General features: G+C 65.7%; 51 protein-coding genes and 1 tRNA gene (2 of these 52 running past the window's edge). 34 read left to right on the top strand and 18 right to left on the bottom strand.

Annotated elements, in window-relative coordinates:
• The 7 genes from ACS5NL_RS13480 to ACS5NL_RS13450 all read right to left on the bottom strand — a co-directional run.
• Positions 1–427 carry the 5' portion of a tyrosine-type recombinase/integrase gene (locus tag ACS5NL_RS13480; RefSeq protein WP_439354377.1) on the bottom strand. It extends 1,007 nt beyond the left edge of the window, so 427 of the gene's 1,434 nt are visible here — the first part of the coding sequence; its start codon is at positions 425–427; the stop codon falls past the left edge of the window.
• A gap of 288 nt (positions 428–715) precedes the next feature.
• On the bottom strand, positions 716–1,270 hold the full coding sequence (locus ACS5NL_RS13475; protein ID WP_439354376.1) for an NUDIX hydrolase: 555 nt from the start codon (positions 1,268–1,270) through the stop codon (positions 716–718).
• Between the two features lie 69 nt (positions 1,271–1,339).
• Complete coding sequence (locus tag ACS5NL_RS13470; RefSeq protein ID WP_439354375.1) at positions 1,340–2,419, bottom strand: TRAP transporter substrate-binding protein; 1,080 nt, start codon at positions 2,417–2,419, stop codon at positions 1,340–1,342.
• A gap of 78 nt (positions 2,420–2,497) precedes the next feature.
• Positions 2,498–3,193 (bottom strand): fumarylacetoacetate hydrolase family protein, encoded by a 696-nt coding sequence (locus tag ACS5NL_RS13465; protein ID WP_439354374.1) that lies wholly within the window; start codon positions 3,191–3,193, stop codon positions 2,498–2,500.
• A gap of 36 nt (positions 3,194–3,229) precedes the next feature.
• A complete protein-coding gene (locus ACS5NL_RS13460; RefSeq protein ID WP_439354373.1) occupies positions 3,230–3,559 on the bottom strand; it encodes a 2Fe-2S iron-sulfur cluster-binding protein in 330 nt (109 codons plus the stop codon).
• Positions 3,560–3,570: 11 nt separating this feature from the next.
• Positions 3,571–5,049, bottom strand: coding sequence for a glutamine synthetase family protein (locus ACS5NL_RS13455; protein WP_439354372.1), 1,479 nt, complete (start codon positions 5,047–5,049; stop codon positions 3,571–3,573).
• Positions 5,046–6,431 (bottom strand): Rieske 2Fe-2S domain-containing protein, encoded by a 1,386-nt coding sequence (locus ACS5NL_RS13450; protein ID WP_439354371.1) that lies wholly within the window; start codon positions 6,429–6,431, stop codon positions 5,046–5,048. Before ACS5NL_RS13450 ends, ACS5NL_RS13455 begins: the two co-directional genes overlap by 4 nt.
• 81 nt (positions 6,432–6,512) lie before the next feature.
• Between ACS5NL_RS13450 and ACS5NL_RS13445 the strand changes: the two genes are divergently transcribed.
• Genes ACS5NL_RS13445 through pgeF form a run of 4 tightly spaced genes read left to right on the top strand, consistent with a single transcriptional unit; the run spans position 6,513 to position 10,461 of the window.
• Positions 6,513–8,084, top strand: coding sequence for a thymidine phosphorylase family protein (locus ACS5NL_RS13445; RefSeq protein WP_439354370.1), 1,572 nt, complete (start codon positions 6,513–6,515; stop codon positions 8,082–8,084).
• Entirely contained in the window at positions 8,084–8,980 is an 897-nt protein-coding gene (locus ACS5NL_RS13440; protein ID WP_439354369.1) for a ribose-phosphate diphosphokinase, read from the top strand. Before ACS5NL_RS13445 ends, ACS5NL_RS13440 begins: the two co-directional genes overlap by 1 nt.
• Positions 8,981–9,004: 24 nt before the next feature.
• Positions 9,005–9,646 (top strand): maleylacetoacetate isomerase, encoded by a 642-nt coding sequence (maiA, locus tag ACS5NL_RS13435; protein WP_439354368.1) that lies wholly within the window; start codon positions 9,005–9,007, stop codon positions 9,644–9,646.
• Complete coding sequence (gene pgeF, locus ACS5NL_RS13430; protein WP_439354367.1) at positions 9,646–10,461, top strand: peptidoglycan editing factor PgeF; 816 nt, start codon at positions 9,646–9,648, stop codon at positions 10,459–10,461. The genes maiA and pgeF overlap by 1 nt, the downstream gene beginning before the upstream one ends.
• Here the strand turns inward: pgeF and ACS5NL_RS13425 are convergent.
• Positions 10,381–10,692 carry a hypothetical protein gene (locus ACS5NL_RS13425; RefSeq protein WP_439354366.1) on the bottom strand — a complete coding sequence of 104 codons (312 nt, stop codon included), beginning with the start codon at positions 10,690–10,692 and terminating at the stop codon, positions 10,381–10,383. The two genes, pgeF and ACS5NL_RS13425, sit on opposite strands and share 81 nt — an antisense overlap.
• Before the next feature lie 127 nt (positions 10,693–10,819).
• Here ACS5NL_RS13425 and ACS5NL_RS13420 point away from each other — a divergent pair, with 127 nt between their 5' ends.
• The 6 genes from ACS5NL_RS13420 to ACS5NL_RS13395 all read left to right on the top strand — a co-directional run bounded on the left by ACS5NL_RS13420 (position 10,820) and on the right by ACS5NL_RS13395 (position 18,134).
• Positions 10,820–12,649: a PHA/PHB synthase family protein gene (locus tag ACS5NL_RS13420; RefSeq protein ID WP_439354365.1), complete on the top strand. Its 1,830-nt coding sequence runs from the start codon at positions 10,820–10,822 to the stop codon at positions 12,647–12,649.
• Between the two features lie 77 nt (positions 12,650–12,726).
• A complete protein-coding gene (locus ACS5NL_RS13415) occupies positions 12,727–13,908 on the top strand; it encodes an acetyl-CoA C-acetyltransferase (RefSeq protein WP_439354364.1) in 1,182 nt (393 codons plus the stop codon).
• Positions 13,909–13,959: 51 nt separating this feature from the next.
• A complete protein-coding gene (gene phbB / locus ACS5NL_RS13410; RefSeq protein WP_439354363.1) occupies positions 13,960–14,697 on the top strand; it encodes an acetoacetyl-CoA reductase in 738 nt (245 codons plus the stop codon).
• Between the two features lie 125 nt (positions 14,698–14,822).
• Positions 14,823–16,580 carry a DUF1566 domain-containing protein gene (locus ACS5NL_RS13405; protein WP_439354362.1) on the top strand — a complete coding sequence of 586 codons (1,758 nt, stop codon included), beginning with the start codon at positions 14,823–14,825 and terminating at the stop codon, positions 16,578–16,580.
• A gap of 86 nt (positions 16,581–16,666) precedes the next feature.
• Positions 16,667–17,674 (top strand): tRNA dihydrouridine(20/20a) synthase DusA, encoded by a 1,008-nt coding sequence (gene dusA, locus ACS5NL_RS13400; protein WP_439354361.1) that lies wholly within the window; start codon positions 16,667–16,669, stop codon positions 17,672–17,674.
• 10 nt (positions 17,675–17,684) lie between these two features.
• Positions 17,685–18,134 (top strand): FKBP-type peptidyl-prolyl cis-trans isomerase, encoded by a 450-nt coding sequence (locus ACS5NL_RS13395; protein ID WP_439354360.1) that lies wholly within the window; start codon positions 17,685–17,687, stop codon positions 18,132–18,134.
• A 15-nt stretch (positions 18,135–18,149) separates the two neighbouring features.
• Here the strand turns inward: ACS5NL_RS13395 and ACS5NL_RS13390 are convergent, their stop codons facing one another.
• The 3 genes from ACS5NL_RS13390 to ACS5NL_RS13380 form a co-directional block, all read right to left on the bottom strand.
• Positions 18,150–19,439, bottom strand: a complete 1,290-nt coding sequence (locus ACS5NL_RS13390) for an NAD(P)/FAD-dependent oxidoreductase (protein ID WP_439354359.1) — start codon at positions 19,437–19,439, stop codon at positions 18,150–18,152.
• Positions 19,440–19,554: 115 nt separating this feature from the next.
• Entirely contained in the window at positions 19,555–20,445 is an 891-nt protein-coding gene (locus tag ACS5NL_RS13385; protein WP_439354358.1) for a Dyp-type peroxidase, read from the bottom strand.
• Between the two features lie 69 nt (positions 20,446–20,514).
• The gene (locus tag ACS5NL_RS13380; protein WP_439354357.1) at positions 20,515–21,150 is read right to left on the bottom strand and encodes a GntR family transcriptional regulator; all 636 of its coding nucleotides are present in this window, start codon (positions 21,148–21,150) and stop codon (positions 20,515–20,517) included.
• 201 nt (positions 21,151–21,351) lie between these two features.
• On the opposite strand from ACS5NL_RS13380, the gene scpA reads away from it, so the two are divergent.
• From scpA to ACS5NL_RS13350, 6 genes are all read left to right on the top strand, one after another.
• Positions 21,352–23,508: a methylmalonyl-CoA mutase gene (scpA, locus tag ACS5NL_RS13375; protein ID WP_439354356.1), complete on the top strand. Its 2,157-nt coding sequence runs from the start codon at positions 21,352–21,354 to the stop codon at positions 23,506–23,508.
• The gene (gene meaB, locus ACS5NL_RS13370; RefSeq protein ID WP_439354355.1) at positions 23,505–24,509 is read left to right on the top strand and encodes a methylmalonyl Co-A mutase-associated GTPase MeaB; all 1,005 of its coding nucleotides are present in this window, start codon (positions 23,505–23,507) and stop codon (positions 24,507–24,509) included. The genes scpA and meaB overlap by 4 nt, the downstream gene beginning before the upstream one ends.
• Positions 24,510–24,541: 32 nt before the next feature.
• Positions 24,542–26,074 carry an acyl-CoA carboxylase subunit beta gene (locus ACS5NL_RS13365; RefSeq protein WP_439354354.1) on the top strand — a complete coding sequence of 511 codons (1,533 nt, stop codon included), beginning with the start codon at positions 24,542–24,544 and terminating at the stop codon, positions 26,072–26,074.
• 22 nt (positions 26,075–26,096) lie between these two features.
• Positions 26,097–26,873 carry a YdcF family protein gene (locus ACS5NL_RS13360; protein ID WP_439354353.1) on the top strand — a complete coding sequence of 259 codons (777 nt, stop codon included), beginning with the start codon at positions 26,097–26,099 and terminating at the stop codon, positions 26,871–26,873.
• A gap of 63 nt (positions 26,874–26,936) precedes the next feature.
• Positions 26,937–28,988: an acetyl-CoA carboxylase biotin carboxylase subunit gene (locus ACS5NL_RS13355; protein WP_439354352.1), complete on the top strand. Its 2,052-nt coding sequence runs from the start codon at positions 26,937–26,939 to the stop codon at positions 28,986–28,988.
• Positions 28,985–29,476, top strand: a complete 492-nt coding sequence (locus ACS5NL_RS13350) for a VOC family protein (protein ID WP_439354351.1) — start codon at positions 28,985–28,987, stop codon at positions 29,474–29,476. Before ACS5NL_RS13355 ends, ACS5NL_RS13350 begins: the two co-directional genes overlap by 4 nt.
• Positions 29,477–29,560: 84 nt before the next feature.
• Here ACS5NL_RS13350 and ACS5NL_RS13345 read toward each other — a convergent pair whose 3' ends face one another.
• Positions 29,561–29,932: a cupin domain-containing protein gene (locus ACS5NL_RS13345; RefSeq protein WP_439354350.1), complete on the bottom strand. Its 372-nt coding sequence runs from the start codon at positions 29,930–29,932 to the stop codon at positions 29,561–29,563.
• A gap of 129 nt (positions 29,933–30,061) precedes the next feature.
• Between ACS5NL_RS13345 and ACS5NL_RS13340 the strand changes: the two genes are divergently transcribed.
• Together ACS5NL_RS13340 and ACS5NL_RS13335 are read left to right on the top strand one after the other, a co-directional pair.
• Positions 30,062–30,400: a hypothetical protein gene (locus ACS5NL_RS13340; protein WP_439354349.1), complete on the top strand. Its 339-nt coding sequence runs from the start codon at positions 30,062–30,064 to the stop codon at positions 30,398–30,400.
• Between the two features lie 85 nt (positions 30,401–30,485).
• The gene (locus ACS5NL_RS13335) at positions 30,486–32,804 is read left to right on the top strand and encodes a methyl-accepting chemotaxis protein (protein ID WP_439354348.1); all 2,319 of its coding nucleotides are present in this window, start codon (positions 30,486–30,488) and stop codon (positions 32,802–32,804) included.
• A 15-nt stretch (positions 32,805–32,819) separates the two neighbouring features.
• Here ACS5NL_RS13335 and rsxB read toward each other — a convergent pair whose 3' ends face one another.
• The 3 genes from rsxB to ACS5NL_RS13320 form a co-directional block, all read right to left on the bottom strand.
• Positions 32,820–33,476, bottom strand: coding sequence for an electron transport complex subunit RsxB (gene rsxB, locus ACS5NL_RS13330; protein ID WP_439354347.1), 657 nt, complete (start codon positions 33,474–33,476; stop codon positions 32,820–32,822).
• Positions 33,477–33,517: 41 nt separating this feature from the next.
• The gene (locus ACS5NL_RS13325; protein ID WP_439354345.1) at positions 33,518–34,927 is read right to left on the bottom strand and encodes a polyhydroxyalkanoate depolymerase; all 1,410 of its coding nucleotides are present in this window, start codon (positions 34,925–34,927) and stop codon (positions 33,518–33,520) included.
• A gap of 217 nt (positions 34,928–35,144) precedes the next feature.
• Positions 35,145–36,353: an amino acid aminotransferase gene (locus tag ACS5NL_RS13320; RefSeq protein ID WP_439354343.1), complete on the bottom strand. Its 1,209-nt coding sequence runs from the start codon at positions 36,351–36,353 to the stop codon at positions 35,145–35,147.
• Between the two features lie 111 nt (positions 36,354–36,464).
• Between ACS5NL_RS13320 and uvrB the strand changes: the two genes are divergently transcribed.
• The 16 genes from uvrB (at position 36,465) to ACS5NL_RS13240 (ending at position 53,144) form a co-directional block, all read left to right on the top strand.
• Entirely contained in the window at positions 36,465–38,570 is a 2,106-nt protein-coding gene (uvrB, locus tag ACS5NL_RS13315; RefSeq protein WP_439354341.1) for an excinuclease ABC subunit UvrB, read from the top strand.
• Between the two features lie 98 nt (positions 38,571–38,668).
• A complete protein-coding gene (locus ACS5NL_RS13310) occupies positions 38,669–39,364 on the top strand; it encodes a LuxR C-terminal-related transcriptional regulator (RefSeq protein ID WP_439354339.1) in 696 nt (231 codons plus the stop codon).
• Positions 39,361–41,274 carry a sensor histidine kinase gene (locus tag ACS5NL_RS13305; protein ID WP_439354338.1) on the top strand — a complete coding sequence of 638 codons (1,914 nt, stop codon included), beginning with the start codon at positions 39,361–39,363 and terminating at the stop codon, positions 41,272–41,274. The genes ACS5NL_RS13310 and ACS5NL_RS13305 overlap by 4 nt, the downstream gene beginning before the upstream one ends.
• Before the next feature lie 214 nt (positions 41,275–41,488).
• Positions 41,489–42,025, top strand: a complete 537-nt coding sequence (iscR, locus tag ACS5NL_RS13300; RefSeq protein ID WP_411367917.1) for a Fe-S cluster assembly transcriptional regulator IscR — start codon at positions 41,489–41,491, stop codon at positions 42,023–42,025.
• Between the two features lie 107 nt (positions 42,026–42,132).
• The gene (locus tag ACS5NL_RS13295; protein ID WP_439354337.1) at positions 42,133–43,350 is read left to right on the top strand and encodes an IscS subfamily cysteine desulfurase; all 1,218 of its coding nucleotides are present in this window, start codon (positions 42,133–42,135) and stop codon (positions 43,348–43,350) included.
• A 12-nt stretch (positions 43,351–43,362) separates the two neighbouring features.
• Positions 43,363–43,749 (top strand): Fe-S cluster assembly scaffold IscU, encoded by a 387-nt coding sequence (gene iscU / locus ACS5NL_RS13290; protein WP_439354335.1) that lies wholly within the window; start codon positions 43,363–43,365, stop codon positions 43,747–43,749.
• Positions 43,750–43,758: 9 nt separating this feature from the next.
• Positions 43,759–44,082, top strand: a complete 324-nt coding sequence (gene iscA / locus ACS5NL_RS13285) for an iron-sulfur cluster assembly protein IscA (RefSeq protein ID WP_439354333.1) — start codon at positions 43,759–43,761, stop codon at positions 44,080–44,082.
• A 7-nt stretch (positions 44,083–44,089) separates the two neighbouring features.
• A complete protein-coding gene (gene hscB / locus ACS5NL_RS13280; RefSeq protein WP_439354331.1) occupies positions 44,090–44,608 on the top strand; it encodes a Fe-S protein assembly co-chaperone HscB in 519 nt (172 codons plus the stop codon).
• 41 nt (positions 44,609–44,649) lie between these two features.
• On the top strand, positions 44,650–46,521 hold the full coding sequence (hscA, locus tag ACS5NL_RS13275) for a Fe-S protein assembly chaperone HscA (protein WP_439354329.1): 1,872 nt from the start codon (positions 44,650–44,652) through the stop codon (positions 46,519–46,521).
• Positions 46,522–46,539: 18 nt separating this feature from the next.
• Positions 46,540–46,878: an ISC system 2Fe-2S type ferredoxin gene (gene fdx, locus ACS5NL_RS13270; RefSeq protein WP_439354327.1), complete on the top strand. Its 339-nt coding sequence runs from the start codon at positions 46,540–46,542 to the stop codon at positions 46,876–46,878.
• Positions 46,878–47,591, top strand: coding sequence for a DNA polymerase III subunit epsilon (gene dnaQ, locus ACS5NL_RS13265; protein ID WP_439354325.1), 714 nt, complete (start codon positions 46,878–46,880; stop codon positions 47,589–47,591). Before fdx ends, dnaQ begins: the two co-directional genes overlap by 1 nt.
• Before the next feature lie 82 nt (positions 47,592–47,673).
• Positions 47,674–47,748: transfer RNA gene (locus tag ACS5NL_RS13260), tRNA-Val, on the top strand.
• 218 nt (positions 47,749–47,966) lie between these two features.
• Positions 47,967–48,863 carry a glycosyltransferase family 2 protein gene (locus ACS5NL_RS13255; protein ID WP_439354324.1) on the top strand — a complete coding sequence of 299 codons (897 nt, stop codon included), beginning with the start codon at positions 47,967–47,969 and terminating at the stop codon, positions 48,861–48,863.
• Complete coding sequence (gene asnB, locus ACS5NL_RS13250) at positions 48,863–50,821, top strand: asparagine synthase (glutamine-hydrolyzing) (protein ID WP_439354323.1); 1,959 nt, start codon at positions 48,863–48,865, stop codon at positions 50,819–50,821. The genes ACS5NL_RS13255 and asnB overlap by 1 nt, the downstream gene beginning before the upstream one ends.
• Entirely contained in the window at positions 50,818–52,032 is a 1,215-nt protein-coding gene (locus ACS5NL_RS13245; protein ID WP_439354321.1) for a glycosyltransferase family 4 protein, read from the top strand. Before asnB ends, ACS5NL_RS13245 begins: the two co-directional genes overlap by 4 nt.
• Positions 52,029–53,144, top strand: coding sequence for a polysaccharide deacetylase family protein (locus ACS5NL_RS13240; RefSeq protein ID WP_439354320.1), 1,116 nt, complete (start codon positions 52,029–52,031; stop codon positions 53,142–53,144). The genes ACS5NL_RS13245 and ACS5NL_RS13240 overlap by 4 nt, the downstream gene beginning before the upstream one ends.
• A 27-nt stretch (positions 53,145–53,171) precedes the next feature.
• On the opposite strand, the gene ACS5NL_RS13235 is transcribed toward ACS5NL_RS13240, so the two are convergent.
• From ACS5NL_RS13235 to ACS5NL_RS13225, 3 genes are all read right to left on the bottom strand, one after another.
• A complete protein-coding gene (locus tag ACS5NL_RS13235) occupies positions 53,172–53,873 on the bottom strand; it encodes a hypothetical protein (protein ID WP_439354319.1) in 702 nt (233 codons plus the stop codon).
• Positions 53,874–54,042: 169 nt separating this feature from the next.
• Positions 54,043–55,497: an undecaprenyl-phosphate glucose phosphotransferase gene (locus ACS5NL_RS13230; protein ID WP_439354318.1), complete on the bottom strand. Its 1,455-nt coding sequence runs from the start codon at positions 55,495–55,497 to the stop codon at positions 54,043–54,045.
• Between the two features lie 85 nt (positions 55,498–55,582).
• Positions 55,583–56,375 carry the 3' portion of a hypothetical protein gene (locus ACS5NL_RS13225; protein WP_439354317.1) on the bottom strand. 152 nt of this gene lie beyond the right edge of the window, so the window shows 793 of its 945 coding nt (coding positions 153–945); the start codon falls outside the window, past its right edge; it ends in the stop codon at positions 55,583–55,585.

Genomic DNA, 56,375 nt, shown 5'->3' with positions numbered 1-56,375 from the left:
CCTTGCGAGCGACCCCATCGGCCAGCCAGGCGTCAAACATCTCCTTGAAGGGTTTGTTCTGGCTTTCTTCGGCAGCGGCCCGGGCAATCGTCGCCTCGACCGCTGCCTGGTTCTCGATGCGCTCGGCCTTTTTGTGGTCGTTGGGGTTGACGCCGGAGCGAGCCAGCTCGCGGGCCTCGTCGCGCAGACGGCGGATCTGCTCCATGGACACGTTGGGCCAGGTGCCGCACGGGTACCAGGCGATCTTGCCGTCCCACCGGAAGGCGAATTTGAGGCGGGCGGACACGCTCTGGTCGTTGGCGACCCGCACTTCGCCGATGAGTCCGTCGCCGTCACTGAGGGTGTCGCCGCGCCAATCCGGGGGCATGGCTTTGAGCTCCAGCGTCGTCCATTTTTTGCCCTTTCCCGCCTTCGGGTACCGTGTCATGAGGCCTCCATGGGGTAAACGGTGGGGTAAACAAAATAAACGCTGTCAGTGTATTTTGTGGGACGACTTGGGATCAAGTATCCTTTGTATCTATATGATTTAAAACATAAAACATCGTCCCAGGTTGTCCCAGGAAATCCCGCAAGATTTCGCGTTTTATCCTATGGGGTGCAAGGGGTAGCGAGTTCGAATCCCGCCACGCCGACCATTTATTGCAAAGCCCGTCATCTTTCGATGACGGGCTTTTTGCATTGTGCGGCTCCGTTGTTTCAGCGGAAAGCCGGAGCTTCAGGCAATGTCAATCGTGTGAAAGCCGAACGCGCCACGCCGCCGGTCGGCGAAATAGCACTCGAGCGTTTCCCTCACTGTCCGGAAGGCAATCTCGTCCCAGGGAATCTGGTCTTCGGTGAACAGGCGGGCTTCAATGGTCTCGAAGCCGGGGTTGAACTGGTCGCTCAGCAGGCGGGCCCGGTAGTACATGTGGACCTGGCCGACGCGCGACACATTCATCAGCGTGAACAGTGGCCCGAGTTCGATGCTGGCGCCGGCTTCTTCGATGGTTTCCCGGTGCGCACCTTCCGCCGTGGTCTCCCCCAGTTCCATGAACCCGGCGGGCAGGGTCCACTTGCCACGGCGCGGCTCGATGTTGCGCAGGCACAGCAGCACCTGGGCTCCGTCCTCGCCCCAGGCGGGCACCGTGCCCACCACGTTCAGCGGGTTCTCGTAGTGCACCGTGGCGCAGGCGGTACAAATGGCACGCGGCTTGGTGTCGCCGTCGTCGGGGATGCGGTAGACCACGGGAGCGCCACATTGGCGGCAGTGCTGGATCGGGCTGCGGTGCATGGCGTCAGTGTAGGGGCAAAAAAATGGGCTCCCGAAGGAGCCCATTGGGAGTCGGCGACAGCGAAAGGGTCAGGCTTTCTTGGCCGGCGCTTTGGCGGGAGCTGCCGCGGTCTTGCCGTGCTTCTCGATCAGCGCGCGGGCGGCGTCGAGCAGTTCCTTGCCGTTGAAGCCGCGCTTGTCCATGTCCTGCATCCACTCGACTTCCACCAGGCGGGCCTTGCGCTTGAATTCCTGCGCCTCGCTGGCGGGGATCGTGTAGATCGTGTTGCCCTGCTTGACGGCCGATTCGCGGCCAGGGATGTCGCCGGCCTGCTGCACCTTGCCCAGCCAGCCGGAGGTCTCGATGCCGGAATTCTTGTCGATGATGGCCTTGAGGTCCGGCGGCAGCGAGGCGTACTTGGCCTTGTTCATCGCCATGATGAAGGTGGTCGTGTACAGCGCGCCGCCGGCGGGATCGAACTCGCTGTGGAACTTGGTCAGTTCGTGCACCTTGACCGACGGCACCACTTCCCAGGGGATCACGCAGCCGTTGATCACGCCCTTGGACAGCGCGTCGGGAATCTGGGGCAGCGGCATGCCAACCGGCGTCGCGCCCAGGTAGCCCAGCATCTTGGTGATCTGGCGGGTCGGGCCGCGCACCTTGGCGCCTTGCAGGTCGGCGGCGGTCTTCACCAGTTTGTCGCGCATGTGGAACATGCCGGGGCCGTGCACCTGCAGGGCCAGCGGCTGCACATCCTTGAACTCGTCCTTGGCGACGGTCATGGTGTATTCCCAGAAGGCCTTGGAGGTGGCTTCGGCGTTGTTCATCATGAACGGCAGCTCGAACACCTCGATGCGCGGGAAGCGGCCGGCCGTGTTGCCGGGCAGGGTCCAGACGATGTCGACCACGCCGTCCTTGGCCTGGTCGTAGAGCTGCGCGGGCGAGCCGCCCAGCTGCATCGCGGGGAACCCTTCGAACTTGATGCGGCCGTCCGAGTCTTTGGTGACCTTGTCCATCCAGGCCTTGTGCATGTTCAGCCAGACGTTGGACTGGGGCGCCATGAAGGTGTGGAACTTGAGGGTCACGCTCTGCTGGGCAAAGCCGACGAGGGCCGGAGCGCCGAAGGCGACGGCGGCACCGGACTGGAGCAGGGTTCTGCGCTGGATCATGTTGTGGCTCCTGAAAAAAGGGCAGTTCAGAGACCGGTCATTCTAGGGATCGGCTGCAAGGGGTTAACCCTTGGTTGGTCACGCCACCTGCACGGTGATGCCGGTCAGGCCGTCCACACCACCGGTCATGGTGTCGCCCTTGACGACGGCCGCCACGCCCTCGGGGGTGCCGGTGTAGATCAGGTCGCCAGGCTGCAGTTCCCAGGCCGCGGACAGGTGCTCGATGGTCTCGGCGATGTTCCAGATCAGCTTGGCGACTGTGCTGCGCTGGCGGTCGGTGCCGTTGACCTGGACCCAGATCGCGGCGTTGCCGATGTCACCGGCTTCGCCGGCGGGCGTGATGGGACCGATGGGCGCCGAGTGGTCATAGCCCTTGCCGATGCACCAGGGGCGCCCCTGCTTCTTCATGTCGTTCTGCAGGTCGCGGCGCGTCATGTCCAGACCCACGGCGTATCCATAGATGTGTTGCGCGGCGTCGGCGGCCTTGATGCCGCGACCGCCGCGGCCGATGGCCACCACCAGTTCGATCTCGTGGTGCAGGTTGGCGGTCAGGCTGGGGTAGGGGATGGTCGCGGTCTGGCCTGCGTCGGCCACCACGATGGCGTCGGCCGGCTTGAGGAAGAAGAAGGGCGGTTCGCGGCCGGTGAAGCCCATTTCCTTGGCGTGTTCTTCGTAGTTGCGGCCGACGCAGTAGATGCGGTGCACGGGGAAGCGCTCGGCGCGGCCGACCACCGGCACGGACACGACGGGAGGCGGGGTGAAGACAAAGCTCATCGCGAACCTTTCAGGTCAGGGTGGGGTTGTGTGCGGTCAGAGTTGCGAGGCCGGCAGGCGCACCACCATGCCGTCCAGCTCGGGCGTGAGGCGCACCTGGCAGCTCAGGCGGCTGACGGGCTCGACCGGGCTGGCCGCGAAGTCGAGCATGTCGGTTTCGTCGGCGACCGGCTTGGACAGCTTCTCGGCCCAGGGGCTGTCGATCATCACGTGGCAAGTCGCGCAGGTCAGCACGCCGCCGCAATCGGCGTCGATGCCGCGCACGTTGGCGTCGACCGCGGCCTTCATCAGGCTCTGGCCGGTTTGGGTCTCAATGGTTTCTTCGGTCTTGTCGGTCCGGACGAACCGGATGCGGATGGTGCTCATGGGGTGTTCAATCAGTAGCGGCTGAAGTATTCGCGCCGTTCGAAATCGGTCTTGTCCTTGGCGTCCGTGTGGCGGTCGAGTTCGGACTGTTTGATGCGGCAGAAGTGCTGGACCACGGCCTCGCCCAATCCTGCCACAAGGCAGGCGTCGGCTTTCAGCGCGGCCAGCGCGTCGCCCAGGTTGTCGGGCAGTTGCGCATGGCCACTGGCGTAGGGCGACTCGGCCGCGGCCGGTGGTTCCAGGCCTTTCACCAGTCCGTCGAGTCCGGCGTGGATCTGCGAGGCCATGTACAGGTAGGGGTTGGCGGACGGTTCGCCGATGCGGTTTTCGATCCGGGTGGCGCCGTCGCCCGCAGCGCCGACCACCCGCAGCATGGCGCCGCGGTTGTCCTGGCCCCAGAGGATGTTCTGCGGCGCCAGCGCGTTCGGGCGGAAGCGGGCGAACCCGTTGACCGTGGGCGTGCACAGTGGCGCCATGCCCGCTGCGTGCGCCAGCAGCCCGGCCAGCCAGTGCGTGCCGGCATCGGACAGCGTGTGGCGGGCGCCGGACGGCGAGCTGCCCACGGCCGGCGCAGGGCGGGCGAAGGCGTTTCGGCCGGTGTCGCGCTCGACCAGCGACTGGTGCAGGTGCCAGCCGCTGGACATGATGTTCGGGAACGGTGGCCGGCACATGAAGGTGGCCAGGTAGCCCGCGCGGCGCAACGCCTGCCGCACGCCATTGCGGAACAGCACCATCTGGTCGGCGGCGGTGAGTGCGTCGGTGGCGTCGAACACGGCCTCCACCTGGCTCGGCCCCAGTTCGATTTCCAGCGACTGCAGCGGCAGGCCGAGCGCCTGCGCGGTGGCCATCACGATGCGCAGCGGTTCGTCGGCCATGTCGCTCATGGCCTCGGCCTGCAGGTTGTAGCCGGGATGGATCATCTGCACCGCGGGCGGCAGGCCGGGCCAGGCAGCCAGCTCCGGATCCAGCTGCGGCGATGCGTCGGTGATGCGGTAGATGTGGAACTCGACCTCCAGCCCGGTCTTCAACCCGAAGCCGGTCACCCCCAGGGTCGACAGAGCCTGCTGCAGCACGCGGCGGCTGTCGAGTTCGACCGGCCGGCCATCGGGGTACCAGGGCTGGCAGCGCAGCCAGCCCGTGCCCTCGGCCCAGGGGAGGACCACAAAGCTCGCCGGGTCGGGCAGCAGCATCAGGTTGGCCGCGCCCGAGAAGCCGGGCAGGCCATCGGTACCGCCGACCTCGAACACCTTCCAGGCCGTGCGGTCGGCGGTGTCCTTGAGCATCATGGTGCCGACCATGCCGACGCCGTCGCGCAGGGCGCGGATCGCCGCAGGCGCCATCAGGGTCTTGCCGCGCAGCTGCCCGTGCACATCGCACCAGCCCATGCGCACGCGCTGCACGCCACTGGCCTCGATCACGCGCGCCAGCTGCTGGCAGGCGGCTTCCCGGTCGGCGCCGTGCACGCCGCAGCGCTGGGCAAAGTACCTCATTTCGCTCCTGCCAGGGTGTCGGTCGTGGCGATGGCACCGTTCACCCAGGGCGCGCCGTCGCGCTTGGCGCGCACCTCGTCCTGCCACCAGCGCTGCCAGTCGCCGGCCGGCGCGATGCCGTCCACGGTGTCGGGGCCGCCGATGGCCGGTGCCAGCGCCGGATCGGCGACGCCCGGCGGCGTGCCGCCTTGTGCCACCGTGTCCATCGCCTGGTTCAGCTGTCGGCGGTTGGCCATGATCACCTTGTCGGTCGTGCCCAGGTGCTCGCGGGTGCGGTCCTGGATCGCGCCCATGCTTTCGCAGGCCCACTGGTCGTGCACGTTGATGTCTTCCTCGCCCATGCCCAGGTAGGTGCGGGTCTGCTGCTCGTCCGGGCTGAAGCCCCACTGGTTCCAGCGGCCCGCCTTGGGGATGTAGTCGGGCAGGGTCACGGCCTTGAGGCGTTGCTGGCGCATGGTGGCCTTGTCGACCGGGGCGTCGAAGCTGGTGAAGAAGGCGTACCAGTAGTTGCGGGTGTCGTCGACCGGCACGTGCATCTGCGTGATCGTCATGGTCTCCGACAGCGGGATCACGAAGGTCTGGGGGAACACCGCATTGGTCACGCGCACATGGGTCAGCGCATCGTTCAGCGGCCGCAGGGCGGTCAGCTGCAGTCCATACGGCTGCTGGGTGAACGAGATCTCCGGTCGCGCGAATTCGCGCATCACCCGGGTCATCGGCCAGCGCTCGCCACCGATGTCGCCCGCGCTGGCGCCGCGGAACTGCTTGCCGTAGCTGCCTTCCAGCGGCGCGTCTTCAAAGAACCGGTGCAGGTAGGACGCGTGCGCCGGGTCGATGCCCACTTCAAACGCCTGCAGCCAGTTGCAGTGCCACAGGCCCTTGAACACGAAGCTGTGGGAGGCGGGGGCCGTGAAGCAGTCCAGCGCAGGGAAGGGCGGTGGTGCCATGCCTTCCGGCCCCAGCCAGGCGAACAGCGCGCCGCCCTTTTCGAGCAGCGGGTAGCTGCGCTGGCGCACGCGGTTGCACAGCGTGCTGCCGACCGGCTCGGCCGGGGTCTCGGTGCACTGGCCGCTGACATCGAATTTCCAGCCGTGGAAGGGGCAGCGCAGGCCGTCGCCTTCGTTGCGGCCATACGCCAGGTCGGCGCCGCGGTGGGGGCAATCGCGGTCGAGCAGCCCGAAGCAGCCCTGTGCATCCTTGAACAGCACGAAGTCCTGGCCGAGCAGGCGCACCGCCTTCACGGGACGGGACGCCATCGGCGGATCGAGCGCCGGGTCGAACTCGTCGAGCATCGCCACCGGCTGCCAGTAGCGGCGCAGCAGCTCGCCGCCGGGCGTGCCCGGCCCGACCTGGGTGAGTCGCTGGTTCTGTTCGGCTTTCATGCGCGTCTCCTGCGTGTTTGCGCCGAACGTTAACCGATTTTGGTGTCCGCGTCGGCCCTTGCGGAGGTGTATCGTGGAGCCATGGAGACACCTGAAATCACGCCCTCGCCCAACGGCAACGGACTGACGCTGCGGCGGGTGGCGATCGACACCTGGCGCGAGAACGTGGCCTACCTGCACCGCGACTGCGAGGTGGTGCGGGCGGAGGGCTTCCAGGCGCTGGCCAAGGTGGAAATCCGGGCCAATGGCAAACGCATCCTCGCCACGCTCAACGTGGTCGACGACCCCTGCATCGTGGGTCAGCACGAGATCGGCGTGTCGGAAGACGCGTTCGTGCAGCTGGAGATCGCCGAAGGCCATCCCGCGAGCGTCACCCAGGCCGAGCCGCCGGCCTCGATCCCGGCGCTGTTCCGCAAGATCAATGGCGAGCGGCTGGGGCAGGCGGACTTTCGCGCCATCGTGGGCGACATCGCCCAGCGCCGCTATTCGAAGATCGAACTCACCGCCTTTGTGGTCGCCTGCAACCGCAGCGAGCTCGACCGCGAGGAGGTGTATTTCCTGACCGACGCCATGGTCGCGTCCGGGCGCCGTCTGGACTGGCACGAGCCGCTGGTGGTCGACAAACACTGCATCGGCGGCATTCCCGGCAACCGGACCTCGATGTTGGTCGTGCCCATCGTCGCGGCCTACGGGCTGGTGTTTCCCAAGACCTCGTCGCGCGCCATCACCTCGCCCGCCGGCACCGCGGACACCATGGAGGTGCTGGCCGATGTGGAGTTGCCTTTCGACCGGTTGACCGACATCGTGCGCGAGCACCGGGGCTGCCTGGCCTGGGGCGGCACCGCCGACCTGTCGCCGGCGGACGATGTGCTGATCTCGGTGGAGCGTCCGCTGGCGCTGGATTCGCCGGGTCAGATGGTCGCGTCCATCCTGTCCAAGAAGATCGCGGCCGGCGCCACGCATCTGGTGCTCGACATTCCGATCGGACCGACCGCCAAGGTGCGGTCGATGCCCGAGGCGCAGCGCCTGCGAAGGCTGTTTGAATATGTGGCGCAGCGCCTGCACCTGTCGCTGGACGTGGTGATCACCGACGGGCGCCAGCCGGTGGGCCGCGGCATCGGCCCGGCGCTGGAGGCGCGCGACGTGATGCGGGTGCTGGAAAACCACCCCGAGGCGCCCGACGACCTGCGGCAGAAATCGCTGCGGCTGGCGGGACGGCTGATCGAATGCAGCCCCGATGTGAGGGGCGGTCAGGGCTATGCGATCGCGCGCGACATCCTGGAATCCGGGCGGGCGCTGACCCGCATGCATTCCATCATCGCCGCGCAGGGCCCGCGTGATTTCGATCCGCACCATCCGCAGTTCGGCGCGCTGAGCTTCGAAGTGGCGGCGCCCGCGGACGGCATGGTGGTCGGCATCGACAACCTGCAGGTGGCGCAGATCGCGCGCCTGGCCGGAGCGCCCAAGGTCAAGCGGGCCGGCGTCGATCTGATGTGCCAGCTCGGCGACGTGGTGCGCCAGGGGCAGACGCTCTACCGCATCCACGCCGACTATCCCTCCGATCTGGCCTTCGCGCGCCATGCGGTCGAGCGTCAGTCGGGCATCGTCATCGGGGCGGCCGAGCAGCTGCCCCAGGTCTTTGTGGAGTTCTGATGTCGCCGCAGATTCTTTCGGGTGCCTTGCTGTGTTTCGACGACGAGCGCGTTGTGGCGCAGGCGACGGCCGATCTCACCGGCCTCACGCTGTCGGTGATCGAGCGCCACCGTTTCCCCGACGGGGAAGTGCGGGTGCGCCTGCCCGATCCGCTGCCGCCGCGGGTGGTGATCTGGCGTGGGCTGCACCAGCCCAACGAGAAGCTGGTCGAGCTGCTGCTGGTCGCCCGCACGGCGCGCACCCTCGGCGCGGATCACCTGAGCCTGGTGGTACCGTACCTGGCCTACATGCGCCAGGACATCGCGTTCAACCCCGGCGAAGCCGTGAGCCAGCGCATCATCGGGGCGCTGCTGGCCGATCTGTTCGACGCCGTGATCACGGTCGATCCGCACCTGCACCGGGTCGCGACCCTGCAGGAAGCCATTCCCGTCCAGGACGCGATCGTGCTCAACGGCGCTCCATTGCTGTCTGATCACATCGCAGTGCAGTGTGCGGCCGATGTGCTGCTGATCGGGCCGGACGAAGAGTCGCTGCAATGGGTGGCCCGCGCGGCGAACCGCCATGGCTGGGCCCACGGTGTGTGCCGCAAGACGCGCCACGGCGACCGGCAGGTCGACATCGAACTGCCCGCCTTGCCGGTGCAGGGCCGCGCCGTGGTGCTGATGGACGATGTGGCCAGCTCGGGCCACACGCTGGCGCGGGCGGCACAACTGCTGCATGCGGCGGGTGCGGTATCGATCGACGTGGCGGTGACCCATGCGCTGTTCGCCGATGGGGCGGTTGCACTGATCCGCGAGGCGGGTGTCGACCGCATCTGGAGCACCGACTGCATTCCCCACGAGAGCAACGCCGTCAGCATCGTGCCCGAAGTGGCCGCGCTGTTGCGTGGCCTTTGAACCCTTCACCGCTATTCTCCGACCATGAAGCTCTACAACTACTTCCGATCCTCCGCGTCCTTCCGCGTGCGCATTGCGCTGGCGCTCAAGGAGCTGCCTTATGAATATGTGCCGGTGCATCTCGCCAAGGGCGAGCACAAGAAGGCGGCCTACGCCGACATCGCAGCCGACGGCCTGGTGCCGCTGCTGGAGCTGGACGACGGCACGCGGCTGTCGCAGTCGATGGCGATCATCGAATACCTGGACGAGGTCCATCCCGAGCCTGTATTGGTGCCGCGCGATGCGGTCGGCCGTGCGCGGGTGAGGGCGCTGGCGCAGTCGATCGCCTGCGAGATCCATCCGATCAACAACCTGCGGGTTCTCAAGTACCTGTCGTCCACGCTCAAGGTCGACGAAGAAGCGAAGAACACCTGGTACCGCCACTGGGTGCGGACCGGGCTGGAGGCGTTCGAGCGCCAGCTGTCGCAGCTGCCGGCCTCGCGTTTCTGCTTCGGCGACACGCCGACCCTGGCCGACTGCTGCCTCGTGCCGCAGATCTTCAATGGCAAGCGCTTCAATACCCCGCTGGACGGGCTGCCGCGCACCATGGCGGCCTTCGACGCCTGCATGGCTTTGCCCGCCTTTCAGGCGGCGCAGCCCTCGGCCTGTCCGGACAACGAAGCCTGATGGCGTTCCCGTCCGACTGGCTGGTGCCCGACTGGCCGGTGCCGGCCAATGTCCGCGCGGTGTTCACGACCCGCGCTGGCGGCGTGTCTGTCGCGCCGTTCGACAGCTTCAACCTCGGCGACCACGTGCGCGACGATCCGGCGGCGGTGGTCGTCAACCGTCAGCGGCTGCGGGATGCCACCGGAGCACGCCCGGTGTTCCTGCGCCAGGTCCACGGCGTCGAGGTCGCGCGGCTGGATGCGGCGTCGGCCGACGACACCGTTGCCGATGCCTGCCTGAGCACCGGGCGCGGTGTGGCCTGCACGGTGATGGTGGCGGACTGCCTGCCGGTGCTGTGTTGCCATCCGGAGTCCGGTGTGGTGGCCGCTGCACACGCGGGCTGGCGCGGGCTGGCGGGCGAGGGCTGGCGAGGGGTTCTGGAGTCGACGCTGGATGCGCTGCTTGACGCCGCCGCCAGCGCTGGCGGAGGTGCAGGCGGAAATGCCGCAACGGGCGAGGTGCTTGTCTGGCTCGGCCCCTGCATTGGTCCGAAAGCCTTCGAGGTGGGTGCCGAGGTGCGCGATGCGTTTGTCTCGATCCAGCCGGCGGCCGCGGCCTGTTTCCAGGCCTTGCCGGAAGCGGGCAAATTCCTGGCCAACCTGCCTGCGCTGGCGCGGTTGCGTCTTCAGGCGATGGGCATCGCGCAGGTGTTCGGCAACGACGGCGGCGAAGCCTGGTGCACGGTCACGCAGACCTCACGGTTCTTTTCCCACCGGCGCGACGCCGCCCGGCTCGGCAGCACCGGGCGCATGGCCGCCTGCATCTGGACGGTCTGAACCCGCCCCGCGGGTTTCCTGCTGCCGCTGGGTTTCTTCGGCCGCTTCACGCTCTCGGATGGCGCGCCGCCGCCGCGGCCCGAGCATCAGGTAAACCACCAATGAGAGCGGCAATAAACCGTAGAGAAAAAAGGTCACAATGGCTCCCAGCAGTGAACCGTTGTCGGCGGTGGCTTCCGCCGCAGACATCATCACCGCCACGTAGAGCCAAGCGATCACAACCAGATACATAGCGACCTGCGCCCGGGAAGATGGATTGTCAGTTTGTTGGAAGTGAGCAGACTGACACTAGGGAAAACCCGGCAATTTTCCGAAGAGGAAAAGATAATAAGCCGCAGGACAAACATCGGAGACTTGCATGACATCTGGTAAGACACCGCAGCCCGACTGGCTGCAGGCGGCTGAGCAGTTCCAGAACCAGCTCATCCAGCAGTGGACCCAGGCCGCACAGGCCTTTCCCGGCGCGGCGCAAGCCTCAGCCCACACCCCCGACCCTTTCGCAGCGTTCAAGGCCTTCATGCCACAGAGCGGTGCGGCCAATCCGTTCGGCATGGCGATGCCGCAGATGGGCAAGCTGCCGGGCATGGGTGACCTGCTGCAGCAGGCGACGGGCCAGAAGGTCAGCTTCGATCCGGCCAAGTTGCTGGAGATCCAGAACCAGTACCTCAAGGACGTCGCCGGGCTCTGGAACCAGGGGCCAGCCGTCCAGCCCAAGGGCGACCGCCGCTTTGCCGACGAGTCCTGGAGCCACAACCCGGTGGCGGCGTATGCAGCGTCGGTGTATCTGCTCAATGCCCGCACCCTGATGTCCCTGGCCGATGCGGTCGAAGGCGACGCCAAGACCCGCACCCGCGTGCGCTTCGCGGTCCAGCAATGGATCGACGCCAGCGCACCGAGCAACTTCCTGGCCTTCAACGCCGAAGCGCAGAAGAAGGCGATCGAGACCCAGGGCGAGAGCATCGCCAAGGGCGTGGCCAACCTGTTGCACGACATGAAGCAGGGCCATGTCTCGATGACCGACGAGAGTGTGTTCGAGGTCGGCAAGAACGTGGCCACGACCGAAGGCGCGGTGGTGTTCGAGAACGAGCTGTTCCAGCTGATCGAATACAAGCCGCTGACGGCCAAGGTCTACGAGCGGCCGTTCCTGCTGGTGCCGCCCTGCATCAACAAGTTCTACATCCTCGACCTGCAGCCGACCAACTCGTTCATCCGCTACAGCGTCGAGCAGGGCAACCGCACGTTCGTGGTCAGCTGGCGCAACCCCGACGAGTCCATGTCCGGCAAGACCTGGGACGACTACATCGAGGACGCCGTCATCAAGGCGATTGGCGTCACGCAGGACATCACTGGCGCCAAGGACATCAACGCCCTGGGCTTCTGTGTCGGCGGCACGATGCTGAGCAACGCGCTGGCCGTGCTGGCCGCGCGCGGCGAGTCGCCCGTGAACAGCGCGACCTTCCTCACCACGCTGATCGACTTCACCGACACCGGCATCCTGGACGTCTTCATCGACGAGAACTTCGTCAAGATGCGCGAGATGCAGTTCTCCGAAGGCGGCCTGATGCCCGGTCGCGATCTGGCGACCACCTTCAGCTTCCTGCGGCCGAACGACCTGGTCTGGAACTACGTGGTGGGCAACTACCTCAAGGGCGAGTCGCCGCCGCCGTTCGACCTGCTCTACTGGAACTCCGACGCGACCAACCTGCCCGGACCGTACTACGCCTGGTACCTGCGCAACATGTACCTGGAGAACAACATCGTCAAACCCGGCAAGACCACGGTCTGCGGGCAGAAGGTGGACTTCCGCAAGGTCAAGCTGCCGGTCTACATCTACGGTTCGCGCGAAGACCACATCGTGCCCATCGGTGGCAGCTACGCGAGCACCCAGGTGTTCCCGGGCAGGAAGCGTTTCGTCATGGGCGCTTCCGGCCACATCGCCGGCGTGATCAACCCGCCAGCCGCCGGCAAGCGCAGCCACTGGATCAGCAACTCGGGCCAGTTCCCGGCCGACGTGAACGAGTGGATCGACAGCGCCACCGAACACAAGGGCAGCTGGTGGACCGACTGGGCTGCCTGGCTCAAGCCCCTGTCGGGCAAGCAGATCCCGGCACCCAAGACCTATGGCAAGGGCAAGGCCTACACGGCCATCGAGCCCGCACCGGGTCGCTATGTGAAGGCAAAGGCCTGACGCCTTGACCGCTGGCGTTCTTTGCAGAACGCCAGCCCCTCATTCTCAGCAGCATTCATTCCCTCTAGGAGACTTCCATGGAAGACATCGTCATCGTTTCCGCTGCCCGCACTGCCGTGGGCAAGTTCGGCGGCTCGCTCGCCAAGACCCCGGCCACCGAGCTGGGCAGCATCGTCATCAAGGAATTGCTGGCGCGCACCGGCCTGCCGGTGGATGCGATCGGTGAAGTGATCATGGGCCAGGTGCTGGCCGCTGGCGTGGGCCAGAACCCGGCCCGCCAGGCCATGATGAAGGCCGGTGTGGCCAAGGAAACCCCGGCGCTGACCATCAACGCCGTCTGCGGCTCGGGCCTGAAGGCCGTGATGCTGGCCGCGCAGGCCGTGGCCTGGGGTGACAGCGAGATCGTGATCGCCGGTGGCCAGGAGAACATGAGCGCCAGCCCGCACGTGCTCAATGGCAGCCGCGATGGCCAGCGCATGGGCGACTGGAAGATGACCGACACCATGATCGTGGACGGTCTGTGGGACGTCTACAACCAGTACCACATGGGCATCACCGCCGAAAACGTGGCCAAGGCCCACGGCATCACGCGCGAGATGCAGGACGCGCTGGCCGCCGGCAGCCAGCAGAAGGCCGCTGCCGCGCAGGCCGCCGGCAAGTTCAAGGACGAGATCGTCGGCGTGAGCATTCCGCAGCGCAAGGGCGATCCGGTGCTGTTCAACAGCGACGAATTCATCAACGCCAAGACCACGGCCGAGGTGCTGGCCGGTCTGCGCCCCGCCTTTGACAAGGCTGGCTCGGTGACCGCCGGCAATGCTTCGGGCATCAACGACGGCGCGGCCGCCGTGATGGTGATGTCTGCCAAGAAGGCCGCCGCCCTGGGCCTCACGCCGCTGGCGCGCATCGCCGCCTTCGGCACCAGTGGTCTGGACCCCGCCACCATGGGCATGGGCCCGGTGCCCGCGTCGCAGAAGGCACTGGCCCGCGCCGGCTGGAAAGCTGCCGACGTCGACCTGTTCGAACTCAACGAAGCCTTCGCCGCCCAGGCCTGCGCCGTCAACAAGGCGCTGGACATCGATCCGGCCAAGGTCAACGTCAACGGCGGCGCCATCGCCATCGGTCACCCCATCGGCGCGTCCGGCTGCCGCATCCTGGTCACGCTGCTGCACGAAATGCAGCGCAGCGGCGCGAAGAAGGGTCTGGCCGCACTGTGCATCGGCGGCGGCATGGGCGTCTCTCTGGCCGTCGAACGCGCCTGACATCTCTCCATTTTTACCGCCATCACGGCACCACCTAGAGGAGCACACAACATGAGTCAAAAAGTAGCGTACGTCACCGGCGGCATGGGCGGCATCGGTACCGCCATCTGCCAGCGCCTGCACAAGGAGGGCTTCAAGGTCATCGCCGGCTGCGGCCCGACGCGCGATTTCAACAAGTGGCTGGACGAGCAGAAGGCTCTGGGCTACACCTTCTACGCCTCGGTCGGCAACGTGGGCGACTGGGATTCCACTGTCGAGGCGTTCAGCAAGTCCAAGGCCGAGCACGGCACCATCGACGTGCTGGTCAACAACGCCGGCATCACCAAGGACCGCATGTTCCTGAAGATGTCGCGCGAAGACTGGGACGCGGTGATGAACACCAACCTGGACTCCATGTTCAACGTGACCAAGCAGGTCGTCGGCGACATGGTCGAAAAGGGCTGGGGCCGCATCATCAACATCTCGTCGGTCAACGGTGAGAAGGGCCAGGCCGGCCAGACCAACTACTCGGCCGCCAAGGCCGGCATGCACGGTTTCTCGATGGCGCTGGCACAGGAACTGGCCACCAAGGGCGTGACGGTCAACACCGTGAGCCCGGGCTACATCGGCACCGACATGGTCAACGCCATCCGCCCCGACGTGCTGGAAAAGATCGTCGCCACGGTGCCGGTCAAGCGCCTGGGCAAGCCCAGCGAAATTGCTTCCATCATCGCGTGGCTGGCCAGCGAAGAGGGCGGCTACGCCACCGGCGCGGACTTCTCCGTCAACGGTGGCCTGCACATGGGTTGAACCCCACGTCACTGCCTGTTCAAGCCCGCTTCGGCGGGCTTTTTCATTCGTGCAGAGATGGCAGGTGCATATGACACATTGTTTTACACTGTTTCTATCTGTTGATTCATTGCAGGGAGGAAATCATGGGGAACAGGTTCAAGGCAAACAATTGTTTTCGGGCCGGTGCCGTTGCGCTCGTCGTGGGGCTGGCGCTTTTGTTGAATGCATGCGGTGGAGCGACCTCGTCCTCCAGTGAGACCACTGCAACGACGCCGTTGGAGCGCGGAGCACAACTGAGTCGTGCCGAACTGCTGGCGGCGGAACAGCGGGCAGTTGCGGCAGATGCCAGCGCCGGAGCTGGTACGGCTGGTGCCGAGACCGTAGACGGTGGCGTTGTTCCCAAGAGTGCTTACATTGGCGGAACCGTTGCGCGCAAGGCTGCCGCATCGGCAGTGGCGGTTTTCCGGTTCTACAACACCGTGACGAGGGCACATTTCTACACGACCAACGAGGCTGAGAAAAACAATGTGCTGCTGACGGCACCGTACTTCAGCTACGACGGTGCAGCATTCTCGGCTTCGGGTGGACAGACTGCGGGCTTGAGTCCGGTGTACCGCTTCTTTAATCGGCAGACCGGTGTGCACTTCTACACGATTAGCGAGGCGGAGAAGAACAACATCCTGACGACGCTGCCGCAGTTCCAGCTGGATGGTCCTGCCTATTTCGCCAGCCAGGTCGCTGGGGCGGGGCTGATCCCAATGTACCGCTTCTACCTGCCCAGCAAGGGGTATCACTTCTACACGGCCAGCGAAGCAGAAAAGAACCAGGTCGTGGCCACACTGGGCCAGACCTACCAATACGAGGGAATCGGCTACTACGTGCTTGCAGATGCTCCGCACTCGGACAAGCTGCCACACACTGGCATCACGAACAGTCAGTGTTACCAGCCTGGCAGCAATGTGTTGGTGGATTGCTGGTCTGCCGGGCCAATGGCGCTCAGCCCAACACAAGATGGCCAGCGAAGCACGATCAACCCGATGAGCTACAGCCAGGTCGGAACCAATCCGATCGCCAGCTGTGTCAAGGACAATGTGACTGGTCTGACATGGGAGGGGAAGACCAACTCCGGTGAGCGTTCAGTTGCCAACATCTATTCCAACTATCGAGATGGCCGCGCAGGGGACGCGTCCGCCTACGTGATGCGCGTCAATCAACTCGCGTTGTGCGGATTCACTGATTGGCGATTGCCGACGGCGGGAGAGCTGCTTGGATTGATGGATTTTGGGCAGATGTCGATCAAAATCAATCCGGTCTGGTTCGGTGTCACGGCGAGCGACTATTGGAGTTCTTCTCCCACCGGGGACTCCTACTTCAAAGCGGTGAGCTTCCAGAGTGGCATCATCAACGGTAACTCAACCAATAGCCTCAAAAATGTGCGTCTGGTGCGTGGGGCACCGTTTGTGGGCACCCGGTTTGCGGTGGGGACAGCTCCCTATCCAGGCGATGCGGCTGGCAACGTGGTCAATGACTTGATGACCGGTTTGCAGTGGCGTCGATGTGAGGAGGGGCGTCTCTGGAACGGAAGAGGATGTCAGGGCCAGATTTACGTGTTCCTGCATCAAGATGCGTTGGCGTATGCCAACTGGATGACGGGCTGGCGTTTACCCAACATCAAGGAATTGCAGAGTCTCCTTTCGGAAAGTGGGACGGTTGCGTTGGACCCGCAAGCTTTTCCCGGAGCAGACCAGACGTATTACTGGTCATCCACTCCCAACACGCAGGACCCGAACTCGGCCTTCCATGCCCTTCTCGCATGGCCACAATATATCGATGTGACGATGTCAACGCGCGAGTATGTGTTTTTTGGAGGGGAAGTCCGACTGCTAAGGCATCTTCAGTGAGCTGATGCACGGGTTTTCATACAAATCGCGGGAATAATCTTGCGATGTTGACTCCGTCCGTTTCCTGTCCGCCTGATGCTTCCAGCATGTGGCGCCTGTCGGTCGCCCCCATGATGGGCTGGACCGACCGCCACTGCCGGTACTTCCACCGTCTGCTCACCCGCCACACCCTGCTGTACACCGAAATGGTGACGACGGGCGCGCTGATCCACGGCAACGCGGCCCAGCACCTGTTCTTCAACGAGGAAGAGCACCCGGTCGCGCTGCAACTCGGCGGCAGCGAGCCAGCGGATCTGGCGGTCTGCGCGAAGCTGGGCCAGGAGCGCGGCTACGACGAGATCAACCTCAACTGCGGCTGCCCGAGCGAACGGGTACTGCGCGGCGCGTTCGGCGCCTGCCTGATGGGCGAAGCCGAGCTGGTGCGTGACGGCGTGAAGGCGATGGTCGATGTGGTCGACATCCCGGTGACGGTCAAGCACCGCATCGGCATCGACAAGGTCGAGAGCTACGACTTCGTGCGCGACTTCGTCGGCACGGTGGCAGAGGGTGGCTGCAAGGTGTTCCTGGTCCATGCACGCAACGCCTGGCTCAAGGGCCTCTCGCCGAAAGAGAACCGCGAGATTCCGCCACTGCGCTACGAGCTGGCCTACCGGCTCAAGAACGACTTTCCCGATCTGACAATCTCGGTCAACGGCGGCATCACCACCGATGAGCAGATCGCCACCCACCTGGAGCACCTGGACGGCGCGATGATCGGCCGCGAGGCGTACCACAACCCCTGGCTCATGAGCGGCTGGGATGCGAAGTTCTATGGCGACCACGCCCGCCCGGTGATGAAGCGAGAGGCGGTCGAGCTGGCCATGATCGAGTACATGGAGCGCGCCCACGCCGAAGACGGCGTGAACTGGTACTCGATCGCCAGCCACATGCTGGGCCTGCGCCATGGCCTGCACGGCGCCCGCAAGTGGCGCCAGGTCTGGAGCGACCACCGGCTCAAGCCGCTGCCGCCGCGCGAGGTCTGGGCCATGGCCCAGGCCCATGTCGGTCATCGCGACGCAGAAGTCGCCACCGATGCCCCTGTTTCAACCCACTGAAAGAAGTTTGATGAACCGAATCGTTTCCCGCACGCTGGCCGTCGTTCTCGGCCTGAGCGCCGTCGCTGCCTCCGCCCAGAGCGTTGCGCCAAACCCTGTTCTGGATGCCGCCGCCAAGGAGCCGGGCGCCGTGGTCACCAAGACCGGTCTGGTGTTCCGTTCGCTCAAGGACGGCGCTGGTGCCAGCCCGACCGCGGCCGACACGGTCAAGGTGCATTACAAGGGCACCTTTCCCGATGGCAAGGAGTTCGACAGCTCCTACGCGCGCGGCACGCCGATCGAGTTTCCCCTGGGCCGCGTGATCCCTTGCTGGACCGAAGGCGTGCAGCGCATGAAGATCGGCGGCAAGGCCAAGCTGACCTGCCCGAGCCAGATCGCCTACGGCGAGCGCGGCGCGGGCGGCGTGATCCCGCCCAACGCCACGCTGCTGTTCGAGGTCGAACTGCTCGGCATCAAGTAAGACGGCGCGGGGGCATCACTTGCCGGTCAGCTTGGCCTTGAGCTTGGTGATGCCGATGAAGTCCATGATGATCTTTTCATAGATCGGCTCGGACGTGCCTTTCTCCATCTTGCGCATGAAGTACTTCTCGAAGGCCACCTTGGCCAGGTGAACCCACTTGCCTTCGCTGAACCAGCTCACGTTGCGCGGCGGGATCTGGGGCAGGGCCACGAAGGCAGCGCCGGTGTCGCCGAAATCGGCCAGGCAGACGGTGTTCCAGGTGGCCTTGTGCGTCGGCTCCTGACCATCGAGCAGTTCGCGGATGTTGTGTGCCGTGGCCGTGACCATGGACTCGATCATGTAGCCGGTCTTGGGTGTGCCGCAGGGGATGGGCGTCGCTTCCACCGGCGGGATCGCGACGCAGACGCCGACGCTGAAGATGTTCCTGTGCTTGGCATTGCGCTGGTGTGCGTCGATGGTGATGAAGCCGCGCGGGTTGGTCAGGCCCTCGATCCCGAAGACGGCGTCCACGCCCTTGAAGGCGGGCAGCATCATGCTGTGTTTGAACGGCAGCACGTGTTCCTTGATCGGCTGGCCCTGGTCGTTGTGCTCGGTCACGAACATCTGGCCGTTTTCCACCTTGGTGGTCTTGGCGTTGCAGATCCACTTGATGTGGCGCTGGCGCATGGCCGATTCGAGCATGCCCTTGGAGTCGCCGACGCCGCCCAGCCCGAGGTGGCCGATGTAGGGCTCTGGCGTCACGTAGGTCATCGGGACCTGGTCGCGGATCTTGCGGCGGCGCAGGTCGGTGTCCATGATCATCGCGAACTCGTAGGCCGGGCCGAAGCACGAGGCACCTTGCACCGCGCCGACCACGATCGGGCCGGGGTCCCGGACGAACGCATCCCACGCGGTCTTGCTGGCTTCGGCGTGGTTCACGTGGCAGATCGACTGGGTGTGTCCGCCGTGCGGGCCCAGACCTTCCACCTCATCAAAGGCCAGCTTGGGGCCGGTGGCGATCACCAGGTAGTCGTAGTCGACCCTGGTTCCGTCTTCCAGTTCGACCTGGTTGGCCTCAGGGTGGACGCGTTTGGCCCGCTGGATGATCGACTCGATGCCCTTGCGCGCCAGGGCGGGTGCGATGTCGACCTCGATGTCCTTGCGCTTGCGCCAGTCGACCGCCACCCAGGGGTTGGAGGGGACGAAGTGGAACCTGGGCGCTTCGCTGATGACGGTCACCGTGTCGCCCGGTCGGGCGAGGGCCTTCATTTCGTAGGCCATGGGCATGCCGCCGATGCCGGCGCCCAGAATGACGATGCGGGCCATGATGTCTCCTGACGTATTGGTGTGGAGACGCCATCATGTATGCCCCTGGGGGTATATGGCTTGAGAAATGTCAAGCCTGGGGCCGGGGTAAACCCGGCCGCGGCACGCCAGAGGATCAGAGACCGACCGCGCGCAGGTCGATCAGTCCGTCGGCCACCGGCGGGCACCAGAAATAGGCTCCGGTCTCGGGCTCGGTGAAGCCGTAGAGGGCATCGATCACGCCGTCTTCCGCGCCCGACATGCGCCGCAACTGCGCCTCGAAGGCGTCGAAGGAGCAGCCAAAAGCGGCAAACACGAGACCACCCTGGTTGCCTTCGGCCCAGGGCATGGAGCGGCGCAGCAGGAAAGCCTCGGGCTGGAAGCTCTCCTGCGCCGTGCGCTTGACGTGGGCCGATTCGGGCGCGTCGTCGAGTTCTTCGTTGGTGTCGCGTTCACGGCCGATGGTGTGGTCCTGCTGCTCTTTCGACATGGCCTCGAAGCGGCCCATGTGGTGGCGCCAGCGCTGCATCGCGACAAAGCTGCTGCCGGCCAGCTTCCCGGCCTTCTTCGGCAACAGCGCTGCGGTCAACGCTTTCTTGCCTTCGGGGTTTTCGGTGCCGTCCTCGTAGCCGGTCAGGTCGCGGCCGTGGTCGTGCATGAAGGCGTCGGTGATGTCGTGGATGTCGAACGCGGGTGCCAGCAGGTTTTCCAGATGGCGGCTGCGGATCAGCAGGGCGCCGCGGTCGTCGCCGCGCAGCCAGATCACCAGATCGGCCGGGGTGGCGGGCAGTTTGGTGCGGGCACCGGCGATGCCGCAGAAGCTGCGCAGTCCGGGGATCTCGGCACCCAGTTCGCGCACCAGCGATTCCCCGAGGCCTACCACGGCCGAGCGGCCGTCGGCCTGGGCGGCCAGCAGGCGCAGCACAGCGCGCGGGTCCAGCCCGACACGCAGCTGGCAGGTCAGGTAACGTGCCAGCGGCGGGATGGGCTCGAGGATGCCGGGTTGGGCGAGTTGGTCGATGCGCATGGAGACTCCGGGACGATGTCGCCCCAGGAATTTACCAGCCCCGGAGGGGCGCGTCTGCCAAGCCCCGACTCAGGCGGCGGCTTCGAGCCCGTTGGCGAAATGTTCCTGCATCCGCGTGCGGGTCAGCGACGGATCGCGGGTGAGCAGGGCGCCCATCACCGCCTGGTGTTCGGCCAGCGACTCGTGGATGCGGCCGGTCTTGAACAGCGAGTTGTGGCGGTTGAGCTTCATGACCTTGCGCAGGTCGGCCACCATCTGCATGCGCCAGCGGTTGTCCGCCATCTCCAGCACCCGCATGTGGAAGCGCTCGTTGACGGCAAAGAAGGCATCGCGGTCGCCGATCGAGGCCTCCAGCTCGGCGTGCAGTGCCTTCAGTTCCGCCAGTTCGGCATCGCTGCCGCGTTCGGCCACCACGCCGGCGGCGTCGGATTCGAGCAGCGACAGCAGGTGGTAGACGTCGGCCAGGTCCTTGTCGGACACTTCGGTCACGTAGGCGCCGCGGCGCACCTTCATGGTGACCAGGCCCTCGGCGGCGAGGACCTTCAGGGCTTCGCGCAGCGGCGTGCGGCTGATGCCATATTCCTCGGCGATCTTGAGTTCGTCGATCCAGCTGCCCGGCTCCAGCTCGCGCTTGAAGATGCGCTGACGCAGCAGTTCAGCGACTTCTTCATACAGGGCGCGAGGAGCGAGGGACAGGGCAGACATGCGGTCGGGAGATCGGGAGGGTGGCGAAACGGGCGCCAACGGGAGGGCCAACGAGGGCCAACGAGGGCCAACGAGGGCCAACGAGGGCCAACGAGGGCGCATTGTAAGTCCGCTGGAATATTTTGCATCAATAATTATGAATGATGTAAACTCGACAGTCTCTTCTGTTGCTTCCCCACACTGCACCGCAGCACCGACGCCATGAGCCAGAAACCGTCCGAATTCGCTCCCGCCAACCTCGAAGCCTGGGCCAAGGCCGCCCAGAAGTCCGCACCCGGTGGCGACGTGAACGCCCTGAACTGGCTCACGCCCGACGGCATCAGCGTCAAGCCGCTGTACACCGCCGAAGACACCAAAGACCTGCCTTACACCAACACGCTGCCGGGCTTCGAGCCCTACATCCGCGGCCCGCAGGCCACGATGTACGCAGTGCGCCCCTGGACCATCCGTCAGTACGCCGGCTTCTCCACCGCCGAAGAATCCAACGCCTTCTACCGCAAGGCCCTGGCCGCCGGCGGGCAGGGCGTGTCGGTCGCGTTCGACCTCGCCACCCACCGCGGCTACGACTCGGACCATCCGCGCGTGACGGGCGACGTCGGCAAGGCCGGCGTGGCGATCGACTCGGTCGAGGACATGAAGATCCTGTTCAATCAGATCCCGCTGGACAAGGTCAGTGTCTCCATGACCATGAACGGCGCCGTGCTGCCGGTGCTGGCCGGCTACGTGGTGGCGGCGGAAGAGCAGGGCGTGAGCCAGGACAAGCTGAGCGGAACCATCCAGAACGACATCCTCAAGGAGTTCATGGTCCGCAACACCTACATCTACCCGCCCGAGCCGTCGATGAAGATCATCGGCGACATCATCGAGTACACGGCCAAGAACATGCCGAAGTTCAACTCGATCTCGATCTCGGGCTATCACATGCAGGAAGCCGGCGCCAACCAGGCGCTGGAAATGGCCTTCACCCTGGCCGACGGCAAGGAGTATGTGAAGACCGCCATCGCCAAGGGCATGGACGTGGACGAGTTCGCCGGCCGCCTGAGCTTCTTCTGGGCGGTGGGCATGAACTTCTACCTGGAGATCGCCAAGATGCGCGCGGCCCGCCTGCTGTGGACCCGGATCATGAAGGGCTTCAACGCGAAGAACCCCAAGAGCCTGATGCTGCGCACGCACAGCCAGACCTCGGGCTGGTCGCTGACCGAGCAGGACCCGTACAACAACGTGGTGCGCACCACCATCGAAGCCATGGCGGCCGTGTTCGGCGGCACGCAGTCGCTGCACACCAACTCGCTGGACGAAGCCATCGCGCTGCCCACCGAGTTCAGCTCGCGCATCGCCCGCAACACGCAGCTGATCATCCAGGAAGAGACCCACATCACCAACGTGGTGGACCCCTGGGCTGGTTCCTACATGATGGAGTCGCTGACGCAGGAAATGGCCGACAAGGCCTGGGCCATCATCGAAGAGGTCGACGCCATGGGCGGCATGACCAAGGCGGTGGACAGCGGCTGGGCCAAGCTCAAGATCGAAGCCGCAGCGGCCGAGAAGCAGGCGCGCATCGACTCCGGCAAGGACGTGATCGTCGGCGTCAACAAATACAAGCTCGCCAAGGAAGACCCGATCGACATCCTGGACGTGGACAACGTCAAGGTGCGCGACGGCCAGATCGCCCGCCTGCAATCCATCAAGGCCAGCCGCGACAATGCCCAGGTGCAGGCCGCGCTGGAGGCGCTGACCGCCGCTGCCGACAGCGGCCAGGGCAACCTGCTGGACCTGGCGATCAAAGCCATCCGCCTGCGCGCCACCGTCGGCGAGGTGTCCGACGCGCTGGAGAAGATCTACGGGCGCCACCGCGCCGACACACAGAAGGTGACCGGGGTGTACGCCGCCGCATACGACAGCGCCGAGGGCTGGGAACAGCTCAAGAAGGAAATCGCCGACTTCGCCACCGAGCAGGGCCGCCGCCCGCGCGTGATGATCGCCAAGCTGGGGCAGGATGGCCACGACCGCGGTGCCAAGGTGGTGGCCACGGCCTTCGCCGACCTCGGCTTCGACGTGGACATGGGCCCGCTGTTCCAGACGCCGGAAGAGTGCGCCCGCCAGGCGATCGAGAACGACGTGCACGCCGTGGGCGTCTCGACGCTGGCCGCCGGCCACAAGACCCTGGTCCCGGCCATCATTGCCGAGTTGAAGAAGCAGGGCGCCGACGACATCGTGGTGTTCGTGGGCGGCGTGATCCCGCGCCAGGACTACGACATGCTCTACGAAGCCGGCGTTAAGGGCGTGTACGGCCCCGGCACGCCGATCCCGGCGAGCGCCAAGGACGTGCTGGAACAGATCAAGAAGGCTGTTGCTTGACCCCTGAGCAGATCCAGGCCGGCATCGTTTCGGGCGGTGCTGCCGTCCAGCGCCGCGCGATGGCCAAGGCCATCACGCTGCTGGAGTCCACCCGCGCCGACCACCGCCAGCAGGCCGATGCACTGCTGACCGGGCTGCTGCCGCACACGGGCGGCTCGTTCCGCCTGGGCATCAGCGGCGTGCCGGGCGTGGGCAAGAGCACCTTCATCGAGGCGCTGGGCCTGTACCTGATTGGCCAGGGCCACCGTGTGGCGGTGCTGGCGGTCGACCCGTCCTCTTCCGTCTCGGGCGGTTCCATCCTGGGCGACAAGACGCGCATGGAGCACCTGAGCGTGCACGAGAAGGCCTACATCCGCCCCAGCCCTTCCAGCGGCACGCTGGGCGGCGTGGCGGAGAAGACGCGCGAGGCCATGCTGGTCTGCGAGGCCGCCGGCTACGACGTGGTGATCGTCGAGACCGTGGGCGTGGGCCAGAGCGAGACCGCGGTGCACGGCATGAGCGACATGTTTTGTCTGCTGCAGCTGCCCAACGCGGGCGACGACCTGCAGGCGATCAAGAAGGGCGTGATGGAACTGGCCGACCTCGTGGTCATCAACAAGGCCGACATCGACCCCGACGCCGCCACCCGCGCGCGCGCGCAGATCACCTCATCTCTGCGCTTGCTTGGGCTGCACGGCAACCCCGACCACGTCCATCACGATCAAGCGATCTGGCACCCGCAGGTGATCCAGATCAGCGCGCTGCACGGGCAGGGCGTGGACACGTTCTGGGCGTCGGTCAGCGAATTCCGCCAGCTGCAGACCGCCAACGGCCGCCTGGCCGCCCGGCGCCAGCAGCAGGCCACGGCCTGGATGTGGGAACGCATCGGCGCCGGCCTCAAACAACGCTTTCGCGAGCACCCGCAGGTGCGCGGGAAGCTGGACCTTTTCACGCAGCAGGTGCAGGCTGGCCAACTGGCCGCATCGACCGCTGCACGGCAGTTGCTCGACCTGTTCGAGTAACGCCATTTCCTGATTTCACCGGAGAGACCACCATGCAAGACATCCTGGACCAACTGGAAAAGAAGCGCGAGCTGGCTCGCAAGGGCGGAGGCGAAAAACGCATCGCCGCCCAGCACAGCAAGGGCAAGCTGACGGCGCGTGAGCGCCTGGAAGTGCTGCTCGACGAAGGCACCTTCGAAGAGTGGGACATGTTCGTGGAACACCGCTGCGTGGACTTCGGCATGCAGGACCAGAAGATCCCCGGCGACGGTGTCGTGACCGGCTACGGCATGATCAACGGCCGTCTGGTCTTCGTGTTCAGCCAGGACTTCACCGTGTTCGGTGGCGCGCTGTCCGAGGCCCACGCCGAGAAGATCTGCAAGATCATGGACCAGGCCATGAAGGTCGGCGCACCCGTGATCGGCCTCAACGACTCGGGCGGTGCCCGCATCCAGGAAGGCGTGGCCTCGCTCGGTGGTTACGCCGACGTGTTCCAGCGCAACGTGATGGCCAGCGGCGTGATCCCGCAGATCAGCATGATCATGGGCCCCTCGGCCGGTGGCGCGGTGTACTCGCCCGCCATGACCGACTTCATCTTCATGGTCAAGGACTCGAGCTACATGTTCGTCACCGGCCCCGAGGTGGTGAAGACGGTGACGCACGAGGAAGTGACCGCCGAAGAACTGGGCGGCGCCGTGACGCACACCACCAAGAGCGGCGTGGCCGACCTGGCCTTCGAGAACGATGTGGAAGCGCTGCTGATGCTGCGCCGCCTCTACAACTACCTGCCGCTCAACAACAAGGAAAAGGCGCCGGTGCGCCCCAGCGGCGATCCGATCGACCGCATGGACAAGAGTCTGGACACGCTGGTGCCGGAGAACCCGAACAAGCCCTATGACATGAAGGAGCTGATCCTCAAGACGGTCGACGACGGCGACTTCTTCGAGATCCAGCCCGATTACGCCAAGAACATCCTGATCGGCTTCGCCCGCATGGACGGCCAGACGGTGGGCATCGTGGCCAACCAGCCGCTGGTGCTGGCCGGCTGCCTGGACATCAAGAGCTCGATCAAGGCCGCGCGTTTCGTGCGCTTCTGCGACGCCTTCAACATCCCGGTCGTGACCTTCGTCGACGTGCCCGGCTTCATGCCCGGCACCAGCCAGGAGTACGGCGGCATCATCAAGCACGGCGCCAAGCTGCTCTACGCCTACGCCGAGTGCACGGTGCCGAAGATCACCGTGATCACCCGCAAGGCCTACGGCGGTGCCTACGACGTGATGGCCTCCAAGCACCTGCGCGGCGACGTCAACTTCGCCTGGCCGAACGCCGAGATCGCGGTGATGGGTGCCAAGGGCGCGGTGGAGATCATCTTCCGCGAAGAGAAGAAGGACCCGGCCAAGCTGGCCGAGCGCGAGGCCGAGTACAAGACCCGCTTCGCCAACCCCTTCGTGGCCGGTGCGCGCGGCTTCATCGACGACGTGATCCTGCCGTCCGAAACCCGCAAGCGAATCTGCCGCTCGCTGGTGATGCTCAAGGACAAGAAGATCGAGAACCCGTGGCGCAAGCACGGGAACATCCCGCTCTGATGCCCGTGCTGTTGTGGTGCTGATGATCCGTCTGCTGCTGTCGATCCTCGGGCTGGTGCTGGCCGCCTCGGGCGCGCTGTTGCTGCTCGAAGGCACGTTCCATTTCGGCGTGGTGTTCTCGCTGGGTCTGGGCCTGCTGCTGCTGGTGGCGGCCCTGGCCTGGGGGCCACTGAGCCGATGGAGCGCGGCCTCGGCGCCGCGTCGCTGGTTCTGGCGCGGCTCGTGGGGTCTGGCAACGGTCTGGGGCTTGTCGGTGCTGGCGCTGTTTGCCATGCCGATTCCCCACGGGCTGGCCGCCGCGGTCCCGACCGACACGCCCAGGGCGGTGATCGTGCTGGGCGCCGGGTCGGCCCGTTGCGAACCGTCGCCGGTGTTGCAGGGCCGGCTCGACACCGCGGCCGAAGCGGCGCAGCGCTGGCCGTCGGCCCTCATCGTGCTCAGCGGTGGCCGCAACCACTTCCACAACGTGGCCTGCACCGAGGCCCAGGTGATGCAGCAGGCGCTGGTCGCCCAGGGCATCGACGCATCGCGGCTGGTGCAGGAAGACCGCAGCGCCAACACCACCGAGAACCTGGCCTATTCGGCCAGGCTGCTGGGCGAACGCGGCATCACGCCCGACCAGCCGCTGGCGGTGGTGACCAGCGAGTTCCATGGCGCGCGCGCCCTGCGCCTGGCCGCGCACCAGGGCTTCACACACCTCGCTTTCGTCGCCGCACCCACCCCCATCCGCTACCGCTACCACCTGTGGCTGCGGGAGTACTTTGCTTCTGCCTGGAGCTGGGTCAGCGGGGAAGGCTGAGCCTTCTCCCCCAGTTCCGAACCCTTTCGAGAATCGTCCAGTTTCCCAAGACGGAGTCCACACATGTTCAAGAAGATCCTGATCGCCAACCGTGGCGAAATCGCCTGCCGCGTGATTGCCACGGCGAAAAAGATGGGCATCGCCACCGTGGCGGTGTACTCCGAGGCCGACAAGGAAGCGCGCCACGTGAGCCTGGCCGACGAGGCCGTGCTGCTGGGTCCGGCGCCGTCGCGCGAGTCGTATCTCGTGGCCGACAAGATCATCGCGGCCTGCAAGGCCACCGGCGCCGAGGCCGTGCACCCCGGCTACGGCTTCCTGTCGGAAAACGAGGCCTTCGCCAAACGCTGTGAAGACGAGGGCATTGCCTTCATCGGCCCGCGCCATTTCTCCATCGCGGCCATGGGCGACAAGATCGCCTCCAAGAAGCTGGCCAACGAAGCCAAGGTCAACACCATCCCCGGCTACAACGACGCCATCGAGTCGGCCGAGAAGGCCGTCGACATCGCCAAGGGCATCGGCTACCCGGTGATGATCAAGGCCTCGGCCGGCGGCGGCGGCAAGGGCCTGCGCGTGGCCTACAACGACAAGGAAGCGCTGGAAGGCTTCACCGCCTGCCAGAACGAAGCGCGCAACAGCTTCGGCGACGACCGCATCTTCATCGAGAAGTTCGTCGAGCAGCCGCGCCACATCGAGATCCAGATCGTCGGCGACAGCCACGGCAATGTGATCTACCTGAACGAGCGCGAGTGCTCGATCCAGCGCCGCCACCAGAAGGTGATCGAAGAGGCGCCGTCGCCCTTCATCAGCGACGCCACCCGCAAGGCCATGGGCGAGCAGGCCGTGGCCCTGGCCAAGGCGGTGAAGTACCAGTCGGCCGGCACGGTCGAGTTCGTGGTCGGCAAGGACCAGGACTTCTACTTCCTGGAGATGAACACCCGCCTGCAGGTGGAGCACCCGGTGACCGAGTGCATCACCGGCCTGGACCTGGTGGAGCTGATGATCCGCGTGGCGGCCGGCGAGAAGCTGCCGCTGACGCAGGCCGAGGTGAAGCGCGACGGCTGGGCGATGGAGTGCCGCATCAATGCCGAAGACCCGTTCCGCAACTTCCTGCCGTCCACCGGCCGCCTGGTGCGCTTCGATCCGCCGACGGAAACCATGTGGCAGGCCGACACGGCCCACAAGCACGGCGTGCGCGTGGACACCGGCGTGTACGACGGCGGCGAGATCCCGATGTACTACGACTCGATGATCGCCAAGCTCATCGTGCACGGCAAGGACCGCAACGACGCGATCGCCAAGATGCGCGAGGCGCTCAACGGCTTCGTGATCCGCGGCATCAACAGCAACATCCCGTTCCAGGCCGCGCTGCTGGCGCACCCGGACTTCGTCTCGGGCAACTTCAACACCGGCTTCATCGCCAAGCACTACGCCCACGGCTTCCGCGCCGAAGACGTGCCGCACAGCGACCCGGACTTCCTCGTGGCGCTGGCCGCCTTCGTGCGCCGCAAGAGCCGCGAGCGCGCCACCGGCATCTCCGGCCAGCTGCCGGGCTACGGCGTCAAGGTGGGCAAGGACTATGTGGTGGTCAGCCTGGACGCTGCCGGCCAGCACAAGTACACCGCGGTGCACGTGGACGAGTTCGTCGGCGAGACGGGTTACGCCTCGGTGCAGGTGGGTGAGAAGCGCTACAAGATCAGCTCGCCCTCGCGCCTGAACGACATCGTCATCAGCGGCGAAGTCAACGGCCAGCCTTTCACCGCCCAGATGGAGCGTGGCTCCCCGCGCAATCCGCTGGCCCTGGTGGTGCAGCACAACGGCACGCGCCTGGACACCATGGTCATGTCGCCGCGCATGGCCGAGCTGCACAAGCTGATGCCGTTCAAGGCGCCACCGGACATGAGCAAATACGTGCTCTCGCCCATGCCCGGCCTGCTGGTCGATGTGGCGGTGCAGGTCGGCCAGAAGGTGCAGGCCGGCGAGCGCGTGGCGGTCATCGAAGCCATGAAGATGGAGAACGTGCTGTTCGCTGCGGCCGACGGTGTGGTGGCCAAGGTGATGGCGGCCAAGGGCGAATCGCTGGTGGTCGACCAGCCCATCGTGGAGTTCGAGAAATGAAAGGCACGCCACGTCCCTTCAAGGTGCTGGGCGTCCAGCAGATCGCCATCGGCGGGCCGGACAAGCTGCGGCTGCAGACGCTCTGGGTCGAGATGCTGGGTCTGGAGAAGACCGGCACCTTCCAGAGCGAGCGCGAGAACGTCGACGAAGACATCTGCGCCATCGGCAGCGGACCGTTCAAGGTCGAGGTCGATCTGATGCAGCCCATCGACCCCGAGAAGAAGCCGGCCGTGCACGCCACGCCGCTGAACCACATCGGCCTGTGGATCGACGACCTGCCGGTCGCGGTCGAATGGCTCACGGCCAACGGCGTGCGCTTCGCGCCCGGCGGCATCCGCAAGGGCGCAGCCGGTTTTGACATCACCTTCCTGCACCCCAAGGCGAACGAAGAGTTCCCGATCGCGGGCGAGGGCGTGCTGATCGAACTGGTGCAGGCGCCGCCGGAAGTGGTCAGCGCCTTCGCGAAGCTGGCGGGTCAGCCGGGCTGACGCCACGACAAGACAACAAGGGCCGAGGAGACAGACGCCGTCCGGTGCAAACCGGGCGGCGTCATTTTTTGGGCGGACGCCGAATCACTCGCAGATCATGTAGGTCTTGGTCAGCGCTTCCAGCACCTCAAAGGCGCCTTCGAAGCCGGGCGGGATGTAGATGCCTTCGCCCGGGCCGGCTTCCTCGAAGCCGCCACGCGCGTCGTGCACCCGGCAGCGCCCGGCCAGCACGGTGAACAGCTCGCGTTCGGTCGGACCCATGGCGATGCGCCAGTGGCCCGGTTCGCAACGCCAGACGCCGCAGAACACCTGGCCGGCGGGCAGGGCTTCTTCGATCAGGTTCCAGGTTTCCCGCAAGGGGTTGCCCCGCAGCAGGCGCTCGGGCCGTGGATGGTCGGTGGTTGGCGTGCCCGAGGGCTGGGCGGTCAGTTTCAGGAGACGGGCGGAGGGGCTCATGGCCGGCATTGTGCCGCCGTGCCGGCGCGCGCAGAACTGGGCCGGATTGGGCGGTTTGTTCGGGGCATTGCGCTGCGGGTGCCGGCCGTACGCTGGAGGCCATTGAGTCCATCCACCGGGGAACCCGCCATGCCCACACAGCAACAACCTCTGGAGGCCGATCGCGGCCGTGCCGACAAAGCCGTCCGGCCGATGCTGGACGATGGCCGCTGGGCGCAGCGGAATTCGGGCTGGCGCGAGCGTGAGCCGGCCATGCCCTGGCCCCGGGAGTTGCTGGACGCCTTCAGCCTGCGCATGGCCGGGCACGGCATGTCGATCAGCCGCCCGCTGATGCTGTGCGACAAGTGCTACGCGCTGCGCCAGCTGGTGGACGCCCAGACCCTGGGCGACGAAACGCTCCGCCTGCTGTCGGTGCAGCTGTTCCGCCACTTCGAGGCACGCCAGTCGGGCCTGCCGATGCTTCACTGAACCAGGGACCCCCGGGTCATCCCCATTCAAGGGAGGCCTCCGGCTGCCGATAGAGGCCCATCGCACGCGCACAGGAAATCCTTTCATGCCACGTATCCCCATCTTCACGCCTGGAATCTGGCTGATGCGCCAGCTGCGTCTGCCCATCAAGCTGGGACTGCTGGCGCTGGCCATCGTGATTCCTCTGCTGGTCATCTGCGTGGCGCTGGTGCAGCGCATTTCGGGGGAGATCGGCGGTCTGGAGCACGAGATGCAGGGCTCCACCAGCATCGCCCGTCTGTCGGACCTGGTCGCCGTGGTCCAGAAGCACCGCGGTCAGACGAACATGCTGCTCTCGGGCAACGACAAGGCGCGTGCCGACCTGCAGAAGACGCGCGGAGCCTTGCCCGCGGCGCTGACCGCCACCCGGGAGGCACTGACGGCCGATCCCGACTTCAAGCTCGACACCGAGTGGGGTGCGCTGGAGGCGCGCCTGCAGCAACTGACCAACACCGAGAAGCAGTCGGCGACCCAGGCATTCGACACTCATTCCGTCCTGATCGGTGACCTGCGGCGCCTGATGTACACCGTGGGCGAACGTTCCAGCCTGCTCTTCGACCCCGATCCGGCCAGCTACTTCCTGATGGACATCGTGGTTTCGCGCGCCGTGCCCTGGACCGAGCAACTCGCCCAGTTGCGTGGCAAAGGGGCGGGACTGCTCAGCCAGGCCCAATGGTCGGCCGAGGCCGTCGCTGGCCTGCGCGAGCAGTTCGACGAGCTCACCAGTGACACCGACGACTTCCGGTTTGCCATCGATTTCGCTCCCCGCTATGGTCAGCAGGGCCTGCCGGGTGCCGAAGCGATCAAGGCGTCGGACGCCTTTGTCTCGACGGCACGCCAGGCGCTGCTGGCACAGGGCAAGGTCACGGCGACGGCCTACTTCGATGCCGGCAGCGCCGCCATCGGCGCCGCCCAGATCTACCAGAAGGAAGTGCTCCAGCGGCTGGACCACCTGTTGGCCGAGCGGCACGCCGCGGCCCGGACACAGCGGGTGCTGGCACTCGTGGCGGTGGTGCTGGGACTGGCGGCCATGCTCTATTTCCTGACCTCGTTCTACCTCAGCTTCGTGATCGACTTCCAGCACGTGAGCAAGGTGATGGGCGAGACCGCCAAGGGCAACCTGCGGGCGCACGTGAGGGTGCGTGGCACCGACGAACTGGCGGATCTCGCGACACAGCTCGAAGGCATGATCGGCAACCTGTCCGGCATGGTGGCCCAGGTGCGCAGCAACTCGGCGCTGGTGGCCTATGCCGGCAAGAGCCTGGCCGCCGGCAACCGCGAACTGGCCGACCGCACCGAGCAGCAGGCGGCCAACCTGGAGCAGACCGCGGCCAGCGTGCAGGAACTCTCCAGCACCGTGCAGCAGAACGCACAGACGGCCGGCGATTCCGACACCCAGGCCTCCCGGGTGCGCGACATCGCCGAATCGGGCGCGCAGGCCATGGTGCGTGCGGTCGAGTCGGTCGAAGGCATCCAGAAAAGCGCCCAGCAGATGAACGAAATCATCGGCGTGATCGACAGCCTCGCGTTCCAGACCAACATCCTCGCGCTGAACGCGGCGGTCGAGGCGGCACGGGCGGGGGAGCAGGGCAGGGGCTTTGCGGTGGTCGCCGCCGAGGTCCGCAACCTGGCGCAGCGCTCCGCCGCGTCTTCGCGCGAAATCCGGGAACTGATCCAGGCCTCGGGCGACCAGGTGTCGACCAGCGTGGCGCAGATCCGCGCGGCCGGCTCCAGCATGACGGAAATCGTCAACGGGGTGCGCGGCGTGGCCGCCAACATGTCGCTGATCTCCGCCGCCAGTGCCGAGCAGAGTGGTGGTCTCACCGAGATTTCTTCCGCGGTGGGTCAGCTCGACGAGATCACGCAACGCAACGCCCGCATGGTCGAACGCGCCGTGCAGCAGGCGACGCAGCTCGAAGGCCGGGCCGCCACGCTGGCGCAGGCGGTGTCCTCGTTCCAGTTGCAGCAGGGCGCTGCCGAAGAGGCCATGCAACTCGTCGAGCGGGCCATGAGCCTGCGGGCCCACAGCGGCCGCGAAGCCTTTGTCCAGCAGGTCACCGATCCGTCGCAGGCGTTTCACGACCGCGACATGTATGTGTTCGCGCTGGACCGCAACGGCGCCTACCGCGCCTTCGGCGGCAAGCCAGAGAAGGTCGGCAGCCGGGTGCAGGACATTCCCGGTGTCGATGGCGCAGCCCTGCTGGAGGCGATCGTCTCGCAGGCCGAACTGGAGCCCGGCTGGGTCGAATACGACATCACCAACCCGCAGTCGGGCGCCGTGCAGACCAAGATGTCCTACGTGGTCAAGGTCGACGATTTGTACGTTGGCTGCGGCGTCTACAAGACGCTGACCGCGCTGGGCTGATCCAGCCGCCCGTGGTCAGGTAGGCCCGCGCCGCTCGCGGGCACGTGCCAGGGCGGCTTCGATCACGGCACGCTTCTTGTCCAGCGTGGCCGGGTCGGTGTGCTGCGAATGTGCGGCCAGGTCGGCCAGCTTCATCTTCGCCTTGGCTTCGAGCCGCTGTTCGTGTTCGAGCTTTTCCCGCGCGAGCCGGACGGTGCGTTCTGTATAGCGCCGGCGGGCCAGGTCGGCCTGTTCCTGCGGCCAGGCGGCCCAGCCGGTGCGTTCGCCACTGACCACCTCCAGCGAGATGCAGTCGACCGGGCAGACCGGGATGCATAGCTCGCAGCCGGTGCAGTACGGTTCGATCACGGTGTGCATCAGCTTGTTGCTGCCGACGATGGCGTCCGTCGGGCAGGCCTTGATGCACAGCGTGCAGCCGATGCACCAGTCTTCGTCGATCACCGCCAGGGTCAGCGGACCTTCGATGCCATTGGCGGGGTTCAGCGGGGAGGCGGGGCGGCCGGTGAGGGTGGCCAGCCGGTCGACACCTGCACTGCCGCCGGGCGGGCACTGGTTGATGTCGGCCTCACCCGAGGCAATGGCGCTGGCGTAGCTGGCGCAATCGGGGTATCCACAACGGGTGCACTGCGTCTGCGGCAGCGCGGCATCGATGCGCCGGACCAAATCTTCCATGGCCGGCAGTTTACCGGGGACCGGCCGGCCCCCGGGCCGGATCAGGCCTTGCGGGCCGCGGTCTTTTTGGCGGCCGGAGCCGGACGCTTGGCCGCGGGCGCGGCGCGCTTGACCGGGGTGGCTTTGCGCACGGCGGGTGCTGCGGCGACGGCGACCGGTGTTGGTGCAGGTGCCGGTACTGCCTTGGCACCCTGGTGGGCCAGGATGAAGCTCTTGACCACCGGGTACACCATCTCGCGCCAGCGGCGGCCGCTGAAGATGCCGTAGTGGCCGGCACCCTTGGCCTCGTAATGCATCTGGTGCGTCTTGGGAATGCTGGTGCACAGTTCGTGGGCGGCAGCGGTCTGGCCGGAACCGGAGATGTCGTCCAGCTCGCCTTCCACCGTCAGCAGGCCGGTGCCCTTGATGTCTTGCGGGCACACACGTTCGATCTTGCCGGCTTCGTTCTTCACGTCCCAGGTGCCGTTGACCAGCTTGAACTCCTGGAACACCGTGTTGATGGTTTCCAGGTAGTAGTCGGCGTCCATGTCGAGCACGGCGTTGTACTCGTCGTAGAACTTGCGGTGGGCCTCGGCGCTCTCGTTGTCGCCCTTGATCAGGTCCTGGAAGTAGTCATAGTGGCTGCTGGCGTGGCGGTCGGGGTTCATGGCCACGAAACCGGTGTGCTGCAGGAAGCCGGGGTAGACGCGGCGGCCGGCGCCCGGGAACTTGTCGGGCACGCGGTAGATGACGTTGTTCTCGAACCAGGCGTGGCTGCGCTGCGTGGCCAGGTTGTTGACCGCGGTGGGCGACTTGGTGGCGTCGATCGGGCCGCCCATCATGGTCATCGACAGCGGCGTGGTTTCGCCGCGCGACGCCATCAGCGAGACCGCGGCCAGCACCGGCACGGTGGGCTGGCAGACGCTCATCACATGGCAGTTGCCGTAGTTCTTCTGCAGGTAGCGGATGAAGTCCTGCACGTAGTTGACGTAGTCGTCCAGGTGGAATTCACCCTCGGCCATCGGCACCAGACGCGCGTTCTTCCAGTCGGTGATGTAGACCTTGTGGTCCTTGAGCATGGTCTTGACCGTGTCGCGCAGCAGCGTCGCGTAGTGGCCCGACAGCGGCGCGACGATCAGCACGACCGGCTGGCCCTTGAGCTTGGCCAGGGTGGCGGTGTCGTCGGAGAAGCGCTTGAAGCGGCGCAGTTCGCAGAACGGCTTGTTGATCTCGACGCGCTCGTAGATCGCCACTTCCACACCGTCCACGTCGACCGTCGGGATGTCGAACGTCGGCTTTTCGTAGTCCTTGCCCAGGCGGTGCATCAGGTCGTAGCCGGCCGAAATGCGTTGGGCCATCGGCAGCTGGCCCAGGGGGGACAGCGGGTTGTTGAACAGCTTGGCGGTCACTTCGGCCAGGTCGGCGAAGGGTTCCATGATCGAGCGCTGGGTTTCGTAGATCTGGTAGAGCATGGCTGTGGAAATGGTTATGTTGCAGTGCAATATAACAGGTGGTTACTGCCGTCCAGAGGGGAAAAACACCTAATTTGCTGGTCCGGATTGTCACCTTGGTGAAAGGAATCAGCGGGCCTTTCAGCGGGGATTTGACCGGCCAATTCCGGGCAACGGTGCGGTCGGACGAAAAAAAACCGCTCGGCGAGCGGCTTTTTTTCGGGCAGTGTGAGAAAAATCAAACCACCTTGGCAATCGCCTGACAGACGTAGTCGATGTTCTTGCTGTTGAGCGCGGCCACGCACATGCGGCCGGTGTCGGTGCCGTAGACGCCGAACTCGCTGCGCAGGCGCACCATCTGGTCCTTGGACAGGCCGGAATAGCTGAACATCCCGATCTGGGTGGTGATGAAGCTCATGTCCTTTTGCACGCCGGCGGCCTTGAGACCGTCGACCAGCTTCTGGCGCATGGCCTTGATGCGCACGCGCATCTCGCCCAGTTCCTTTTCCCACAGCGCGCGCAGCTCGGGGTTGCCGAGCACGGCAGCGACGATGGCACCGCCGTGGGTCGGCGGGTTGGAGTAGTTGGTGCGGATGGCGATCTTGAGCTGGCTCAGCACGCGGTCGGTCTCTTCCTTGCTGGTGCCGACGACACTCAGGGCGCCGACGCGCTCGCCGTACAGGCTGAAGCTCTTGGAGAACGAGGTCGAGACGAAGATGTTCAGGCCGGCGGCCACGAACTTGGCGATCACGGCGCCGTCTTCGGCGATGCCGTAGCCAAAGCCCTGGTAGGCCATGTCCAGGAACGCGGTCAGGTTGCGGGCCTTCACCACGGCGATCACCTGGTCCCACTGGGCGGCGGTGATGTCGTAGCCGGTCGGGTTGTGGCAGCAGGCGTGCAGCAGCACGATGGTGCCTTCGGCGGCGGTGTTCAGCTTGGCCAGCATGCCGTCGAAGTTGATGCCGCCCAGGCCGCCGTTGGCGCTCTGGTCGAAGTAGGGGTAGGTGTCGACGTTGAAACCGGCGTTGGTGAACAGCGCGCGGTGGTTTTCCCAGCTGGGGTCGGAGATCAGCACGGTGGCGTTCGGGCTGAGCTTCTTGAGGAAGTCGGCGCCGATCTTCAGGCCGCCGGTGCCGCCGATGGCCTGCACGGTGGCGACGCGGCCGCTCTTGACGACGTCGGAGTCGGCGCCGAACACCAGGCCCTTGACGGCGGCGTCGTAAGCGGCGATGCCGTCGATCGGCAGGTAGCCGCGCGCGGTGGGCTTGTCCATCATGGCCTTTTCCGCGGCCTGCACGCACTGCAGCAGGGGCAGCTTGCCGTTGTCATCGAAATACACGCCCACGCCCAGGTTGACCTTGCTGGGGTTGGTGTCGGCAGCGAATTGTTCGTTCAGACCCAGGATCGGGTCGCGGGGGGCCATTTCGACGGCGGAAAACAGGGACATGACAAGGGTCCAGAGTAGGTTGGGGACGGGAAGACGGGCGGGGCAAAGACGGTTCTGGCAGCATGCCCCGGATTGCGTTAGGCTGTCAGATTGCCCGCAATTTTATCCGCCATGGTCACCGCATCCTCCGAGCCCCTGGAACTGGTCCAGGACGAGACGCCTCCCGAGGGCAATTTCGTCCGCTTTCCGGATTCGCCTTTCGAGCTGTTCCAGCCCTATCCGCCGGCCGGCGACCAGCCCACGGCGATCGCCGGGCTGGTGGAGGGCGTGCAGGACGGCGAGGTGTTCCAGACCCTGCTGGGCGTGACCGGCTCGGGCAAGACCTTCACCATGGCCAACGTGATCGCCCGCCTGGGGCGGCCGGCGATCATCTTTGCGCCCAACAAGACGCTGGCGGCGCAGCTGTATTCGGAGTTCCGCGAGTTCTTTCCCAAGAACGCGGTCGAGTATTTCGTCAGTTACTACGATTACTACCAGCCAGAGGCCTATGTGCCGCAGCGCGACCTTTTCATCGAGAAGGACAGCGCGATCAACGAGCACATCGAGCAGATGCGGCTGTCTTGCACCAAGAGCATCCTGGAGCGCCGCGACGTGGTGATCGTGGCCACGGTCTCGGCCATCTACGGCATTGGCAAGCCCGAGAGTTACCACCAGATGGTGATGACGCTGCGGGTGGGCGACAAGGTGGGGCAGCGCGACCTGATCGCGCAACTGGTGCGCATGCAGTACAGCCGCAACGAGCAGGATTTCTCGCGTGGCAAGTTCCGGGTCCGCGGCGACACCATCGACGTGTTTCCGGCCGAGCATTCCGAGGTCGCGATCCGCATCGAGCTGTTCGACGACGAGATCGAGTCGCTGCAGCTGTTCGACCCGCTCACCGGCAAGGTGCGGCAGAAGATCCCGCGCTTCACCGTGTTTCCCAGCAGCCACTATGTGACGCCGCGTGAGCAGGTGCTCAACGCCGTCGAGGCGATCAAGGAAGAGTTGCGTGAGCGCCTGGGCCAGCTGGTGGGCATGGGCAAGCTGGTCGAGGCCCAGCGGCTGGAACAGCGCACGCGTTTCGATCTGGAGATGCTCAGCGAGGTCGGCCACTGCAAGGGCATCGAAAACTACTCGCGGCACCTCGCCGGCAGCGCGCCGGGCGACCCGCCGGCGACGCTGACGGACTACATGCCACGCGACGCGATCATGTTCCTGGACGAGAGCCACCAGATGATCGGCCAGCTCAACGCCATGTACAGCGGCGACCGCTCGCGCAAGACCACGCTGGTCGAGTATGGCTTTCGCCTGCCCAGCGCGCTGGACAACCGGCCGCTCAAGTTCGAGGAGTTCGAGCAGCGCATGCGCCAGTGCATCTTCGTCTCGGCCACGCCGGCCGACTACGAGAAGACCCACTCGGGCAACGTGGTCGAGCAGGTGGTGCGGCCGACCGGCCTGGTGGATCCGGAAGTCGAAGTGCGGCCGGCCACCCACCAGGTGGATGACGTGCTGCAGGAGATCCGCATCCGCGTGGTGAAGAACGAGCGTGTGCTCATCACCACGCTGACCAAGCGCATGGCCGAGCAGCTGACCGACTACCTGACGGAAAACGGCGTCAAGGTGCGTTACCTGCACAGCGATGTGGACACGGTCGAGCGGGTCGAGATCATCCGCGACCTGCGGCTGGGTGCGTTCGACGTGCTGGTCGGCATCAACCTGCTGCGCGAAGGCCTGGACATTCCCGAGGTGTCGCTGGTGGCGATCCTGGACGCCGACAAGGAAGGCTTCCTGCGCGCCGAGCGTTCGCTGATCCAGACCATCGGCCGCGCCGCGCGCAACCTCCACGGCCGCGCCATCCTGTACGCCGACCGGATCACCGAGTCAATGAAGAAGGCGATGGGCGAGACCGAACGGCGGCGCATCAAGCAGATCGCCTTCAACGAGGCGAACGGCATCACCCCCAAGGGCGTGGTCAAGCGGGTGCGCGACCTCATCGATGGCGTCTACAGCGAGAAGGCGGGCCGGGAGGCCGATCGTCTGGCGTCCGAGCGCGCGCTGCAGAGCAGCACCGACGAGCTCGACGAGAAGGACCTGGCGCGGGAAATCAAGCGGCTGGAGAAGGCCATGCTGGAACACGCGCGCAATCTCGAATTCGAGAAAGCTGCGTCGGTGCGCGACCAGTTGTCGAGACTCAAGGAGCGGCTGTTCGGAGCGCCTGGCCGCGACAGTGTGGCCTGACAAACTGCCGCACAATACGCGGCCGGGCCGCACGAGGGGTCGGCAAGCCCATTGCCGGGACGTGCAGCCACCAAAAAAACAATCCAGAGCATCCACGCATGACCATCGCAATGCGAGCGCCCAGACAGTCCGCGCAGACGGACGTCGAGACGCGCATCTACCTGATCGAAGACGATCCCTCGATCCTGCAGTTCGTCAAGCAGGCCCTGTTGTCCAGGCCGGGCTGGCAGCTGGTGGGGGTTTCCGACAGCCGCAGCCACGCCTTGCAGAATGCGCTGGACGGTGACGCCAATGTGTTCCTGGTCGATCTCGGGTTGCCCGACGGGCGTGGCGAGGAACTGCTGCGCTGGCTGGCCGAGGCACGGGCCGATGCCGAACTGCTGGTGTTCACCGTGTTCGGTGACGAATCCCGGCTGGTGGGCGCCCTGCAGGCGGGTGCGACGGGTTACGTGCTCAAGGGCTGCAGTTGCGACGAGCTGGTGCAGGCCATCGAACAGATCCGTGGCGGCGGTGCGCCGATTTCACCGCTGCTGGCCCGCATGCTGCTGCGTCAGTTCCGGGTGGTGCAGGAGTCGCCAGTGACGTTGCAGGCGCTGCACGAGGTCATGCTTTCCGATCGCGAGACCGAGGTGCTCAAGCTGGTGGCGCAGGGCTATGTGAACAAGGAAATCGCGCTGCGGCTGGCGATTTCCCCGGCGACCGTCGGCTCGCACATCAAGAACCTCTACCGCAAGCTGGCGGTGCACAGCCGGGTGCAGGTGGTCCGCGCAGCGCAGGAGCGGGGCTTGTTGTGAGCTGGCCGGCGTCCCTGTCCCGACGGCTGCTGGCCACGCCAGCGTACTGGTGGGCCGGGATGCTGCTGCTGGTGCTGATCGGTGGCCTGGTCTGGGTGTCCCGGACCGATCCGGTGGCCGGGGCCTATGCCATCCGCCAGGCCGTGGTTGAACACGAACAGGCCGGCGTGCCGCGGGTGTCCACGGTCGAACTGCCTCATGTCTGGGACGACCAGTCTCCCCGCTGGGAAGGTCAGGCACGTTACCGCCTGGCCTGGCCCGAAGCGCTCGTGGCCGGGCAGGGCGATGCGCGTCCGCTGGGCCTGCTGCTGCCGCGGGTCGGGGCACGGTACCGCGTCTGGCTCAACGGTCAGGAGGTGGCGGACCGGTTCTGGAGCTATGAGGGGTTTGCCGACGCATCCCTTGTGCCGCAGATCGTGTCGCTGCCGCGCGCCTGGCTGGCGGCCGACCCGAAAGACAACCGGCTGGAGATCGAGGTCCAGGGCCAGCCGCTGCGCAAGAGCGGGTTGTCGCTGGTGCAGGTCGGGGATCACGACGCGCTCAAGCAACGCCACGCCCAGCTGATGTGGTGGCAGGTCTATGCGACCTGGATGGTCGCGGCCTGCTCGCTGATGCTGGGCCTGATGGCGCTGCTGCTGTGGCTCAACACCCACGAGCGCCTGTTCGGCCTGCTCGCCGCGGCCACGTTCGCCTGGACCATCCGGCTGGTGCTGACGCCGCTGGAGACGCCGCCGATGTCGTTCGAGCTCTGGTACTACCTGCAGAAGCTGTCGTTCACCGTCTACTGTGGCTGTCTGTACCTGTTCATGTGGGACCTGTTCGACTACCGGCAGGGGCTCATCCGCAGCTTCGTCAATGGTCTGCTGATCGTGGGGCCGGTCTGGCTGGCGGTCACCGTGTACTTCAACAACTACACGATGTACCAGATCTGGATGGCGATCATCACGCTGACCTCGGTGGTGGCGCTGGTCAAGCTGTTCCACCGGGCCCGCTGGGGCCTGGACGCCAACCAGCGCCTGATGGTGGTGTTCGGCGCCGCGACCATGGCCACGGGCGTGCGCGATTTCGCGGTGGTCAACATGGGTCTGCCCGGGGATGCCGACATCCGCTGGATGACGGTGGGCTCGCTGATGCTGATGTATGCGCTGGGCTGGGTGCTGGTGCGCCGGGTGTCCTCGGCGATGGAGCAGGTGCGGTTGCTCAATGCCGAGCTCTCCCAGAAGGTGGGCGAGCGGGAAGACGAGCTGCAGCGCCTGTTCGAGCGCCTGCGCCTGGTTGAGAGCCAGCGTGTGCTGGAGGCCGAGCGCCGGCGCCTGACGCGCGACATGCACGACGGCCTGGGCAGCCAGCTGGTGCAGGCGCTCAACGTGGTGCGGGGCAGCGGGCAGCAGGTCGACAGTTCGGCCGTCGCGGCGATGCTCAACCACGCGCTGGAAGACCTGCGCATGACCCTGGACTCGCTGGAGCCCATGGACGGTGACCTGCCGACGATTCTCGGCACCCTGCGTCAGCGCATCGCTCCGGCCCTGCAGGCCGCGCGTGTCGAACTGGACTGGCAGGTGGAGGAAGTGCCACCGATTCCCGGGCTCGAGGCGCGCGGGGTGCTGCATGTGTTCCGCTGTCTGCAGGAGGTGTTCGCCAACATCCTCAAACATGCACAGGCGGGGCGTGTGACGGTGATCACGCGCGATCTCGGCGGGCAGGTGGAGCTCTGTGTGCGCGACGACGGGGTCGGGCTGGGGGCGGTCCGCCGCGCCAGCGCGCCGGGCAGCGGTGGTCGCGGCATGGGCAACATCCGCCTGCGTGCGGCGGAGCTGGGGGTCGCGGTGTCGTTCGAGGACGCCCGGCCCGGCACCTGCGTGCGTTTCACCTTCCCGCTGCAGCAACCCGATCCGCTGGCGGCGCACTGAGCGCATCCCGGGTGGGGCGACCCGGCCTGGCGCGGCCAAGTCCGAGCGAATCAGTGGGCTATTGGTGTATACTCGATCAAAACACTCGGATACAGAGTCGAAATAGCAGCCGCCGAGAGGTGGCTGGGGTGGGTGGAGAAGTGGTCGGTCGGGCACCTTGAAGGCCTGTACCGGTCCTGAAACGACAGCCAAACCTCACGAACAGGAGCAGCCCATGCGCCTCACGACCAAAGGCCGTTTTGCGGTCACCGCCATGATCGATCTGGCCCTGCGCCAGAACAATGGCCCCGTCACCCTGGCGGCCATCAGCCAGCGTCAGCAGATTTCCCTGTCCTACCTCGAACAGCTGTTCGGCAAGCTGCGCCGCCACGAGCTGGTCGAGTCCACCCGCGGCCCCGGCGGCGGTTATACCCTGGGCCGCAAGGCCACCGACATCACCGTCGCCGACATCATCGTGTCGGTCGACGAGCCGATCGACGCCACACAGTGCGGCGGCAAGGAAAACTGCCACGGTGAAGGCAACCGCTGCATGACCCACGAACTGTGGGCCCAGTTGAACGCCAAGATGGTCGATTTCCTCGACTCCGTGTCGCTGCAGTCGCTGGTCGACGACCAGATCGCCAAGGGCGTGGTGGTCGAAAACGCGCCGATGATCAAGCGGGCGATTTCCAGCGCGCCCGTGGTCAAGCCGATCCGCGTGAATGCCCCGAACTCGGTTTTTGCCCTCGGAGGCGCAGCCCTGAGCAAGTGAATGGCACTCGCCGGCGCCGGGTGTGACCTGGTGCCGGTGGGCCTCCGCTTGCCCGGGTGTCTGACCTGAGTCAGTCCACAACAAGCAACCCACGATTGAATGCCGACATGAGCACGCCGCATTTCCCCATCTACATGGACTACAGCGCCACCAATCCCTGCGATCCGCGGGTGGTGGATGCCATGATCCCCTGGTTGCGCGAACACTTCGGCAATCCGGCCTCGCGCAGCCACGCCTGGGGCTGGGAGGCGGAAAAAGCCGTCGAAACTGCCCGCGAACAGGTGGCCGCCCTGATCAATGCCGATCCGCGCGAAATTGTCTGGACCAGCGGTGCGACCGAGTCCAACAACCTGGCGCTCAAGGGTGCCGCGCAGTTCTACAAGACCAAGGGCAAGCACATCATCACGGTCAAGACCGAGCACAAGGCGGTGCTCGACACCTGCCGCGAGCTGGAGCGCCAGGGCTTCGAGGTGACCTATCTTGATGTGCAGCCCGACGGCCTGCTCAATCTCGATGCGTTCAGGGCGGCGATCCGTCCCGACACCATCCTGGCCTCGGTGATGTTCGTGAACAACGAGATCGGTGTGATCCAGGACATCGCCGCCATCGGTGCGATCTGCCGCGAGAAGGGGGTGATGTTCCACGTAGACGCTGCGCAGGCCACCGGCCGCGTCGACATCGACCTGCAAACCCTGCCGGTCGATCTGATGAGCCTGACCAGCCACAAGACCTATGGCCCCAAGGGCATTGGCGCGCTGTATGTGCGCCGCAAGCCGCGCATCCGCATCGAAGCGCAGATGCATGGCGGCGGTCACGAGCGCGGCATGCGCTCGGGCACGCTGCCGACGCACCAGTGCGTGGGCATGGGCGAGGCCTACCGCATCGCCAAGGCCGAGATGCACGAAGAGAACCAGCGGATTCGTGCACTGCATGACCGCATGCAGGCCGGCCTGAAGGACATCGAGGAGGTGTTCATCAACGGCCACGAGACCCGGCGCGTGCCACACAACCTCAACATGAGCTTCAACTATGTCGAGGGCGAGTCGCTGATCATGGGCATCAAGGGGCTGGCGGTGTCGTCCGGCTCGGCCTGCACCTCGGCCAGTCTGGAGCCCAGCTATGTGCTGCGTGCCCTGGGCCGCAGCGACGAACTGGCCCACAGCAGCCTGCGCATGACCATCGGCCGCTGGACCACCGAAGAAGAGATCGACTACGCGATCGCCACTATCAAGGAAAACGTCGCCAAGCTCCGCGAACTCTCCCCGCTGTGGGAAATGTTCAAGGACGGCGTCGACCTGTCCACCATCCAGTGGGCAGCGCACTGAAGGAGAACAACCATGGCCTATTCTGAAAAAGTCGTTGACCACTACGAAAACCCCCGCAACGTCGGCTCCTTCGACAAGGGCGACGAGTCCGTCGGCACCGGCATGGTGGGCGCGCCCGCCTGCGGCGACGTGATGAAGCTGCAGATCAAGGTGAACCCGCAGACGGGTGTGATCGAGGACGCGCGCTTCAAGACCTACGGCTGCGGCTCGGCCATCGCGTCCAGCTCGCTGGTGACCGAGTGGGTCAAGGGCAAGACGCTGGACCAGGCGGCTGCGCTCAAGAACAGCGAAATCGCCGAAGAACTGGCGCTGCCGCCGGTGAAGATCCACTGCTCGATCCTGGCCGAAGACGCGATCAAGGCCGCGGTCGACGACTACCGCAAGAAGCACGCGAACTGAGTCCCCGCCATGTCTGTCACGATTTCTGAAGCAGCCGCCCGGCACGTCACGCGTTACCTCGCCAAACGGGGCAAGGGCGTCGGCGTGCGCCTGGGTGTCAAGACCACCGGCTGTTCCGGCCTGGCCTACAAGCTGGAGTACGCCGACGAGATCGCGCCTGAGGATGTGGTGTTTGAGGAGAACGGCGTCAAGGTGCTGGTGGACCCGAAAAGCATGCCCTACATCGATGGCACGGAGCTGGACTTCGTGCGCGAGGGCCTCAACGAGGGCTTCAAGTTCCACAACCCCAACGAGCGCGACCGCTGCGGCTGCGGGGAAAGTTTCCGGGTCTAATCCGGGAATGAACCTGCAATCCAACGACTTCGAACTTTTTGAGCTGCCGGTCGCTTTTGCCGTGGATGCTGCCCGGCTGGACGAGCGCTGGAAGGTGCTGCAGCGCGAGGTGCATCCCGATCGCCACGCGGCCGCCGACGCCCAGACCCAGCGCCAGGCGATGCAGTGGTCGGTGCGCATCAACGAGGCCTACCAGCGGCTGAAAGATCCGCTCAAGCGTGCGGCCTACCTGTGCGAGCTGCATGGCGCGCCGGTGCAGGCCGAGAACAACACGGCCATGCCGGCGGCCTTCCTGATGCAGCAGATGGAATGGCGCGAGGCGCTGGAAGAAGCCCGTTCCGGCGAGCAGCTCGAAGACATGGCCGACGAAGTCGCCGCAGCCCGCAAGAAGATGCTGGCCGAGCTGCAGACCTCGGCCGACGAGCGGCGCGACTTTGTGGCCCTGGCCGGGCAGGTCAGAGCCCTCATGTTTGTTGAGCGCTTTGCCCGCGACGTCGAAGCACGGCTCGATCAACTGGGACAATAGCTGGTTGCTTTCGTCGTCCGCCTGTTTTCTTTCTTTCCCCAATGGCTCTCCTGCAGATTTCCGAACCCGGCCAGTCCCTCGACCCGCACCAGCGGCGCATCGCGGTCGGCATCGACCTGGGTACCACCCATTCTCTGGTGGCGGCGGTGCGCCATGGCGTGGCCGAATGCCTGCCGGCCATCGATGGCAAGGTGATCCTGCCCAGCGTGGTGCGGTACCTTGATCCGAAGCAGGGCGGGGCGGGGCGTCAGATCGGTTTCGAGGCCCTGGCGGCGCAGATCGGCGACCCGGCCAACACCATCAGTTCGGTCAAGCGCCTGATGGGGCGCACCCGCGCACAGGTGGGCGATGTGGACAAGCTGTCCTACCGCGTGGTGGACGAGAACGGCATGGCCGTGGTCGAGACGGTGGCGGGCCTCAAGACGCCGATGGAGGTCAGCGCCGAAATCCTGGCCACGCTGCGGTTCCGCGCCGAAGACAGTTTTGACGACGAGCTGTTCGGTGCCGTCATCACCGTGCCAGCCTACTTCGACGACGCCCAGCGCCAGGCCACCAAGGACGCCGCCGAACTGGCCGGCATCAATGTGCTGCGCCTGATCAACGAGCCCACGGCCGCCGCGATCGCCTACGGCCTGGACAATGGCTCCGAAGGCGTCTACGCCATCTACGACCTGGGCGGCGGCACCTTCGACATCTCGGTGCTGCGCCTGACGCGCGGCGTGTTCGAGGTCATGGCCACCGGCGGCGATTCGGCGCTGGGCGGCGACGACTACGACCAGGCGCTGGCCGCCTGGGTGCTGGAACAGGCAGGCCTGGGGCCGGTGGCCGATGCGGCCGAGCGCGCCGCGATGCACCGCGAGGCCCGCCGGGTCAAGGAGCAGCTGTCCGGCCAGCCCGAGGCGGTCTTCCGCAGCGAGATCGTGGGACGCCAGGTCGAGCAGACCGTGCGTCGCGAAGATTTCGAGACCTGCACCGCGGCACTGACCGCCCGCACCATGACAGCGGTGCGCAAGGTGTTGCGCGACGCGGGTGTCGGCAAGGACGAGGTGCAGGGCGTGGTGATGGTGGGCGGCTCGACCCGCATGCCGGTGGTCCGCCGCACGGTGGGTGAGTTTTTCGGCCGCGAAGCCCTGACCAACCTGAATCCGGACGAGGTGGTGGCGCTGGGCGCCGCCATCCAGGCCAACCAGCTGGCTGGCAACAACCCCGACGGCGACCTGTTGCTGCTGGACGTGATCCCGCTGTCGCTGGGCATCGAAACCATGGGGGGCCTGGTCGAGCGCATCGTGCCGCGCAACAGCACGATTCCGACCGCCCGCGCGCAGGATTTCACCACCTACCAGGACGGCCAGACCGCGCTGGCACTGCACGTGGTGCAGGGCGAGCGCGACCTGGTGGCCGATTGCCGCAGCCTGGCGCGCTTCACGCTGCGCGGCATCCCTCCCATGGCCGCCGGTGCGGCACGCATCCGCGTGACCTTCACCGTCGACGCCGATGGCCTGCTGTCGGTGAGTGCCAGAGAGCAGGGCAGTGGTGTCGAGGCACGCATCGACGTCAAACCCGCCTACGGTCTGTCGGACGAGCAGATCGCGGCGATGCTGCAGGACAGCTTCTCGACGGCGCAGCAGGACATGGCGGCCCGTGCGCTGGTGGAGGCCCGTGTCGACGCCGACCGCATGATCGCAGCCACCCGCAGCGCACTGGCGGCCGATGGTGACCTGTTGTCCGCTGCCGAGCGCGACGGCATCGAAGCCCTCATCGTCACGCTGGCCGACGTGGTCGTCGGTGGCGGCGCGGCCGACATCGAAGCGGCGACGCAGGCGCTGGCCAAGGGCACGGAAGCCTTCGCCGCCCAGCGCATGAACCGCGGCATCCAGCAGGCGCTGGCGGGCCGCAAGCTCGAAGAAGTCTGAGCAACACCAGAACACCACATGCCCACGATCAAGATCCTGCCTCACCCCGAATACTGCCCCCAGGGCGCGTCGATCAATGCACCCGCCGGCACCTCGATCTGCGAGGCCCTGCTCGACCACGACATCAGGATCGAGCACGCCTGCGACATGAGTTGCGCCTGCACGACCTGTCACGTGGTGGTGCGCGAAGGCTTCAACAGCCTCAACGAGCTGGACGAAACCGAAGAAGACCTGCTGGACCGGGCCTGGGGCCTGGAGCCGAATTCGCGGCTGTCGTGCCAGGCCATCCTGGCGCAGCAGGACATCACGGTCGAGATCCCCAAGTACTCGATCAACCATGCCAAAGAAAATCATTGATGAGACAGATCGTTCTCGACACCGAAACCACCGGTCTCTCGGCCGAGAACGGTGACCGCATCATCGAAATCGGCTGTGTGGAGCTGGTTGCGCGCAAGCTGACCGGCAACAACCTTCACCACTACATCAACCCCGAGCGCGACAGCCACGAAGACGCGCTCAAGGTGCACGGCATCAGCAACGAGTTCCTGCGCGACAAGCCCAAGTTCGCCCAGATCGCAGACGAACTGCTGGACTACCTGCAGGGCGCTGAGCTCATCATCCACAACGCCCCGTTCGACATCGGCTTCCTGAACAAGGAGCTCGAACGCATCGGCCGTCCGCCGCTGAAGTCCCACATCGACGGCGTGATCGACACGCTGGTGATGGCCAAGGAAATGTTCCCGGGCAAACGCAACGGCCTCGATGCCCTGTGCGACCGCCTGGAAGTGGACAACTCGGGGCGTACCCTGCACGGCGCCTTGCTCGATGCCGAACTGCTGGCCGACGTCTACATCAACATGACCCGCGGGCAGGACGCCCTGCTGATGGATGTGGGGCCCTCAGAGGTCAGCGAGGCCGGGGAGGAGTTGGTGCGTGTCGACCTCAGCAGCATGGAACTGCCCGTGCTGCGCGCCAACGAACAAGAGGCCGGTGCCCATGAGGCAGTGCTGGCCGACCTCGACAAGGCGAGCAAGGGAAAGACCTTGTGGCGCCAATTGGTGGCCGCTTGAATGAGGCAATCGCAGAAAGCCTCAAAAAACAGGCTATAATCTGAGGCTTCCGAATGACCGGATCGCAAGAACAGGATCATTTGGGCGGTTAGCTCAGGGGTAGAGCACGTCCTTCACACGGACGGGGTCGCAGGTTCGAAACCTGCACCGCCCACCAACAGAAAAGCCCGCAAGTCGATGACTTGCGGGCTTTTTTCTTGCCTGTCCGTTTGCTGCTCATCGGATGGAGGCGTCGGCGATCGATGGATGGCATACTTGAATTCATGCGATTGAAATTCCTTGCCCGGTGTTCGACGCTTCTGGAGGGGGCGTGGCAGCGTCGGCTGCCCGGATGCACGCCGATCCCGCCTGCCGCGCACTCCATCCTGTGCTGACATGACCCAGCGCTATGTACTGATTTCGCCGTGCCGCAATGAGGCGCAGTACATGCGACAAACGCTGGATACCGTCGTCGGACAGTCGGTGCGGCCCGCCCGCTGGGTCATCGTCGACGATGGTTCGACCGATGCCACGTCGCAGATCCTGGCCGAATACGCGCTGGAGCACCCCTGGATTGAGATCGTCACGCGCGCAGACCGCGGTCATCGCGCTGTGGGGCCTGGTGTCGTCGACGCGTTCTATTCGGGGTATGCGGCGATCCAGCCGAAAGACTACGAATTCGTCTGCAAGCTGGATCTGGATCTGCGGCTGCCGCCGCGGTACTTCGAGATCCTGATGCAGCGCATGTCCGAGGATCCTCGAATCGCGACCTGCAGCGGCAAGGCCTATCTGGAACAGGACGGTGTCCTCGTTCCCGAGCGTCACGGAGATGAGACCTCCCTGGGCATGACCAAGTTCTACCGGGTCAGCTGTTTCGAGGCGATCGGAGGTTTCGTGCGCGAGGTCATGTGGGACGGCATCGACTGCCACCAGTGCCGCATGAAAGGCTGGGTGGCCTGCAGCTGGGACGATCCGGCATTGCGCTTCGTGCACCTGCGGCCCATGGGGTCCAGCCAGGACAGCATTTTCACGGGCCGGATGCGCCACGGCTACGGCCAGTACTTCATGGGCACCGGTTTTCTCTTCATGGCGGCCAGTGCCCTGTCTCGCGTGAACCAGCGGCCTTATGTGCTTGGCAGCGCGGCGATGCTCTGGGGCTGGCTGAAGGCGGCCCTGCAACGCAAGCCACGCTACGAGAATCCGGAGTTCCGGCGTTTTCTGAGGGCTTATCAGCTGCGTGCCCTGTTCGTCGGCAAGACCCGCGCCGCCCGCGACATGACGGGTCGTGCCTGATGTGCGGCCTGGCGGGCATCGTCGGACGCGTTGGTGAGGCGAATCGCGCCGCACTGCGTCGCATGACCGATGCCATGGCGCACCGCGGTCCTGACGGCGACGGCCTGTGGATGGGGCCGGCCGACCAAGGCGGCTGGGGTGTCATGCTGGGGCACCGGCGTCTGTCGATCCTCGATCTGTCCACCGCAGCCTCCCAGCCGATGGAGGATCCACAACGCGGTGACGTGGCCGTGCTCAACGGCGAGATCTACAACTACGTCGAGATCCGCCGCGCGCTCGAAGCCCAGGGCCACGCGCTCTGGTCGACCGGAGACACGGCAGCGATGCTGCGCCTGTTGAGCCTGCGTGGATTCGAGGCGGTGCGCGACCTGCGTGGCATGTTCGCGATCGCGCTCTGGGACCCGCGCCGCTGCGAGCTGCTGCTGGCCCGCGATGCGCTGGGCATCAAACCGCTGTACTTCGCGCGCAATCCCGATCCGGATGGCGAATGGTCTTTCGCGTTCGCCTCGGAGGTGCGTGCGCTGCTGCGTTCGGGCCTGCTGCGCCAACCCCGGTTGCGCTCGTCTGCCGTGGCGAGTGTGGTCTGGAACGGCTTCACCGTGGCGCCGGAGACCATCGTCGACGGCATTGAGTCGCTCCTGCCGGGCGAAATGCGGGTCTATGCACAGGACGGCCGTGAGCGGCAGCGCCAACGCTACTGGACCCAGGCCGAACTCCCGCGCCCAGGGTCGTCGAACGATCGGGATGTGTCTGCGGCGCTTGAAGACAGCGTGCAACGCCATCTCGCTTCCGACGTGCCGCTGGCTGTGTTCCTCTCCGGTGGGGTCGACTCTTCCGCGATTGCCAATGTGGCCAGGCGGGTCTCGCGGGACCCGGTGCACACCTTCACCCTGGCGTTCACCGAGCAGGAGCGCAACGAGGGAGACATTGCGAAAGCGGTGTCGGCGGCGATTGGCACGCAGCACCACGAGATCGTGCTGCGGCAAGAGGATTTTCTCGACCGGCTGGATGAAGCCATCGGCAGCCTCGACCAGCCGAGCTTTGACGGCCTGAACTCGTTCTTCATGTCCCAGGCGGTGGCGCAGGCCGGGTTCAAGGTGGCGCTTGTGGGCAGTGGCGGCGACGAGCTGTTTGGCGGCTACACCTCGTTTCGCGATCTTCCCGCGATGGCGGCCTGGTCAAGGCGCCTGGGCTTCGTTCCGGAGGCGGCCCGCAACTTGGCCGCGAGCGCGTTTTCCCGATGGAAGGCGCCAGGCGAGAGCAGCTTCCCGCCCCAGACGCGCTGGGCGAAGCTGCCGACGATGGTTGCTGCTCGCGACGACCTGCTCGCGCTGTACCAGTGCGCCTACGCCTTGTTCCTGCCCGAAACCCATCGCCGGTTGCTCGGTACCGCTGCGGGCGGACTGGCCGCAGGCTACCAGGGGCTTCCGGCAGGGATCGTCGCCGCGCTGGGTGAGGAAACTGCGGGCCGGAGCGATCTGGCATCGATTGCCGCGTTCGAACAGCGGCTGTTTCTGGGCGAACGCCTTCTGCGCGACACCGATTCGACCAGCATGGCGGCCTCCATCGAGACGCGGTTGCCGCTGGTCGACCAGCAGTTGCTTGAGGTGGTTGCCGCGGTGCCCGACGGCGCCCGGTTCCACCCGGTGCGATCGAAGGCCATGTTGCGCGCCGCGGGTCTTCAAGGTCTGGACCCGGCGCTGTTCGATCGGCCGAAATCGGGCTTCGAGCTGCCCTTCGACCACTGGCTGCATGGCCCGCTTGGCGCAGAGGTGGGTGAGGTGCTCGGTGACGGCGCGTTGATGGCGAGTGTCGGTCTCTCGCCGCGGATGGTGGAGGAGCTCTGGCGGGCCTACCAGGCGGGTGCGCCGGGCCTGTACTGGACGCGCATCTGGTGTCTTTACACCCTGGCGGTGTGGGCGCGCCGGGAGGGGCTTTCGATGGAGGCCGCGGCGTGAGGGTTGCGTATCTCATCAGCGAGTACCCGAAGGTCAGCCACAGTTTCATCCGCCGAGAAATTGCCGCGCTCGAGCGGCAAGGCGTCGATGTGCTCCGGTTCGCGATTCGCGGTCCTTCCGACGGGAGCCCGGATTCGGCGGATGTCGAGGAACTGAATCGCACGCGCTATGTGCTTGGCGCGGGCGTCGGGACCTCGGTGGTGCATGTGCTGCGGGCCTTGGCGCGAAGCCCGACCGCCTTCATCGGGGCTGCGCGCAGCGCGCTGCGGCTGTCCCGCCGCGCTGAGCGCAGCCTCGTGCACCACATGGCCTATTTCGTCGAAGCCTGCGTGGTCGGGAACTGGATGCGCGAGAGCGGGGTGTCGCACCTGCATGCGCATTTCGGTTCGAACCCGGCGTCGGTCGCGATGCTTGCCGGGCAGTTGAATGGCTGCACGTTCAGCTTCACGGCGCATGGCACGGTGGAGACGGACGCCGCGCAGTTCATCGGAATTCCGGAAAAGATCCGGCGTGCCGCCCGTGTCGTTGCCGTCAGCGAATATGGCCGGAGTCAGCTGTGCCGCTGGGTGGAGCCGGTTCACTGGAACAAGATCTCGGTGGTGCACTGTGGACTCGACGAGATGTACAGGGAAGCTCCGCTCCAGCAGCACAACGCGGCGCGGCGTTTCGTCTGCGTCGGGCGGCTGAGTCCGGAGAAGGGGCAGTTCCTGCTGATCGATGCTCTGGCCGAGCTGCGCCGCCAGGGCCTGGACGCCGAACTGGTTCTCGCCGGCGACGGGGAACTGAGACCGGAGATCGAACGACACAGCGCACAGTGCGGTGTGTCGGATCTGGTCCGGATCACCGGATGGATTTCCGGCGCCACCGTCCGCCAGGAGATCGATGCCTCGCGCGCGCTCGTGCTCAGCAGTTTTGCCGAGGGCTTGCCGGTGGTGCTGATGGAGGCCATGGCATGCCAGAGGCCGGTGATTGCCACGCGCGTTGCCGGTGTGCCGGAACTGGTGCGCGACGGACAGGACGGCTGGCTGGTGGCGCCAGGCAATGCGATGGAGCTGGCCGCGGCGATGCGACGCTGTCTGGAGGCCGACGCCTCGCAGCTGCAGGCCATGGGGCAGGCGGCCCGGGTGCGGGCGATGGACAGGCACGACATCGATCGTTCGGCGCTGCAACTCAAACAGATTTTCGAGTCGCTTGCGGGAACAACCGCATGAGCACTGCCGCTGCATTCAAGGCCCTGGCCCGCGACACCTGCGGCCAGCTGCTTTCCTTGTCTGGCCTGACGGCCCCGGCCGCGCGGCTGGGTCAGCGGCTTTCCATCGTCACCTTTCACCGGGTTCTCACCGAGCCTCAGCGCCAGCGCTATCCGTTGCCGGGCCTGGCCGTCACACCGGACGAGCTGGACGCCCATCTGAAGTTCCTGACCCGTCACTTTCAATGTCTGTCGCTCAACACCGCGCTCGACCGCTGGGAGCAGGACCGCACCGCCGGTCTGCCGCTGCTGGCGATCACGTTCGATGACGGGCAGCTCGACAACTACCAGAACGCGCTCCCTGTCCTCGAATGGAACGGGGTGACGGCGAGCTTCTATGTCCCCAGCCTGGTGCTGGAGAACACCGCGCCGCTGTGGCACGACGCCATGGCGGCTGCGGTGGCCTGGCTGACCGATCCGTCGAGCGGCCAATCGATGCCGCTCGACCCCTCACGGCGTGCCGAGGCCGGAGAGCTGCTGGCCGGACTGCAACCCGGCGGGGAGCACCAGCGCCTGGCTGGTCACACCGCTGTCGAGGCGGCACTGGAAGTCACCAAGCAGTGGAGCCCCTCGCAGCGCGAGGCTTGGCTGTTGCGGGCCGAAGGCGTGCTGCCCCGAACGGTCCGTCCCGGCTGGGACGGGTTCATGAACGTGCAGCAGATGAAAGACCTGGTGGCGCGCGGTCACGAGATAGGTAGCCATTCCCATTCCCATGCGCTGCTGCCGCAATGCACGGACGATGAGCTGCGGGCTGAAATTGCGGGCTCCAAGCAGAGGCTGGAAGCGGCGCTTGGCGCGCCCGTCACCACCTTCTGTTATCCCAACGGATCGACCGATCCGCGGTCCATGGCGCAGGTCCGTGAGGCCGGCTACCGGGCCGCCGTCACCACGCAGTGGGGGAGCAACGCCTGGGCAGACGATCACTACCGGCTGCAGCGATTCAACATGAACGCAAAACACGCACAAGACCGCCAGGGCCGCTTCTCCGAGGCCCGGCTGGCGTGGCGCATGAGCGGCCTGCACCCGGGACTGACCGGTGCGAGACGGGACCCCTGCAGCGGAACGCCGGCGTGACCCCTGTCTGAGGCCAGCACCATTCCTTCAGGTGCTGGCGTCGGGCATCTCCGGATGCCCCAGCCGCTGCAGCAATGCACGCATCGATGCTGGGTCCTGAAAACGACGCGCGAACTTGCCGAACAGCGACCGTTTGAGCAGCGGAAAGCCGGCCTCCAGCATCTGCTCCGGGCAATTCAGGCACAGGTCCTGGTAAGTCGACCCGTCGGTGTACCAGAAGGCGCCCACCCGCATGTGATCGCTGGCCACCCGGGCAAGACGGGTTTCCTGCAGCAGGATGACCGGGGCGGACGTGCTGTAGCACCAGTCGGTGGAAATCACGGGGGCGACGGCCCGCAGCAACTCCTCATCCAACTGGCGAATGATCAGGGCGAAGGACTGAAGGTGGTTCTCCTCCATCGAGCTGGCACTCAGCCCGGCAAGACGCCAGGGCGATCGCTCGATGAACGGTGTCAGCGGCGAGAACGGACCGAGCATCGAATCGTTGAGCAGCATCACGTCCGAGCCGGGTGCGTGCCGCGCCAGTTCGGCCAGACCGATCGCGTAGGCCGAGAAATCAAAGCCCTCCATCGCCTTCCAGTACAGCGCATCGCAATGGTTCTTCAAGACGTCGAGCACCGGATGACCGGGCGGGCAGGTGCACACGATCATGAGCCGGGCATTTTCTTCCGCCAGACGCTCCAGCGTGAACCGGTGCTGCACCGACAGCTGTCCCTCCGGCAGGTACATGAAGTACAGCAGCCAGGGTCCGGCCGAGGACGGGGGCGCCAGCAACTTCCACGCAGGAGCGTTCTGGCGGGTCCGGCGGGCTGACCAGCGGCGCCAGACGATGCTCCAGCGGGGAGCGCTGCGGACGTAGTCCCAGTAGGTCTGGACGCCGGGAACCGGACGGACGGGGTCAATAGGCATTCTTGCCCGAGAGCGCGCCGAAGGTGCGCAGCAGGATGGAGAAGTCCAGCCAGAGCGACCAGTTGTTGATGTACTCGATGTCCGCCTCGATGCGCTGCTGCATGCGCTCGATCTCGCTGGTTTCCCCGCGCAGGCCCCGCACCTGGGCCAGCCCGGTGATGCCGGGTTTGATGTTGTGGCGCGCGAAGTAGGCATTGATCCCCTTCGAGTACTGCTCGTCGTGCTGCACCGCGTGGGGACGTGGCCCGACCAGCGACATCTGGCCTTGCAGCACATTGAAGATCTGGGGCAGCTCGTCCAGGCTGGTCTTGCGGAGAAAGGCACCGACACGGGTGACACGAGGGTCGTTGCGGGTGGCCTGCTGGATCACGCCGTCGGCCGGCTTGTGCACGAACATGCTGCGGAATTTCCAGATGTGGAAGACCCGGCCGCTCCAACCCTTGCGCGCCTGGCGGAAAAACACCGGGCCCTGGCTGTCCAGTTTGATGGCCAGGGCGATCAGGAGGAGAAAGGGCGAAATCAGCACCAGGATGAGCACGCCCAGCACGCGGTCTTCCAACGATTTCAGCAGCAGACGGGTGCCTGTCAGGGGCGTTTCCGACAGGGTCAGGACCGGCAGTCCGGCGATCTCCCGAACGCCGTAGTTCACCAGCAGCAGCGAAAAGATGTCGGGTGCCCAGTGCACCGCCACATGGCGGTCCAGCAGCTGGAAGTACATGTCCTCGATCAGATCCGACTTGCTCAGGGGAACCGCGAAGTAGACGGTGCGCACGTCGTGGCGGTCGATGACGTCCAGCAGGTCGTCCAGCTCACCGATGATGTCGGGTTCCTTGAGCGGGCCAAAGTTGGTGGCTTCGTAGAGGGGCGCGTTGGCGCTGGCGCCACGGCTTTGCAGCGACGCAGGCAACTGCAGGCAGCCAACCACGTTCTGGTTCAGCCAGGGATTGCCAGAAATCTTGTTTTGCAGGTAGCGGGCCAGTTTTCCGGTGCCGACGATCAGCACGTTCTCTGCGGGCACCGCATGCAGCATGACGCGGGTCTGCACCTGGCGGCTGAGGTACTGCAGCAGAACCTGCAGCAGGTAGCCCGCCACATACAACTGCAGCAGCAGCAGTCGGGAGAAGGTTTCGGTCTGCTTGGTCGCAAAGCCGACCACGAGAAGGAATGCGAATGCCAGCGACCAGGCCTTGAAGTGGGTCAGGGCCTTCTGCGTGAAGCTGCTGTTGCTGCGATAGACGCCAAACTGGTCGTAGGCGAACAGCATGCCCATGGCCAGCAGCAGCAGCATCATCGAGTAGTCAGCCGTGAGCCCGCCGACCTGCTGGCGGATCAGCAGCAAGGCCAAGCCCATGACGGCCGCCAGGTCCACCAGCGTCTGTACCGCCGTGGAGATGCTGCCGCGGCGCTTGAGGATGGATCTTGGGGGTCGCTTGGGAAGGACCATGGCAGAAAGTATAGGTGTCCGATGATGTTCAGAAGCTGACGAAACGGTCAGATGCGATGTCGCGTTACCACATGCGGATGATGTGTCACGGCTTGCTCTGGGCGACGCCGGTCTTGGGGTAGGACGTCACCACCGACCAGATCACCTGGCTCATCAGCCGGGCCAGCTCGGGGGAGATGGGCTTCCATGGCGTGCCGTCCACCAGCTGGACGTCGAACGGTTCCGTGGGGGGCGGGCGGTGGTAGAGCACCGCGTAATGGGTCAGGGCAACCAGGTAGTTGCCCAGCGGACTCAGGTGGATCATGTCGCGCTCGCCCTTGTCGTTGACGTTGAAGAGGTCTTCACGGGACCGCAGGCGGTCAACGCCGCCCCGGGATTCGACCTCCCGGACCAGGCGGGCCATCACCTGTCCGGCGGGAATGACGTACACCGGTCCGCCCGTGTCCCCGTGCGCCATGCCCTGCGCCAGCAGCACGCCTTCCCAATAGAGGGCCAGGTCTTCGTCCAGGCGCTCCAGCCATCCCTTGGCGTCGTTCAGTTCGTGCCACAGTTCGTAGAGATAGACGCGGGTCTGCGGATTGGCCGTCCGGGCAGCCCGTGCCCACTGGCGGATGTACTTGGGACTTTGCTGGTACTTGATCGCGTCCTTGATTTCGACCGACTCGGCCAGCACCAGCACGTCGAACCGGCCACTGTCGACCGCCTGGCGGGCGTCCTGGTAGCGTGGGTGGGCATTCTCCACATCGAATCCGTTGACCGGCACGTCGGGTTCCCAGTGCGATCTCAGGGACGCTCCCCATCCCAGCTGGGAGCGGTGATCGTGGCCGGTGCCCGCCAGCTGCTCCAGCATCATCGGCACGTCCTTGTTGACGAGGCTG

It is taken from the genome of Hydrogenophaga sedimenti, from assembly GCF_051857515.1.
Classification (GTDB): Bacteria; Pseudomonadota; Gammaproteobacteria; order Burkholderiales; family Burkholderiaceae_C; genus Hydrogenophaga.
The sequence above is the reverse complement of the archived record's forward strand: the minus strand, read 5'-3'. Positions and strand labels throughout refer to the sequence as shown.

What these genes read in the sequence shown, in the direction of transcription:
- ACS5NL_RS13345 (WP_439354350.1), bottom strand. Translation starts at nt 29,932, where the DNA reads ATGAGCCCCTCCGCCCGTCTCCTGAAACTGACCGCCCAGCCCTCGGGC.
- ACS5NL_RS13470 (WP_439354375.1), bottom strand. Translation starts at nt 2,419, where the DNA reads ATGATCCAGCGCAGAACCCTGCTCCAGTCCGGTGCCGCCGTCGCCTTC.
- ACS5NL_RS13360 (WP_439354353.1), top strand. Translation starts at nt 26,097, where the DNA reads ATGATCCGTCTGCTGCTGTCGATCCTCGGGCTGGTGCTGGCCGCCTCG.
- asnB (WP_439354323.1), top strand. Translation starts at nt 48,863, where the DNA reads ATGTGCGGCCTGGCGGGCATCGTCGGACGCGTTGGTGAGGCGAATCGC.
- ACS5NL_RS13440 (WP_439354369.1), top strand. Translation starts at nt 8,084, where the DNA reads ATGTCGCCGCAGATTCTTTCGGGTGCCTTGCTGTGTTTCGACGACGAG.
- ACS5NL_RS13415 (WP_439354364.1), top strand. Translation starts at nt 12,727, where the DNA reads ATGGAAGACATCGTCATCGTTTCCGCTGCCCGCACTGCCGTGGGCAAG.
- ACS5NL_RS13450 (WP_439354371.1), bottom strand. Translation starts at nt 6,431, where the DNA reads ATGAAAGCCGAACAGAACCAGCGACTCACCCAGGTCGGGCCGGGCACG.
- ACS5NL_RS13385 (WP_439354358.1), bottom strand. Translation starts at nt 20,445, where the DNA reads ATGCGCATCGACCAACTCGCCCAACCCGGCATCCTCGAGCCCATCCCG.
- ACS5NL_RS13455 (WP_439354372.1), bottom strand. Translation starts at nt 5,049, where the DNA reads ATGAGGTACTTTGCCCAGCGCTGCGGCGTGCACGGCGCCGACCGGGAA.
- ACS5NL_RS13255 (WP_439354324.1), top strand. Translation starts at nt 47,967, where the DNA reads ATGACCCAGCGCTATGTACTGATTTCGCCGTGCCGCAATGAGGCGCAG.
- maiA (WP_439354368.1), top strand. Translation starts at nt 9,005, where the DNA reads ATGAAGCTCTACAACTACTTCCGATCCTCCGCGTCCTTCCGCGTGCGC.
- iscA (WP_439354333.1), top strand. Translation starts at nt 43,759, where the DNA reads ATGTCTGTCACGATTTCTGAAGCAGCCGCCCGGCACGTCACGCGTTAC.
- rsxB (WP_439354347.1), bottom strand. Translation starts at nt 33,476, where the DNA reads ATGGAAGATTTGGTCCGGCGCATCGATGCCGCGCTGCCGCAGACGCAG.
- ACS5NL_RS13465 (WP_439354374.1), bottom strand. Translation starts at nt 3,193, where the DNA reads ATGAGCTTTGTCTTCACCCCGCCTCCCGTCGTGTCCGTGCCGGTGGTC.
- ACS5NL_RS13325 (WP_439354345.1), bottom strand. Translation starts at nt 34,927, where the DNA reads ATGCTCTACCAGATCTACGAAACCCAGCGCTCGATCATGGAACCCTTC.
- ACS5NL_RS13230 (WP_439354318.1), bottom strand. Translation starts at nt 55,497, where the DNA reads ATGGTCCTTCCCAAGCGACCCCCAAGATCCATCCTCAAGCGCCGCGGC.
- uvrB (WP_439354341.1), top strand. Translation starts at nt 36,465, where the DNA reads ATGGTCACCGCATCCTCCGAGCCCCTGGAACTGGTCCAGGACGAGACG.
- dusA (WP_439354361.1), top strand. Translation starts at nt 16,667, where the DNA reads ATGTGGCGCCTGTCGGTCGCCCCCATGATGGGCTGGACCGACCGCCAC.
- ACS5NL_RS13425 (WP_439354366.1), bottom strand. Translation starts at nt 10,692, where the DNA reads ATGTATCTGGTTGTGATCGCTTGGCTCTACGTGGCGGTGATGATGTCT.
- scpA (WP_439354356.1), top strand. Translation starts at nt 21,352, where the DNA reads ATGAGCCAGAAACCGTCCGAATTCGCTCCCGCCAACCTCGAAGCCTGG.
- iscU (WP_439354335.1), top strand. Translation starts at nt 43,363, where the DNA reads ATGGCCTATTCTGAAAAAGTCGTTGACCACTACGAAAACCCCCGCAAC.
- hscB (WP_439354331.1), top strand. Translation starts at nt 44,090, where the DNA reads ATGAACCTGCAATCCAACGACTTCGAACTTTTTGAGCTGCCGGTCGCT.
- ACS5NL_RS13420 (WP_439354365.1), top strand. Translation starts at nt 10,820, where the DNA reads ATGACATCTGGTAAGACACCGCAGCCCGACTGGCTGCAGGCGGCTGAG.
- ACS5NL_RS13335 (WP_439354348.1), top strand. Translation starts at nt 30,486, where the DNA reads ATGCCACGTATCCCCATCTTCACGCCTGGAATCTGGCTGATGCGCCAG.
- ACS5NL_RS13365 (WP_439354354.1), top strand. Translation starts at nt 24,542, where the DNA reads ATGCAAGACATCCTGGACCAACTGGAAAAGAAGCGCGAGCTGGCTCGC.
- ACS5NL_RS13240 (WP_439354320.1), top strand. Translation starts at nt 52,029, where the DNA reads ATGAGCACTGCCGCTGCATTCAAGGCCCTGGCCCGCGACACCTGCGGC.
- ACS5NL_RS13235 (WP_439354319.1), bottom strand. Translation starts at nt 53,873, where the DNA reads ATGTACCTGCCGGAGGGACAGCTGTCGGTGCAGCACCGGTTCACGCTG.
- ACS5NL_RS13460 (WP_439354373.1), bottom strand. Translation starts at nt 3,559, where the DNA reads ATGAGCACCATCCGCATCCGGTTCGTCCGGACCGACAAGACCGAAGAA.
- ACS5NL_RS13475 (WP_439354376.1), bottom strand. Translation starts at nt 1,270, where the DNA reads ATGCACCGCAGCCCGATCCAGCACTGCCGCCAATGTGGCGCTCCCGTG.
- ACS5NL_RS13355 (WP_439354352.1), top strand. Translation starts at nt 26,937, where the DNA reads ATGTTCAAGAAGATCCTGATCGCCAACCGTGGCGAAATCGCCTGCCGC.
- hscA (WP_439354329.1), top strand. Translation starts at nt 44,650, where the DNA reads ATGGCTCTCCTGCAGATTTCCGAACCCGGCCAGTCCCTCGACCCGCAC.
- ACS5NL_RS13310 (WP_439354339.1), top strand. Translation starts at nt 38,669, where the DNA reads ATGACCATCGCAATGCGAGCGCCCAGACAGTCCGCGCAGACGGACGTC.
- ACS5NL_RS13445 (WP_439354370.1), top strand. Translation starts at nt 6,513, where the DNA reads ATGGAGACACCTGAAATCACGCCCTCGCCCAACGGCAACGGACTGACG.
- ACS5NL_RS13395 (WP_439354360.1), top strand. Translation starts at nt 17,685, where the DNA reads ATGAACCGAATCGTTTCCCGCACGCTGGCCGTCGTTCTCGGCCTGAGC.
- dnaQ (WP_439354325.1), top strand. Translation starts at nt 46,878, where the DNA reads ATGAGACAGATCGTTCTCGACACCGAAACCACCGGTCTCTCGGCCGAG.
- fdx (WP_439354327.1), top strand. Translation starts at nt 46,540, where the DNA reads ATGCCCACGATCAAGATCCTGCCTCACCCCGAATACTGCCCCCAGGGC.
- ACS5NL_RS13405 (WP_439354362.1), top strand. Translation starts at nt 14,823, where the DNA reads ATGGGGAACAGGTTCAAGGCAAACAATTGTTTTCGGGCCGGTGCCGTT.
- ACS5NL_RS13320 (WP_439354343.1), bottom strand. Translation starts at nt 36,353, where the DNA reads ATGTCCCTGTTTTCCGCCGTCGAAATGGCCCCCCGCGACCCGATCCTG.
- ACS5NL_RS13350 (WP_439354351.1), top strand. Translation starts at nt 28,985, where the DNA reads ATGAAAGGCACGCCACGTCCCTTCAAGGTGCTGGGCGTCCAGCAGATC.
- phbB (WP_439354363.1), top strand. Translation starts at nt 13,960, where the DNA reads ATGAGTCAAAAAGTAGCGTACGTCACCGGCGGCATGGGCGGCATCGGT.
- ACS5NL_RS13380 (WP_439354357.1), bottom strand. Translation starts at nt 21,150, where the DNA reads ATGTCTGCCCTGTCCCTCGCTCCTCGCGCCCTGTATGAAGAAGTCGCT.
- pgeF (WP_439354367.1), top strand. Translation starts at nt 9,646, where the DNA reads ATGGCGTTCCCGTCCGACTGGCTGGTGCCCGACTGGCCGGTGCCGGCC.
- ACS5NL_RS13295 (WP_439354337.1), top strand. Translation starts at nt 42,133, where the DNA reads ATGAGCACGCCGCATTTCCCCATCTACATGGACTACAGCGCCACCAAT.
- iscR (WP_411367917.1), top strand. Translation starts at nt 41,489, where the DNA reads ATGCGCCTCACGACCAAAGGCCGTTTTGCGGTCACCGCCATGATCGAT.
- ACS5NL_RS13390 (WP_439354359.1), bottom strand. Translation starts at nt 19,439, where the DNA reads ATGGCCCGCATCGTCATTCTGGGCGCCGGCATCGGCGGCATGCCCATG.
- ACS5NL_RS13340 (WP_439354349.1), top strand. Translation starts at nt 30,062, where the DNA reads ATGCCCACACAGCAACAACCTCTGGAGGCCGATCGCGGCCGTGCCGAC.